The organism is Mycobacterium sp. IS-1264, from assembly GCF_001954195.1.
Classification (GTDB): domain Bacteria; phylum Actinomycetota; class Actinomycetes; order Mycobacteriales; family Mycobacteriaceae; genus Mycobacterium.
The window spans coordinates 111349-165988 of sequence record NZ_MBES01000067.1 but is presented as its reverse complement, the minus strand read 5'-3'; the positions used below and the strand labels follow the sequence as shown (position 1 = coordinate 165988).

Annotated in this window: 58 protein-coding genes, 3 pseudogenes and 2 riboswitches (2 of these 63 running past the window's edge); of the genes and pseudogenes, 34 read left to right on the top strand and 27 right to left on the bottom strand. The window is 68.0% G+C overall.

Features of this window, described 5'->3' with window-relative positions:
* A protein-coding gene (locus A5744_RS16390; RefSeq protein WP_076062723.1) for an O-succinylhomoserine sulfhydrylase crosses the window boundary here: on the top strand, window positions 1–192 show its end. 1029 nt of this gene lie to the left of the window's left edge; 192 of the gene's 1221 nt are visible here — the last part of the coding sequence; its start codon lies beyond the left edge, outside the window; the stop codon is at window positions 190–192.
* Here A5744_RS16390 and A5744_RS16385 read toward each other — a convergent pair.
* Window positions 189–1568: an NAD(P)/FAD-dependent oxidoreductase gene (locus A5744_RS16385; protein WP_076062721.1), complete on the bottom strand. Its 1380-nt coding sequence runs from the start codon at window positions 1566–1568 to the stop codon at window positions 189–191. The genes A5744_RS16390 and A5744_RS16385 overlap by 4 nt on opposite strands.
* Before the next feature lie 239 nt (window positions 1569–1807).
* Window positions 1808–3505 carry a serine/threonine-protein kinase PknH/PknJ gene (locus tag A5744_RS24430; RefSeq protein ID WP_076062804.1) on the bottom strand — a complete coding sequence of 566 codons (1698 nt, stop codon included), beginning with the start codon at window positions 3503–3505 and terminating at the stop codon, window positions 1808–1810.
* A 370-nt stretch (window positions 3506–3875) separates the two neighbouring features.
* Between A5744_RS24430 and A5744_RS16375 the strand changes: the two genes are divergently transcribed.
* Both A5744_RS16375 and A5744_RS16370 read left to right on the top strand, forming a co-directional pair.
* A complete protein-coding gene (locus A5744_RS16375; RefSeq protein WP_076062720.1) occupies window positions 3876–5258 on the top strand; it encodes an HNH endonuclease signature motif containing protein in 1383 nt (460 codons plus the stop codon).
* Window positions 5259–5446: 188 nt separating this feature from the next.
* Window positions 5447–5695, top strand: a pseudogene (locus A5744_RS16370) (DUF4436 family protein); the annotation flags it as partial.
* Here A5744_RS16370 and A5744_RS16365 read toward each other — a convergent pair.
* The gene (locus A5744_RS16365) at window positions 5692–6300 is read right to left on the bottom strand and encodes a hypothetical protein (RefSeq protein ID WP_076062718.1); all 609 of its coding nucleotides are present in this window, start codon (window positions 6298–6300) and stop codon (window positions 5692–5694) included. The pseudogene A5744_RS16370 and the gene A5744_RS16365 overlap by 4 nt on opposite strands.
* Window positions 6301–6328: 28 nt before the next feature.
* Window positions 6329–7513, bottom strand: coding sequence for an acyl-CoA dehydrogenase (locus A5744_RS16360; protein WP_076062716.1), 1185 nt, complete (start codon window positions 7511–7513; stop codon window positions 6329–6331).
* Between the two features lie 32 nt (window positions 7514–7545).
* Between A5744_RS16360 and A5744_RS16355 the strand changes: the two genes are divergently transcribed.
* From A5744_RS16355 to A5744_RS16330, 6 genes are read left to right on the top strand one after another with little or no spacing between them, the layout of a single operon-like run.
* On the top strand, window positions 7546–7911 hold the full coding sequence (locus A5744_RS16355; RefSeq protein ID WP_076062714.1) for a DUF3054 domain-containing protein: 366 nt from the start codon (window positions 7546–7548) through the stop codon (window positions 7909–7911).
* Window positions 7908–8825: an SAM-dependent methyltransferase gene (locus tag A5744_RS16350; protein ID WP_076062713.1), complete on the top strand. Its 918-nt coding sequence runs from the start codon at window positions 7908–7910 to the stop codon at window positions 8823–8825. Before A5744_RS16355 ends, A5744_RS16350 begins: the two co-directional genes overlap by 4 nt.
* A 47-nt stretch (window positions 8826–8872) precedes the next feature.
* A complete protein-coding gene (locus tag A5744_RS16345) occupies window positions 8873–9370 on the top strand; it encodes a GNAT family N-acetyltransferase (protein WP_076062711.1) in 498 nt (165 codons plus the stop codon).
* Window positions 9367–10464 carry an LLM class flavin-dependent oxidoreductase gene (locus A5744_RS16340; RefSeq protein WP_076062709.1) on the top strand — a complete coding sequence of 366 codons (1098 nt, stop codon included), beginning with the start codon at window positions 9367–9369 and terminating at the stop codon, window positions 10462–10464. Before A5744_RS16345 ends, A5744_RS16340 begins: the two co-directional genes overlap by 4 nt.
* On the top strand, window positions 10461–11582 hold the full coding sequence (locus A5744_RS16335; RefSeq protein ID WP_076062707.1) for an LLM class flavin-dependent oxidoreductase: 1122 nt from the start codon (window positions 10461–10463) through the stop codon (window positions 11580–11582). Before A5744_RS16340 ends, A5744_RS16335 begins: the two co-directional genes overlap by 4 nt.
* Window positions 11579–12937 carry an NtaA/DmoA family FMN-dependent monooxygenase gene (locus tag A5744_RS16330; RefSeq protein ID WP_076062706.1) on the top strand — a complete coding sequence of 453 codons (1359 nt, stop codon included), beginning with the start codon at window positions 11579–11581 and terminating at the stop codon, window positions 12935–12937. The genes A5744_RS16335 and A5744_RS16330 overlap by 4 nt, the downstream gene beginning before the upstream one ends.
* Here the strand turns inward: A5744_RS16330 and A5744_RS16325 are convergent.
* Complete coding sequence (locus A5744_RS16325) at window positions 12909–13334, bottom strand: nuclear transport factor 2 family protein (protein WP_076062704.1); 426 nt, start codon at window positions 13332–13334, stop codon at window positions 12909–12911. The two genes, A5744_RS16330 and A5744_RS16325, sit on opposite strands and share 29 nt — an antisense overlap.
* Before the next feature lie 10 nt (window positions 13335–13344).
* Window positions 13345–14091: an MBL fold metallo-hydrolase gene (locus tag A5744_RS16320; protein WP_076062702.1), complete on the bottom strand. Its 747-nt coding sequence runs from the start codon at window positions 14089–14091 to the stop codon at window positions 13345–13347.
* Between the two features lie 30 nt (window positions 14092–14121).
* Here A5744_RS16320 and fgd point away from each other — a divergent pair, with 30 nt between their 5' ends.
* The 4 genes from fgd (at window position 14122) to A5744_RS16300 (ending at window position 19359) form a co-directional block, all read left to right on the top strand.
* Window positions 14122–15132, top strand: a complete 1011-nt coding sequence (gene fgd / locus A5744_RS16315) for a glucose-6-phosphate dehydrogenase (coenzyme-F420) (protein WP_076062700.1) — start codon at window positions 14122–14124, stop codon at window positions 15130–15132.
* The gene (pta, locus tag A5744_RS16310) at window positions 15125–17224 is read left to right on the top strand and encodes a phosphate acetyltransferase (RefSeq protein WP_076062698.1); all 2100 of its coding nucleotides are present in this window, start codon (window positions 15125–15127) and stop codon (window positions 17222–17224) included. The genes fgd and pta overlap by 8 nt, the downstream gene beginning before the upstream one ends.
* On the top strand, window positions 17214–18371 hold the full coding sequence (locus A5744_RS16305) for an acetate kinase (RefSeq protein ID WP_076062696.1): 1158 nt from the start codon (window positions 17214–17216) through the stop codon (window positions 18369–18371). The genes pta and A5744_RS16305 overlap by 11 nt, the downstream gene beginning before the upstream one ends.
* A 124-nt stretch (window positions 18372–18495) precedes the next feature.
* On the top strand, window positions 18496–19359 hold the full coding sequence (locus tag A5744_RS16300) for a hypothetical protein (protein WP_076062695.1): 864 nt from the start codon (window positions 18496–18498) through the stop codon (window positions 19357–19359).
* A gap of 42 nt (window positions 19360–19401) precedes the next feature.
* On the opposite strand, the gene A5744_RS16295 is transcribed toward A5744_RS16300, so the two are convergent.
* The 3 genes from A5744_RS16295 to glnX are packed head-to-tail and all read right to left on the bottom strand — an operon-like array spanning window position 19402 to window position 24004.
* A complete protein-coding gene (locus A5744_RS16295) occupies window positions 19402–21708 on the bottom strand; it encodes a serine/threonine-protein kinase PknG (RefSeq protein WP_076062693.1) in 2307 nt (768 codons plus the stop codon).
* Entirely contained in the window at window positions 21708–22685 is a 978-nt protein-coding gene (locus tag A5744_RS16290) for a glutamate ABC transporter substrate-binding protein (protein ID WP_076062691.1), read from the bottom strand. The genes A5744_RS16295 and A5744_RS16290 overlap by 1 nt, the downstream gene beginning before the upstream one ends.
* Window positions 22685–24004, bottom strand: a complete 1320-nt coding sequence (gene glnX, locus A5744_RS16285; protein WP_076062690.1) for a protein kinase G-activating protein GlnX — start codon at window positions 24002–24004, stop codon at window positions 22685–22687. The genes A5744_RS16290 and glnX overlap by 1 nt, the downstream gene beginning before the upstream one ends.
* 139 nt (window positions 24005–24143) lie before the next feature.
* On the opposite strand from glnX, the gene A5744_RS16280 reads away from it, so the two are divergent.
* Entirely contained in the window at window positions 24144–24776 is a 633-nt protein-coding gene (locus tag A5744_RS16280; protein ID WP_076062688.1) for an NUDIX hydrolase, read from the top strand.
* Here the strand turns inward: A5744_RS16280 and thiE are convergent.
* Window positions 24748–25416, bottom strand: a complete 669-nt coding sequence (gene thiE / locus A5744_RS16275) for a thiamine phosphate synthase (protein WP_076062686.1) — start codon at window positions 25414–25416, stop codon at window positions 24748–24750. The two genes, A5744_RS16280 and thiE, sit on opposite strands and share 29 nt — an antisense overlap.
* A 31-nt stretch (window positions 25417–25447) precedes the next feature.
* Window positions 25448–25558: riboswitch (TPP riboswitch) on the top strand.
* On the opposite strand from thiE, the gene thiO reads away from it, so the two are divergent.
* The 4 genes from thiO (at window position 25549) to A5744_RS16255 (ending at window position 28277) form a co-directional block, all read left to right on the top strand.
* Window positions 25549–26562, top strand: a complete 1014-nt coding sequence (thiO, locus tag A5744_RS16270) for a glycine oxidase ThiO (RefSeq protein ID WP_076062685.1) — start codon at window positions 25549–25551, stop codon at window positions 26560–26562. It overlaps the preceding riboswitch by 10 nt.
* Entirely contained in the window at window positions 26559–26765 is a 207-nt protein-coding gene (gene thiS, locus A5744_RS16265) for a sulfur carrier protein ThiS (RefSeq protein ID WP_076062683.1), read from the top strand. The genes thiO and thiS overlap by 4 nt, the downstream gene beginning before the upstream one ends.
* Window positions 26758–27516: a thiazole synthase gene (locus A5744_RS16260; protein ID WP_076062681.1), complete on the top strand. Its 759-nt coding sequence runs from the start codon at window positions 26758–26760 to the stop codon at window positions 27514–27516. Before thiS ends, A5744_RS16260 begins: the two co-directional genes overlap by 8 nt.
* Window positions 27513–28277: an SGNH/GDSL hydrolase family protein gene (locus A5744_RS16255; RefSeq protein WP_076062680.1), complete on the top strand. Its 765-nt coding sequence runs from the start codon at window positions 27513–27515 to the stop codon at window positions 28275–28277. Before A5744_RS16260 ends, A5744_RS16255 begins: the two co-directional genes overlap by 4 nt.
* A gap of 3 nt (window positions 28278–28280) precedes the next feature.
* Here A5744_RS16255 and A5744_RS16250 read toward each other — a convergent pair whose 3' ends face one another.
* Both A5744_RS16250 and A5744_RS16245 read right to left on the bottom strand, forming a co-directional pair.
* Window positions 28281–28799 (bottom strand): hypothetical protein, encoded by a 519-nt coding sequence (locus A5744_RS16250; RefSeq protein ID WP_076062678.1) that lies wholly within the window; start codon window positions 28797–28799, stop codon window positions 28281–28283.
* Window positions 28800–28886: 87 nt separating this feature from the next.
* Window positions 28887–29387 carry a serine/threonine protein kinase gene (locus A5744_RS16245; protein ID WP_076062676.1) on the bottom strand — a complete coding sequence of 167 codons (501 nt, stop codon included), beginning with the start codon at window positions 29385–29387 and terminating at the stop codon, window positions 28887–28889.
* A gap of 399 nt (window positions 29388–29786) precedes the next feature.
* Between A5744_RS16245 and A5744_RS16240 the strand changes: the two genes are divergently transcribed.
* From A5744_RS16240 to A5744_RS16215, 6 genes and pseudogenes are all read left to right on the top strand, one after another.
* Window positions 29787–30125, top strand: a complete 339-nt coding sequence (locus tag A5744_RS16240) for a CD225/dispanin family protein (RefSeq protein ID WP_076062675.1) — start codon at window positions 29787–29789, stop codon at window positions 30123–30125.
* Between the two features lie 61 nt (window positions 30126–30186).
* Window positions 30187–30564 (top strand): DUF2752 domain-containing protein, encoded by a 378-nt coding sequence (locus tag A5744_RS16235; RefSeq protein ID WP_076062673.1) that lies wholly within the window; start codon window positions 30187–30189, stop codon window positions 30562–30564.
* 39 nt (window positions 30565–30603) lie between these two features.
* The gene (locus tag A5744_RS16230) at window positions 30604–32097 is read left to right on the top strand and encodes a M28 family metallopeptidase (RefSeq protein WP_076062671.1); all 1494 of its coding nucleotides are present in this window, start codon (window positions 30604–30606) and stop codon (window positions 32095–32097) included.
* A gap of 8 nt (window positions 32098–32105) precedes the next feature.
* On the top strand, window positions 32106–33572 hold the full coding sequence (locus A5744_RS16225) for a M28 family peptidase (RefSeq protein WP_076062801.1): 1467 nt from the start codon (window positions 32106–32108) through the stop codon (window positions 33570–33572).
* 126 nt (window positions 33573–33698) lie between these two features.
* Entirely contained in the window at window positions 33699–35195 is a 1497-nt protein-coding gene (locus tag A5744_RS16220; RefSeq protein ID WP_076062800.1) for a peptidase, read from the top strand.
* 19 nt (window positions 35196–35214) lie between these two features.
* Window positions 35215–35460 (top strand): annotated as a pseudogene (locus tag A5744_RS16215) (DUF4190 domain-containing protein); the annotation flags it as partial.
* An 86-nt stretch (window positions 35461–35546) separates the two neighbouring features.
* Here A5744_RS16215 and A5744_RS16210 read toward each other — a convergent pair.
* Both A5744_RS16210 and A5744_RS16205 read right to left on the bottom strand, forming a co-directional pair.
* Window positions 35547–36422, bottom strand: a complete 876-nt coding sequence (locus A5744_RS16210; RefSeq protein WP_076062668.1) for an LLM class F420-dependent oxidoreductase — start codon at window positions 36420–36422, stop codon at window positions 35547–35549.
* Window positions 36423–36446: 24 nt separating this feature from the next.
* Window positions 36447–36884: a MarR family transcriptional regulator gene (locus A5744_RS16205; RefSeq protein ID WP_076062666.1), complete on the bottom strand. Its 438-nt coding sequence runs from the start codon at window positions 36882–36884 to the stop codon at window positions 36447–36449.
* A gap of 214 nt (window positions 36885–37098) precedes the next feature.
* On the opposite strand from A5744_RS16205, the gene A5744_RS16200 reads away from it, so the two are divergent.
* A complete protein-coding gene (locus A5744_RS16200; protein ID WP_076062665.1) occupies window positions 37099–37884 on the top strand; it encodes an oxidoreductase in 786 nt (261 codons plus the stop codon).
* Here A5744_RS16200 and A5744_RS16195 read toward each other — a convergent pair whose 3' ends face one another.
* From A5744_RS16195 to thiC, 3 genes are all read right to left on the bottom strand, one after another.
* Window positions 37885–38502, bottom strand: coding sequence for an alpha/beta family hydrolase (locus A5744_RS16195; RefSeq protein WP_076062663.1), 618 nt, complete (start codon window positions 38500–38502; stop codon window positions 37885–37887).
* Complete coding sequence (gene thiD, locus A5744_RS16190; RefSeq protein ID WP_076062661.1) at window positions 38499–39326, bottom strand: bifunctional hydroxymethylpyrimidine kinase/phosphomethylpyrimidine kinase; 828 nt, start codon at window positions 39324–39326, stop codon at window positions 38499–38501. The genes A5744_RS16195 and thiD overlap by 4 nt, the downstream gene beginning before the upstream one ends.
* On the bottom strand, window positions 39323–40951 hold the full coding sequence (thiC, locus tag A5744_RS16185) for a phosphomethylpyrimidine synthase ThiC (protein WP_076062659.1): 1629 nt from the start codon (window positions 40949–40951) through the stop codon (window positions 39323–39325). Before thiC ends, thiD begins: the two co-directional genes overlap by 4 nt.
* Window positions 40943–41052: riboswitch (TPP riboswitch) on the bottom strand. It overlaps the preceding gene by 9 nt.
* A gap of 84 nt (window positions 41053–41136) precedes the next feature.
* Here thiC and A5744_RS16180 point away from each other — a divergent pair.
* Window positions 41137–41823 carry a PAS and ANTAR domain-containing protein gene (locus A5744_RS16180; RefSeq protein ID WP_076062658.1) on the top strand — a complete coding sequence of 229 codons (687 nt, stop codon included), beginning with the start codon at window positions 41137–41139 and terminating at the stop codon, window positions 41821–41823.
* A gap of 9 nt (window positions 41824–41832) precedes the next feature.
* Here the strand turns inward: A5744_RS16180 and A5744_RS16175 are convergent, their stop codons facing one another.
* Window positions 41833–42108 carry a hypothetical protein gene (locus A5744_RS16175; RefSeq protein WP_139329437.1) on the bottom strand — a complete coding sequence of 92 codons (276 nt, stop codon included), beginning with the start codon at window positions 42106–42108 and terminating at the stop codon, window positions 41833–41835.
* A 63-nt stretch (window positions 42109–42171) separates the two neighbouring features.
* Between A5744_RS16175 and A5744_RS25235 the strand changes: the two genes are divergently transcribed.
* Window positions 42172–42366: an Rv1535 domain-containing protein gene (locus A5744_RS25235; RefSeq protein ID WP_076062654.1), complete on the top strand. Its 195-nt coding sequence runs from the start codon at window positions 42172–42174 to the stop codon at window positions 42364–42366.
* A gap of 17 nt (window positions 42367–42383) precedes the next feature.
* Here the strand turns inward: A5744_RS25235 and A5744_RS16165 are convergent, their stop codons facing one another.
* From A5744_RS16165 to A5744_RS16150, 4 genes and pseudogenes are all read right to left on the bottom strand, one after another.
* Complete coding sequence (locus A5744_RS16165; RefSeq protein ID WP_076062652.1) at window positions 42384–42824, bottom strand: hypothetical protein; 441 nt, start codon at window positions 42822–42824, stop codon at window positions 42384–42386.
* Window positions 42825–42907: 83 nt separating this feature from the next.
* Complete coding sequence (locus A5744_RS16160; protein ID WP_205866317.1) at window positions 42908–43711, bottom strand: exodeoxyribonuclease III; 804 nt, start codon at window positions 43709–43711, stop codon at window positions 42908–42910.
* Between the two features lie 41 nt (window positions 43712–43752).
* Window positions 43753–44539 (bottom strand): annotated as a pseudogene (locus tag A5744_RS16155) (GNAT family N-acetyltransferase).
* Window positions 44539–45132 carry a peptide deformylase gene (locus A5744_RS16150; RefSeq protein WP_076062649.1) on the bottom strand — a complete coding sequence of 198 codons (594 nt, stop codon included), beginning with the start codon at window positions 45130–45132 and terminating at the stop codon, window positions 44539–44541. The pseudogene A5744_RS16155 and the gene A5744_RS16150 overlap by 1 nt, the downstream one beginning before the upstream one ends.
* Before the next feature lie 195 nt (window positions 45133–45327).
* On the opposite strand from A5744_RS16150, the gene A5744_RS16145 reads away from it, so the two are divergent.
* Genes A5744_RS16145 through A5744_RS16120 form a run of 6 tightly spaced genes read left to right on the top strand, consistent with a single transcriptional unit; the run spans window position 45328 to window position 49513 of the window.
* The gene (locus A5744_RS16145) at window positions 45328–45636 is read left to right on the top strand and encodes a DUF3263 domain-containing protein (protein ID WP_046185798.1); all 309 of its coding nucleotides are present in this window, start codon (window positions 45328–45330) and stop codon (window positions 45634–45636) included.
* 53 nt (window positions 45637–45689) lie between these two features.
* The gene (locus tag A5744_RS16140) at window positions 45690–46166 is read left to right on the top strand and encodes a LytR C-terminal domain-containing protein (protein WP_076062647.1); all 477 of its coding nucleotides are present in this window, start codon (window positions 45690–45692) and stop codon (window positions 46164–46166) included.
* Window positions 46167–46213: 47 nt separating this feature from the next.
* Complete coding sequence (locus tag A5744_RS16135; protein ID WP_076062646.1) at window positions 46214–46918, top strand: superoxide dismutase family protein; 705 nt, start codon at window positions 46214–46216, stop codon at window positions 46916–46918.
* A complete protein-coding gene (locus A5744_RS16130) occupies window positions 46908–48038 on the top strand; it encodes a glutamate--cysteine ligase (RefSeq protein ID WP_076062644.1) in 1131 nt (376 codons plus the stop codon). The genes A5744_RS16135 and A5744_RS16130 overlap by 11 nt, the downstream gene beginning before the upstream one ends.
* 3 nt (window positions 48039–48041) lie before the next feature.
* A complete protein-coding gene (locus tag A5744_RS16125) occupies window positions 48042–48692 on the top strand; it encodes an LON peptidase substrate-binding domain-containing protein (protein WP_076062642.1) in 651 nt (216 codons plus the stop codon).
* Entirely contained in the window at window positions 48689–49513 is an 825-nt protein-coding gene (locus A5744_RS16120; RefSeq protein WP_076062641.1) for an enoyl-CoA hydratase-related protein, read from the top strand. Before A5744_RS16125 ends, A5744_RS16120 begins: the two co-directional genes overlap by 4 nt.
* Window positions 49514–49517: 4 nt before the next feature.
* Here A5744_RS16120 and A5744_RS16115 read toward each other — a convergent pair whose 3' ends face one another.
* The 3 genes from A5744_RS16115 to A5744_RS16105 are packed head-to-tail and all read right to left on the bottom strand — an operon-like array spanning window position 49518 to window position 51711.
* Window positions 49518–50417 carry an SDR family NAD(P)-dependent oxidoreductase gene (locus tag A5744_RS16115; RefSeq protein ID WP_076062639.1) on the bottom strand — a complete coding sequence of 300 codons (900 nt, stop codon included), beginning with the start codon at window positions 50415–50417 and terminating at the stop codon, window positions 49518–49520.
* Window positions 50414–50863 (bottom strand): hypothetical protein, encoded by a 450-nt coding sequence (locus A5744_RS16110; RefSeq protein WP_240563063.1) that lies wholly within the window; start codon window positions 50861–50863, stop codon window positions 50414–50416. The genes A5744_RS16115 and A5744_RS16110 overlap by 4 nt, the downstream gene beginning before the upstream one ends.
* 41 nt (window positions 50864–50904) lie before the next feature.
* Window positions 50905–51711: a DUF2867 domain-containing protein gene (locus tag A5744_RS16105; protein WP_076062635.1), complete on the bottom strand. Its 807-nt coding sequence runs from the start codon at window positions 51709–51711 to the stop codon at window positions 50905–50907.
* Between the two features lie 21 nt (window positions 51712–51732).
* Here A5744_RS16105 and A5744_RS16100 point away from each other — a divergent pair, with 21 nt between their 5' ends.
* Window positions 51733–52329 carry a TetR/AcrR family transcriptional regulator gene (locus A5744_RS16100; protein ID WP_076062634.1) on the top strand — a complete coding sequence of 199 codons (597 nt, stop codon included), beginning with the start codon at window positions 51733–51735 and terminating at the stop codon, window positions 52327–52329.
* On the opposite strand, the gene A5744_RS16095 is transcribed toward A5744_RS16100, so the two are convergent.
* Both A5744_RS16095 and pssA read right to left on the bottom strand, forming a co-directional pair.
* A complete protein-coding gene (locus A5744_RS16095) occupies window positions 52303–54489 on the bottom strand; it encodes an AAA family ATPase (protein WP_076062633.1) in 2187 nt (728 codons plus the stop codon). The two genes, A5744_RS16100 and A5744_RS16095, sit on opposite strands and share 27 nt — an antisense overlap.
* Window positions 54486–54640, bottom strand: the final stretch of a protein-coding gene (gene pssA, locus A5744_RS16090; protein ID WP_076062632.1) for a CDP-diacylglycerol--serine O-phosphatidyltransferase. It continues 709 nt past the right edge of the window; 155 of the gene's 864 nt are visible here — the last part of the coding sequence; the start codon falls outside the window, past its right edge; it ends in the stop codon at window positions 54486–54488. The genes A5744_RS16095 and pssA overlap by 4 nt, the downstream gene beginning before the upstream one ends.

Genomic DNA, 54640 nt, shown 5'->3' with positions numbered 1-54640 from the left:
CAGCTGATCAACATCTCCAACAACCTGGGCGACGCCAAATCGCTTGTCACCCACCCGGCGACGACGACGCACCGGGCGATGGGCCCCGAGGGCCGCGCCGCGATCGGGCTGGGCGACAACGTGGTCCGCATCTCGGTCGGGCTGGAAGGCGCCGACGACCTGATCGCGGACATCGACCGGGCGCTGAGCTAGCCCGCTTGCCTTTCGGCGGCATCGGCGCGCTCGGCCGCGGCCAGCGCCCCTTCCTCCGCGTGTGCCTGCATCCAGTTCGTCACCACCCTGGCGTAGACCATCTGGCTGGTGATGGCCATCTGACCGCGGGTGCGCCCCAGGAAGGAGATGCCCCAGGCGAACATGGCCGCGATGCGGTTGCGGTGGCCGATCAGGTAATACAGGTGCAGCACCAACCAGGCCAGCCACGCGATGAAGCCGCCGAACTCCAGCTTGCCGACCTGCGCCACGGCGCTGAATCGCGACACCGTCGCCATGCTGCCCTTGTCGAAGTACTTGAACGGTTTGCGGTTTGGCGGGTCGTCCTGCCCCTTGAGTCCGTGTTTGATCACCGTGGTGGCGTAGTGCGCGCCCTGGATCGCGCCCTGCGCCATCCCGGGCACGCCCTGCATCGACATCAGATCGCCGATGACGAAGACGTTCGGGTGCCCCTTGACGGTGAGATCGGGTTCCACGATCACCCGCCCGGCGCGGTCGACTTCGGTTCCGTCGGACTGGTCGGCGATCATCTTGCCCAGCGGGCTGGCCTGCACTCCGGCCGCCCATACCTTGCAGGCGCATTCGATGCGCCGTTCGCCGCCGTCCTTGTCCCGGATGGTGATGCCCTTGTAGTCGACGGCGCTCACCATCGCGTTGAGCTGGATCTCGACATCCATCTTCTCCAGCCGGCGTTGCGCCTTGAGGCCCAGCTTCTTTCCCATCGGCGGGAGCACCGCCGGGGCGGCGTCGAGCAGGATCACCCGGCAATCGCTGGGTTTGATGGTGCGAAACGCCCCGGCCAGCGTGCGCTCGGCGAGTTCGACGATCTGTCCGGCCACCTCGACGCCCGTCGGCCCGGCGCCGACGACCACGAAGGTCAGGCGCCGCTCCCGCTCGGCCGGGTCGGTGGCGACCTCGGCCGCCTCGAACGCGCCCAGGATGCGGCCGCGCAGCTCTAGGGCATCGTCGATGGTCTTCATGCCGGGCGAGAAGGTGGCGAACTGGTCGTTGCCGAAGTAAGAGGTCTGCGCGCCCGCGGCCACGATGAGGCTGTCGTACGGGGTCACGGTCTCCATGTCGATCAACTTCGACGTGACGGTCTGCGCGTTGAGGTCGATGGCGTTGACCTCACCCAACAGCACGCGGACGTTCTGTTGCTTGCGGAGGATCAGCCGGGTCGTCGGGGCGATGTCGCCTTCGGACAGGATCCCCGTCGCCACCTGATATAGCAGCGGCTGGAACAGGTGCGTGGTCGTTTTGGAGATCAGCGTGATGTCCACGTCGGCCCGTTTGAGCGCCTTGGCCGCGGTCAGGCCGCCGAATCCGCTTCCGATGATGACCACGCGATGGCGTGACATAGCTACCCCTTTCGCCTTCGCAGCGCATACCCACCCTATGACGTGACGAACGTGACCTGCGATCAATATTGATGTCGAGGGTTGTTTGTTAGGCGGCGTTGAGGCATTGGCGGCTTCTGGCGCTGAAAACCGTTGGTGAAATGCGACGTTCGAACCTCCGTCGGGTGCCTGGTCCCAGCTCACTCCGTTTGCGCGCTGGCCACCGACATGGCGCGCAAACGTTGTGCGCCCGGTTGCTGCTAAGCGGCAACTTTGGCGGCGATTTGACGAGCGACGTTCACCGCGGAGTTGGACTGAGCGTCAGACAGGTTGTTGCTACACACGCCGACGTCGACGGCGACGTTGTTGGCCACGGTCAGCGCCCGCTGACAGGTCACCGTCGCCCCGGCGGCCCTGCCGGTCTTGGTGACGCTCAGGGTGCCGTTGCTGCTAGATACCGGCCCCACAGTCCATTCCGTATCGGGTACGCCTGGCTGGGTCACCGTGTATCGACGGTCTGAGCACGCCGGCCATCGTTGGGCGGAGGAGGCGAAGAACGCATCCGCGTCGTGCGCGGAAGGAAACAACACCAGAGCCTGAAGGACGAAATGACTGAAATTGCCCGGTTCGTGTAGGCCCTGTTCGCGCACGGTGCTCCACCCGCTGCCCTCGTAAACCGTGGCTTGCGCCGGGCCCTGCGCGGGTAGGCAGGCCTTGTCGGCCACTTGGGCGCTGGCGTCGTTCATCGCGGCGGAGGTTGCCGCGACCGTCATCTTGGTGGAGCCCACCGCGCTGTTGATTTGTTCGGGGCTGAGCCACAACCCCTGCAGCGCCTCAGCGGCGACCGGAGGCGCGGTGGTCGGGGTGGTCATGCTGGTCGTAGTGGTGGCGGGGGTCGTGGTCGTCGGGGGCGGCCCCGCGTTGTCGTGCACCAGCAAGGCCATCGCGCCGATGATGAGGAGCGCGACAACCACCCCGACAACCCCTGCGGCGGTGGCGACACGGTTTTTGCGCCGGGCGGGAGGCTTGACTGGGCGGGCGGCCTGGGTGGGTTCACCGGCGGCCGCGGCCTCGGTGCTGGCCAGGATGGTGTCGGCGTGGTCTTGGCCCACTGCGGTCAATGCGTGGTGGGCGGCGCGGGCGAGCTCACCAGCGCTGTCATAGCGATCCTGCGGGTTCTTGGCCATGCCACGCGCAATCACGTCATCAAACCCAGCCGGGACCTGCGGTCGTGCCTCGCTGGGGCGCGGGATCGGCGCGCTGAGGTGCGCGGTGATCAGCGCCGGCAGGTCCCCGCTGGCATATGGCGGGAAGCCAGTCAAACACTCATAGAGCACACACGTCAGCGCGTACACATCGGCGCGGTGATCCACTTCGGTGTTACCCAGCCGCTCGGGAGCCATGTAGGCAAACGTTCCGATCGTGGTGCCCGAGCTGGTCAACTTGGCGTCGGTGGCCGCATTCGCCAAACCGAAATCGACCAGGCAGGCGAAATCCTCACCAGTTAGCAGAATGTTGGCCGGTTTGATGTCACGGTGGATCACCTGCGCGCCGTGCGCGGCATCCAGCGCGGAGGCGATCTGGCGCACAATCGCCACGGCCCGCGCCGGCTCCAGCGGCCCATCAGCCGCCAGCACGGCCTGCAGGTCGGTGCCCTCGATCAAACGCATATCGATGAACAGCTGTCCGTCGATCTCCCCGCAGTGGTGGATGGGCACCACGTGCGGCTCATGCAGGCGCCCGGCGGTGCGTGCCTCGCGGTACAACCGCTGCCGAAACACCGAGTTACCCGAGTAAGCAGGCGCCATCAGCTTCAACGCCACAACCCGATCCATCACGGTGTCTTCGGCCTCATACACTTCCCCGAACCCGCCCCGGCCCAACAGCCGGCGCAGCAGATAATGCCCAAACCGCGACCCGGCCCGTCCCGGCCAACCCGCGGCGCTACCACCAACCATCGACTCTGGCACCACACCCCCCGCCGCCTACGCCACGCGGCAGCCAAAACACATCTCAGGCATCAGTATGCGACCCGCCCGGATCGACGGAGGCCAGTTCGTCAACACTCCCCAACCGCGTCAAACTCCAGATGCCGCAAACCCTCCATCGCCCGAACCCATATCGGCTGCCGGGCCATTCCGCGGCCCGACTACACTGCGGCGGCCCGAGGCCCGATAGCGATCCCGTGTCGCCTCGGCACAGGTCGCATCTCCACTGGCAAACTTCCTGAGGCGCTCGTCGTCATTCTGATGGCGATCGAAGGTAGGAAGCACCACGTGCGATTCGTCGGGCTGTGTGTTGTCGGAAGCACCTTCTATAATCGAACACATGTTCGATGAAATGGACGACGGCGCCGTGGTGGATGCCATCACCGCCGCGGCACGCGCGCAGAACGCCGAGTGCGCGCGTGAGTTGGCGGCGATCGGCGAGCTGTACGCGCGCCGGGCCCCGGCCGACGATGCCGACCAGTTCAACTGGGCCGTCGACGGACACGACAACGTGGTGGCCGAGGTGGCCGCGGCGATGCGTATCAGCCGTGGCCGGGCTGCGGGTCGGCTGCGCTACGCGATTGCGTTGCGGGAGCGCCTGCCCCGGGTTGCAGAGGTGTTCGCGCGCGGAGATGTCGATTTGCGGTTGATCACAACGGTCGTGTCTCGCACCGAATTGATCGAGGATGCCGAGGTGATCGCAGGGCTGGACGCCGCATTGGCTCAGCATGCCCGACGATGGATGCAATTTTCGGAGCGCAAGTTGGTCGAACGTGTCGATATGTGGGTGGCCCGCTTCGACCCGGCCGGTCTGCGGGTGCCCCGACAGCGCAGCGACGATCGCTATGTCGAGTTTCTGCCCGCGGCTCCCGGGCTCGCCGGGTTCTATGCGCAGCTGCACTCCACCGACGGGGCCGCGTTGGATCGCGCCCTCGACGAGCTGGCCGATACCGTCTGCCGGGACGACCCGCGGACCAAAAAGCAGCGGCGCGCCGACGCGCTCGGTGCGCTGGCCGCCGGGCTGGAGGGGCTGCGCTGTCACTGCGGCGCGGTGGATTGCGCTGCCGCGCAACGGGATCCGAACACCAATGTTGTCATTCATGTGCTAGCCGAAGAGGCGGCGGTCAATGGCGACTCGCAAACTCCGGCATACCTACCAGGGTTCGGCGCTGTGCCCGCGCCGCTGCTTCGCGATCTGGCTGCTTCCGCCAAGATCAAATCGCTTCCGATTGCGCAGCCGAAGTCCGAAGCCGGTTACCGACCCTCTGCGGCGTTGGCCGAATTCGTCCGTTTTCGCGATCTGACATGCCGATTCCCCGGTTGCGACGCGCCGGCTGAGGTCTGCGATATCGACCACACCGTGCCGTTTCCGCTCGGTCCCACCCACCCGTCGAACCTCAAACTTCTGTGCCGCCACCACCATCTGCTCAAGACCTTCTATAGCGAGTGGCGCGATCTTCAGTTGCCGGACGGAACCGTGGTGTGGACGTCTCCGTCCGGTCGCACGTACACCACGAAACCGTTTGGTGCCGTGCTCTTTCCGGCGCTAGCCGTCCCGACCGGGACGCTGACCCTGCCGGCCGGCATGCCGGCGCCGCAACACAACCGCGGAATCATGATGCCGCTGCGACGACGAACTCGCGCCGCCGACCGCGCCGCCCGCATCGGTTGGGAACGCGGCATCAACGAAGCCCGAATGGCGGCCGACCCACCGCCCTTTTAGCGCGGATACTGAAAGCGCTTGTGGCGTAGGGTACTGCGCCGAACAGACCCATCGCGCCCTTACACTGTTCGTTGCGGCCTATATCACCACGATGACGCTTTACGCGAGGTCCGGTTGTGGCTGTCCCATTGAACTTACTCAAGGTCAGCCCGCTGCCGGAGGAACCGCGGTGACGGTCAACTTCGAAAGTAGGTGTCTGGGTCGCGGCCCAGACGGCGCGTGACCGGCGACATTTCCAACCGCCGATGACAACCTGGTACGCCGCAATGCTTTTTGCGGTGATACCGCTGCGCAATGCCCTTCCGGACTCACCGCCGCTGGGGTCCTGGATCGATGTCTCGGTCGTGCGGTGGGTCATCGTCGCATTGGTCGGCTCGATGCTGCTGTACCTGTCCTGCTGGTGGCGACACCTTAAGCCCGACAAGCCGGCGACTTAGAACGGCCAGGGGCCCGCGTTCGTCTTGTACTTGCCGTTGAGCTGATTGCAGAAGTCGTTCGCCGTACCGGCGAGCAAGATGTAATAGGCTTCGCCGCCCCGACTTTCGAAGGAGTTCGGCGTGGTCCAGCCGTTGTCGCACATCGACGTCTGGTTGCCGGTCGTCGGCCTGCGCCAATTCGTTTTGGCGCAACTCGCAAGGGCGTCGACGTTGCCGGCGGTGCTCTTCGCGGCAACGAGCATCGCCCCTCCCCACAGGCCGTCGTTGCGTCGGTAGGCGCGCGCCCCGAATCCGGCGTTGTTGGTCTGGCAGGCAAGCGCCCGGCGCAACAGCCCGAAGGGTGCGGCGAGCTGCGCGTTGCTCACCGCCGCGGCCGCCGTGATGAACTGGGCCGCGTCCGAGCCGTCCACCTCTTGGACATTCGGATTCCCCAGGCTCGTCAACTGCTGTGCGATCCCGGTGTTGTTGCCGCCGCCGATGATCGCTCCGCCCCCGCCTGACGTCATCGCCGGCAGCGTGACATCGGCGGTCGCCGTGGGTGTTCCGGCCGCGGCGCTCAGCGACAGCACACCCGCCGCGATAGCCGCGCCAATGCGAAGCGCCATAGTTTCCGAGGCTACCGGCCGGCCGCCATCAGCGGAAGGCGTCGCTGCCGGTGAACGCCTGGCCGAGCACCAGTTGGTGCATCTCGGGGGTGCCCTCGTACGTCAGCACCGACTCCAGGTTGACCATGTGCCGTATCACGGGATACTCCAGCGATATCCCGTTGCCGCCCAATATCGTTCGCGCATCCCGGCAGATTTTGAGCGCCTCACGGGTGTTGTTGAGCTTGCCGAAGCTGACCTGCTCCGGACGCAGCCCGACGCTGTCCTTGAGGCGGCCGAGGTGCAGCGACAGCAGCTGGCCCTTGTGCAGTTCGACCGCCATGTCGACGAGTTTCGCCTGGGTCAACTGGAATCCGGCGATCGGACGGCCGAATTGGGTGCGCTGCGTGGCGTAATCCAGCGCGGATTGCCAGGCCGCCCGGGCCGCACCCATCGACCCCCAGATGATCCCGTAGCGCGCCTCGGACAGGCAGGAAAGCGGCCCCCGCAGCCCCTTTGCCTCGGGCAGCAGCGCGTCGGCGGGCAGCCGCACGTCGTCGAGCACCAGTTCGCTGGTGATCGATGCCCGCAGCGACAGCTTGTGGTGAATCGTGTTCGCGGCGAATCCGGGCGTCTTGGTGGGGACGATGAACCCGCGGATCCCGTCGTCGGTATTGGCCCACACGACCGCGACGTCGGCGACCGAGCCGTTGGTGATCCACAGCTTGCGACCGTTGACCACCCAGCCCGAACCATCGCGCCGCGCAGTGGTTTTCATCGCCGCGGGGTCGGACCCGACATCGGGTTCGGTCAACCCGAAGCAGCCGAGCAGCTCGCCCGCGGCCATGCCGGGCAGCCACTGCTGCTTCTGTTCCTCCGAGCCGAAGTTCCAGATCGCGAACATCGCCAGCGATCCCTGCACCGAGACCATCGACCGAATGCCGGAGTCGGCGGCCTCCAGCTCGGTACAGGCCAGGCCGTAGTGCACGGCCGACGCCCCACCGCAGCCGTAGCCGTGCAGGTGCATGCCGAGCAGCCCGAGCTGGCCGAACTGCTTGGCGAGCTCGCGGACCGGCAGGTCGCCGATCTCGAACCACTCCGCCACATAGGGCAGGACGTGTTCGGCGCAGAACTTCCTGGTGGTGTCGCGCACCGCGATCTCGTCGCTCGACAGGGATGCGTCGAGGCCGAGCGGGTCGTATCGGTCGAAGGCGGGGGGTGAATCGGCGCTCATATGGCCAGCCTGCCACCCGGTAGTCTCGCGGCATGCGGAGGATGGCGTACCTGCTCGTGGACGTCGTCGCTGTCCTGGTGTTCTGCGCCCTCGGACGCCGCAGCCACGCCGAAGGGCTCACCATCGGGGGTGTCGCGACGACGGCATGGCCGTTTCTCACCGGAACCGTCGTCGGGTGGCTGGTGTCCCGGGCTTGGCAGCGCCCGACGGCCGTGGTTCCCACCGGGGTGGTCGTGTGGCTGTGCACGGTGGCGGTGGGCATGCTGCTGCGCAAGGCCAGCTCGGCCGGGGTGGCGGCGAGTTTCGTACTGGTCGCGGCATCGGTCACCGCGGTCCTGCTGCTCGGTTGGCGAGCCGCCCTCGGGCTGACCGCGCGGCACGGCGTAAACCGACGATGACACGGACCGACGACGACACCTGGAATCCGGCCACCGGCGTCGGAATGACCGCGACGTTCGGCGCCGTCGCGAGGGCGGTGGGCACCAACAAGGGGCTCATCAACGACCCGTTCGCCGAGCACCTGGTTCGTGCCGCGGGCGTGGATTACTTCACCAGGTTGATCGAGGACCAGCGGTACGCCGATGACGCCGGCAGATCGCCCGTAGTTACCGGGCTCATCGATGTCCTTGCGGCACACACGCGATTCGTGGACGAATACCTCGCCGAGGCCGGGAAGGCCGGCATACGACAAGTGGTGAACCTGGGGTGCGGGATGGACACCCGGCCGTATCGGCTGTGGTGGCCATCGGGGACCACGGTGTATGAAATCGATCAGCCGGAAATCGTGGATTTCACGACAGACGTGCTACGCGGGCTGGGCGCCGAACTGACCGCGAACCGCCGCGCGATCGGCATCGATCTTCGTGAGGATTGGCTGGACGGGCTGCGGCGTGTGGGTTTTGACGCCTCCCAACGGACGGTATGGGTTGCCGAGGGGCTGTTGGTTGGGTACCTGGCGCCCGACGCACAGAATCGGTTACTCGAAACACTCACGGCGGCCAGCGCTACCGGTAGCCGGCTCGCCGCCGATCACATGCCCACGTGGACCCCCACGCAGTTGGAGGAGGGGCGGGCGTTTATGGATATCTGGCGCCAGGAGGGGCTGGACGTCGATCTGGCCGGGCTGACCTATTCAGGCGAATACCGCTATGTTCCCCAGCATCTGGCGGCCCGCGGCTGGGAAACGGTCGAGCGGAAGGTCGCGGATTTATTCGCCCCGATCGGAATGGCCGGCCGGTGGCGCGGCAGCCCGGAAGACGAGGCGATCACCCCGCGGTACGTCACCGCCACCCGGTCCCGGCCGCGCGGTTGAGCCCTGGCCGGAATGCATCCACGTAGCAGGCGTTAGACAGTTAGGTGATGCCCAGTTCTCAGCTTCGGTTCGTAGCCGCCGCCCAGGATGACCCCCTGGCGCAGCCGCTGCTGGCCGAGCTGGCCGTCGAATACGCGCAGCGATACGGCGGTACGCCGAGTGCGCACCTGGCCTGGTTGCCGGTGCCGGCCGAGGAGCTGGCCGCGCCGGACGGCGGGCTGCTGATCGGCGTGCTGGAAGGCGTGCCGGTGACGGGTGGCGCGTTCCGGCGTTTCGACGACGAGACGGCCGAACTCAAGCGGATCTGGACCGACCGCGCGCATCGGCGCTGCGGGTACGCGAAGGCGTTGCTGGCGGCGCTGGAGGCGGAGACGGCGACGCGCGGCTACCGGCGGCTGTACCTGATCACCGGCAATCGCCAGCCCGAGGCCGAGGCGCTGTACGACGCGACCGGGTACACCCGGGTGCCGGCCGAGCCGATGCCGTCCTGGGGACCGTTTCATCCCATCGCGTTCGAGAAGATCCTCGCGGGGGGACCCGCATGACCGCTCCGCTGCATCTGGCCGTCGCACTGGACGGGTACGGCTGGCACCCGCAGGCCTGGCGTTCCACGCTGGCGTCCGACCCAGAAACCCCATCGGTGCTCAGCGGCGACTACTGGTCTCACCTGGCGGCCACCGCCGAGCGCGGGTTGCTCGACTTCCTCACCATCGATGACACGTTGATGCCGCAAATCGGCCGGGGCGAGCGCATTCATCCCGATCGCCTGACCGGCCGCGGCGACGCCGTGTTGATCGCGGCCCGCATCGCGCCGGCGACGCGCCACATCGGGCTGATCCCGGTGGCCACGGTGACCCACACCGAGCCGTTTCACATCTCCAAAGCCATTGCCACCCTTGACTTTGTCTCGCGCGGCCGGGCGGGTTGGCAACCGCGGGTGAGCGTCACCACACACGAGGCCGTGCTGTTCGGCCGGCGCGACGCGTCCCAAATTCCGCTCTTCGACGAGGCCACCGAGTACGTCGACGTGGTGCGGCGATTGTGGGACAGCTGGGAGGACGACGCGATCATCCGGGACGTGGCCACCGGGCGCTACGTCGACACGGACAAGCTGCACTACATCGACTTCGCCGGCAAGTACTTCTCCGTCAAGGGGCCCTCGATCACGCCGCGCCCGCCGCAGGGTCAGCCGGTGGTGGCCGCGTTGGCGCACGCCGGCCCCGTGTACGAATTCGCCGCCGCCACCGCAGATCTCGTCTTCGTCACGCCCACCGACGAGGCATCGGTCCGCGGCATTCTCGGCGAGGTGCGCACGGCGGGCGGCACCGAGCTGAAGGTGTTCGCCGACGTGGTCGTGTCGTTCGACGGCAACGGGGACTTCCGGTCCGATGCGCTCGTCTTCGCCGGCAGCGCAAAGGAATTGGTGGACCTGCTAGTGGAATGGCAACGGCTGGGCATCGACGGTGCGCGGCTGCGGCCGGCCGTCAACGCCACCGACCTTCCGGCGATCGTCGACGAGGTGGTGCCGCTGCTGCAGCGGGCCGGACGGTTCCGCGACGGCTATCGGGACGGCGAAACGCTGCGCGCGCGCCTCGGCCTGCCGGTCGCCGTCAACCGGTACACGGCGGTCAACCGATGAACGGGGTACCGATCTCGATCCTGGACCTCGCTCCGGTCAGCGAAGGCGGTGACGTCGCGACGGCGTTGCGCAACACCATCGAGCTGGCCCAGCGCGCGGAGGAGTGGGGTTTCCGCCGCTTCTGGATCGCCGAGCATCATTTCGTCGCGGTCGCCAGTGCCGCACCGGCCGTGTTGATCGGACAAATCGCGGCCGCTACCAACACGATTCGCGTCGGATCGGGTGCGGTGCAGCTCAGCCACACCACGGCCGCGGCGGTGGTCGAGAGCTTCGGCATGCTGGACGCGTTCTATCCGGGCCGCATCGATCTCGGCTTGGGCCGCTCGGCCCAGCGACGAATTTCGAAGCCGAAAGGTCCGCGACCCCCAAGGCCGGAACCGACGCGCGAGTGGCGCGAGGTCGACGGGGTGGTGATCCCGCCGCCGTTCGACCTGCGGGGGTTGCTGGGCAGCGGCCGGGTCAAGGCGAGCATGTCGGTCCTGCAGCAGCCCGAGGCGGTCGCGCCCGACTTCGAAGAGCAACTGGGCGACATCATCGCCATGCTCACGGGCACCTACGAAGTCGACGGCTTCGACCTGCATGCGGTGCCCGGCGAGGGCGCGGCGCTCACGCCGTGGATCTTCGGCAGCAGCAGGGGGCGCAGCGCCAAGGTGGCCGGCGCGCTGGGCCTTCCGTTCGTCGCCAGCTATCACATCACCCCCGCCACCGCGCTGGACGCCATCGACGCCTACCGGGACGCCTTCGTGCCGTCGGCGGCATTGGCGCGGCCCTATGTCGTGGTGTCGGCCGACATCGTGGTGGCCGACGACAGCGCCACCGCCACACACCTGGCGTCCAGCTATGGCCAGTGGGTCTACTCGATCCGGGCCGGGGGCGGCGCCATCCCGTATCCCGACCCCGACCACTGCGCGCCGCTGACCGACGAACAGCTGGCCGTGGTAAAAGACCGGATAGCAACCCAATTCGTGGGCAATCCGGATGAAGTCGCCGAGCGCCTGCACACCCTGCAGCGGGCTACCGACGCCGACGAACTCGTCATCACCTCGGTGACCCACCGCCACACCGACCGCCTGCGCTCGCACGAGCTCATCGCCAAACGATGGGGACTGGCCGAATGAGCGTTCGGGAGGGCAAGCAGCGCAAGCCCATTCACTTAGCCGCCCACTTCCCCGGGGTCAACAACACCACCGTGTGGACCGATCCCAACGCGGGCAGCCAGATCGATTTCGACTCGTTCGTGCACCTGGCCCGCACCGCCGAGCGCGGACTGTTCGACTTCTTCTTCCTGGCCGAGGGGCTGCGGCTGCGCGAGCACCGCGGCCGCATCTACGACCTGGATGTGGTGGGCCGGCCGGACACCTTCACCGTGCTCGCGGCCCTGGCGGGCGTCACCGACCGGATCGGGCTGACCGGCACGATCAACACCACCTTCAACGAACCATTCGAAGTGGCAAGGCAATTCGCGACCCTCGATCACCTGTCCGGCGGCCGCGCCGGATGGAACATCGTCACGTCGTCGGACGCCTTCACCGGCGCCAACTTCCGGCGCGGCGGATTTCTCGAGCACGCCGACCGCTACTTGCGCGCCGAGGAGTTTCTTACCGTCGCCCGCCAGTTCTGGGACAGCTGGGACGCCGATGCCGTGCTGGCCGACGTGCAAGCCGGGGTCTACGTCCAACCGGACCGGATCCACAGCGTCGAACATTCGGGCCCACAGTTCGAGGTGCGCGGCTTCGCGGCGGTGCCCGCCGGACCGCAAGGCCATCCGATCCTGCTGCAGGCCGGCGACTCCGACGACGGGCGCGCGTTCGGCGCCCGGCACGCCGATGCCCTGTTCACCCTGCATTCGTCGCTGGAAAACGGGCAGCGCTACTACGCCGACGTCAAGGGCCGGGCCACGTCCTACGGCCGAGACCCCAACCGGCTCAAGGTTTTTCCGGCGGCGACCTTCGTCATCGGCGACACCGACGCCGAGGCGGAGGAGAAGGCCCGCCACATCCGCTATCAGCAGGTCAGCGGCGCGACGGCGATCGCGATGCTCGAGCAGGTGTGGGGCCGCGAGCTCTCCGACCACGACCCGGACGGGCCGCTACCCGATTTCGATCCGGTCGTCGACAGCGACATCACCCAGGGGCGGGTGCGCCACGGTGACCCGGTCGCGGTGGCCCGCCGCTACCGCGAGCGCGCTGCAGCCGACAACCTGTCGATCCGCGAGCTCGTCATCGCCGTCACCAGCCGGCAGCAGTTCGTCGGCACCCCCGCCCGAATCGCCGACGAGATCGACCTTTACATCCAGGCCGACGCCTGCGACGGGTTCATCCTGGTGCCCCACCTGACACCCCATGGTTTGGACGAGTTCGTCGATCGCGTGGTCCCGCTCCTGCAGGAGCGCGGCGCGTTTCGCACCGAGTACAGCGGCGAAACGCTACGCGATCACCTTGGGCTCACTTGTGATACGCGTCGTCCTGGATGACCTTGACGCCGCGCCAGCCCCAGTAGACGCAGTGGCGCTGGATCAGGCCGTCGGCGATCTCCATGACCTCGACGAAATCCATCTGCTCGCCGTCGGGTGTAGCGCGCGGGTACTCGAAGATCATCGTCCGGTTGCCGTCGGTGAGATAGCCGGTCCGGTAGTAGGTGCGCAACGGCGGCTTTCGCGCCGCGACCCGTTCGAGCAGCGGCCGCAACTCGTCGTGCCCGCGGCACACCCCGGTCTCGGTGCCCATCGTCAACGGCACCGCCGGGCTCTCCAAGACCGCGTCGGGGGCGTAGAGCGCGAGTAGCGCCTCCACGTCGTCGTTGCTGAGCGCTTCGTCCCAGTCGTGGTAGATCCGTTCGGCGGATTGCTGAAAACTTTCGTTGCTTGACATGTCCCTCCTTTCATTGCGCCAGCGCGAGTGCCCGATCGGTCGCCTCCCGGACGGGGCCGCGCCACACATCGCCGTGACCGGGCAGCAGCACCTCGATGTCCAGCAGCGCGAGCGCGCTCAGGCTGCGCAGGCAATTCTGTTGGCTGTGGCTGAACACCGCCGGTAGCAGCTGCGGCCCGCTGTGCCGCAGCAACGGATGGCCGGTGATCAACGCGTCGCCGCTGGCCAGCACCCCGTCGACGACGTACGAGCAATGCCCGCTGGTGTGCCCGGGCGTGGCAATGGCCATCGGGTGACCGGGCAGGCCGGCGGCCGTCTCGGCGGTCAGCGGCTGCGTGGTCGGGATGCCGTCGCGGATCAGGCCGCCACTGCGGACCACGTGGAGGCCCCAGACCGCCCACCGCGGCCGCCAAATGCGCAGGGCGACATCGAGAATCGACACCTGTTCCAGGTACTCCCGCTTGGCGTGGCCCACTTCGTCGGCGTGGCAGTACACGGGTGTGCCGTGCTCGCTCGCGAACCAGATCGCCGAGCCCAGGTGGTCGATGTGCGCGTGCGTCAGCAGGATGGCGCGAACGTCGCCCGCGCCGTAGCCCAGCTGCCGCAGCGAGGCCAGTACCGCCTCCCGGTCGCCGGGGTAGCCGGCGTCGATCAGCATGACGCCGGTCCCGTCGACAACCACCGTCCAGTTAACGGCCGGACCCTGGGCGAGGTACACGGTGTCGGTGACCTGAACAAGGTTCGGTGCCGGTCCCATGTCCCCCGAGTGTAGGAGTAGAAATAACCCGTGGCCGAACTCAAACTTGGATACAAAGCCTCCGCTGAACAATTCGCTCCGCGCGAGCTCGTCGAACTGGCTGTCGCCGCCGAAGCGCACGGCATGGACAGCGCCACCGTCAGTGATCACTTCCAGCCGTGGCGGCACAAGGGCGGACACGCCCCGTTTTCACTGGCCTGGATGACCGCCGTCGGCGAACGCACCGAACGGCTCGTCCTGGGCACGTCGGTGCTCACGCCGACCTTCCGGTACAACCCCGCCGTCATCGCCCAGGCCTTCGCCACGATGGGCTGCCTGTACCCGAACCGCATCTTCCTCGGTGTCGGCACCGGCGAGGCTCTCAACGAGATCGCCACCGGATACGAGGGCGAGTGGCCGGAGTTCAAGGAGCGCTATGCGCGGCTGCGCGAGTCGGTGCGGTTGATGCGCGAACTGTGGCTCGGCGACCGCGTCGACTTCGAGGGCGAGTACTACAAGACCAAGGGCGCGTCGATCTACGACGTGCCCGAGGGCGGTATCCCGATCTACATCGCCGCGGGCGGACCGCAGGTCGCCAAGTACGCCGGGCGCGCCGGCGACGGGTTCATCTGCACCTCCGGCAAGGGCGAAGAGCTCTACAAGGACAAGCTGATCCCCGCGATGCGCGAGGGCGCCGAAGCGGCGGGCAAAAACCCCGACGACGTCGACCGGATGATCGAGATCAAGATCTCCTACGACACCGACCCCGAACTGGCCCGGGAGAACACCCGATTCTGGGCGCCGCTGTCGCTGACCGCCGAGCAGAAGCACAGCATCGACGACCCGATCGAGATGGAGAAGGCCGCCGACGCGCTGCCGATCGAGCAGATCACCAAGCGCTGGATCGTGGCGTCGGATCCCGACGAGGCGGTCGAAAAGGTCGGCCAGTACGTGCAATGGGGCCTCAACCACTTGGTGTTCCACGCGCCCGGCCACGACCAGCGCCGGTTCCTGGAGCTCTTCGAAAAGGACCTGGCGCCCAGGTTGCGGCGACTTGGCTGAAGCCGCTGGAGCCGGTTCGGGGATCTACATCGCGGCGCCCGAGCCCGAGACCGGCAAGTCGACGATCGCGCTGGGGCTGCTCAACCGACTGACCGCGACCGTCGCCAAAGTCGGTGTGTTCCGGCCGATTGCCCGCCACGACGGCGATCGGGACTACATCCTGGAATTGCTGCTGACGCGCACCACCGCGGGGCTGCCCTACGAGCGGTGCGTCGGCGTCACCTACCAGCAGCTGCACGCCGATACCGACGCCGCGATCGCCACCATCGTCGACGCCTACCACGCGATGGCGCAGGAGTGCGACGCGGTGGTGATCGTCGGCAGCGACTTTACCGACCTGGGAGGGGCAGCGAGCCCCGCCGAGCTCTCGGCCAACGCCCGGATCGCGGTCAACCTCGGCGCCCCGGTGCTGCTGACGGTGAGCGGAAAGGGCCGCAGCCCAACCGAAGTCGCCAGCGTCGTCACCCTGTGCCTCGCCGAGCTGCTGGCCCAGCGCGCCCACACCGCCGCGGTCGTGGCCAACCGCTGTGAGCCCACGGAACTGGACGCCGTCGCGGAAGCGCTGCGCTCGTTCGTCCCGCCCAGTTATGTGCTGCCGGACGATCCGCTGCTGTCGGCGCCGACGGTGGCCGAATTGCAGCAAGCGGTGGGCGGGACGCTGGTCAGCGGAGACGCCGAGCTGGTGGGACGCGAGGCGATGAACGTGCTGGTGGCCGGGATGACGGCGGACCACGTGCTGGAACGGCTCCGCGACGCCACGGCGGTAATCACCCCCGGCGACCGTTCCGACGTCGTGCTGGCCGTCGCGAGCGCCCATGCGGCCGAAGGCTTTCCGTCACTGTGCTGCCTGATCCTCAACGGCGGATTCGACCTGCATCCGTCGATCTCGGCGCTGGTGTCGGGTCTGCGGCTGCGGCTACCCATCATCGCCACCGAGCTGGGCACCTACGACGCGGCCAGCGCGGTCGCCTCGGCGCGCGGCCGGGTCACCGCCACGTCGCAGCGCAAGATCGACACGGCCGTGGAGCTGATGGAGCGCCATGTGGATATCGCGGATCTGCTGGCGCAGCTTGCCATTCCGATCCCGACGGTCACCACGCCGCAGATGTTCACCCACCGGCTGTCGCAGCAGGCGCGCTCGGATCGCAAGCGCATCGTGCTGCCCGAGGGCGACGACGACCGGATCCTCAAGGCGGCCGGACGGGTGCTCAAGCGGTGCATCGCCGACCTGACCATCCTGGGCGACGAGGCCCGGATCCGTTTGCGCTCGGCGGAACTCGGGGTCGACCTGAGCGCGGCAAAGATCGTCGACCCGGACGACGAGGACCTGCGAAACCGGTTCGCCGAACAGTACGCCGAGTTGCGCAAGGAGAAGGGCACCACCGTCGAGCAGGCACACGAGATGATGCACGACGTCTCGTATTTCGGGACCATGCTGGTGCACAACGGCATGGTGGACGGCATGGTGTCCGGTGCCGTCCACACCACGGCGCACACCGTTCGCCCGGCGTTCGAGATCATCAGGACCGCTCCGGACGTCTCCACGGTGTCGAGCGTCTTTCTGATGTGCCTGTCCGATCGGGTGCTGGCGTACGGTGACTGCGCGATCGTCCCGGATCCCACGCCCGAACAGCTCGCGGACATCGCGATCAGCTCGGCGCGCACCGCCGCCCAGTTCGGCATCGAGCCGAAAGTGGCCATGCTGTCCTATTCCACCGGCGATTCGGGCTCCGGCGTCGACGTCGACAAGGTCAGGGCGGCAACGGAGTTGGTGCGCGCGCGGGACCCGCAGCTGCCGGTCGAGGGGCCCATCCAGTACGACGCCGCGATCGAACCCTCGGTCGCGGCCACCAAGCTGCGTGACTCGCCGGTGGCCGGTCACGCCACGGTGCTGATCTTTCCCGACCTCAACACCGGCAACAACACCTATAAGGCGGTGCAGCGCAGCGCCGGGGCGATCGCGATCGGGCCGGTACTGCAGGGTCTGCGCAAGCCCGTGAACGACTTATCCCGCGGTGCGCTGGTCGAAGACATCGTCAATACCATTGCCATCACCGCGATTCAGGCGCAGGGCGTGCACGATGGCCGGTAGCACTGTCCTGGTGATCAACTCCGGCTCGTCATCGCTGAAATACCAGCTGGTCGACCCCGATTCGGGCACGGCCCGCGCGACCGGCAACGTCGAGAGCATCGGCGAGCCGTCGTCTCGGGTCGCCGACCATGAGGAGGCGTTGCGCCTGGCGTTCGAGCACCTGGCCGAGGGCGGCATAGACCTGAAGTCGTGCGGCCTGCTGGCGGTCGGGCACCGGGTCGTTCACGGAGGCAACAAGTTTCATGCTCCGACGTTGGTCGACGACGCGGTTATCGCCGACCTCGACGCGCTGTCGGAACTTGCCCCGTTGCACAATCCGCCCGCGGTGCGGGCAATCAAGGTGGCGCGGAAGCTGCTGCCCGGGGTTCCGCACGTCGCGGTGTTCGATACGGCGTTCTTCCATGATTTGCCGCCCGCGGCGTCGACCTACGCCATCGACCGTGGCCTGGCCGAGCGGTGGCAGATCCGCCGCTACGGATTTCATGGCACGTCGCACCGGTATGTCAGCGAGCAGGCCGCCGCGTTTCTCGGCCGGCCGCGCGACGGCCTGAAGCAGATCGTGCTGCATCTGGGAAACGGCGCCTCGGCCTCGGCGATCGCCGACAGCCGGCCCATCGACACCTCGATGGGCCTGACCCCGCTGGAGGGCCTGGTGATGGGGACCCGCAGCGGTGACATCGACCCGGGCGTGATCGGCTACCTGTGGCGCACCGCGAAGATGAGTGTGGACGAGATCGAGTCGATGCTCAACCACCGCTCAGGCGTCTGGGGCCTGGCCGGCGAGCGTGACTTCCGCCGGTTGCGGGCGATGATCGAATCAGGAGACAGCGCAGCGCAATTGGCCTACAGCGTATTCATTCACCGGCTACGCAAGTACATCGGCGCCTACCTGGCGGTGCTCGGCCATACCGACGTGATCAGCTTCACCGCCGGAATCGGCGAGAACGATCCGGCGGTGCGCCGCGACGCCGTGGCCGGCATGGAGGAGCTGGGCATCGTGCTCGACCAGGCGCGCAACCTCGGGGCCGGCAAGGGTGCGCGACAGATTTCCGCCGACGACTCGCCGATCACCGTGCTGGTGGTCCCGACCGACGAAGAGCTCGCCATCGCCCGCGACTGCGTCAGCCTGTTGGGCAGCTCAACCTAAAAGGTTTAGTCGCGAGTGTGCGTTGAGGGCTCTGAGTGTGCGATCACGCCGCCCACGATGCACACTCGATGAGCACTGTGCATAGACGAAGTCGCGATTGGCCGTGTTGTGCAAGTGTCGCGGCATGCGGCACCTGGGAGAACCGTTCATCGGTAGCGAGGCACTGAAGCTGGGCGAGGTGACCCGCCACCAACTGCGCAGCTACTACCGCGCGCTGTTTCCTAATGTCTATCTTTCGCGGGATGGAGAGGCGTCGCTCGAACGGCGTATCGCGGGCGCCTGGCTCTGGTCGGGCCGTCGGGCGACGATTGCGGGCGCCGCCGCCGCCAGATTGCATGGCGCCGAATGGATTCCCGACGATGTTCCGGTGGAGCTGATCCATGCCAATCCCCGCGCACCTCGCGGCGTGCTGACGCGGCGCGACGCGCTGCTCGACGGCGAGACGCAGATTATCGACGGCCGCGCCGTCACCACGCCCGAGCGAACCGCGTTCGACATCGGCCGGCGCGGGGCTGTTCATTCGGCCGTTGCGCGGCTGGACACGCTGGCATATGCGACGGGCTTCAAAGTCGACGACGTATTGCGAATCGCCGCAGGCCATCCGGGCTCGCCTGGAATCCGGCGGCTGCAGGCCGCGCTGGAGCTGGTTGACGCGGGCTCGCAGTCGCCGCGGGAGAGCTACCTGCGCCTGCTGCTCATCGATGCGGGTCTGCCGAGGCCGCAGACCCAGATCCCGGTGCTGGGTGTCGACGGCATTCCGGTCGCCTACCTCGCCATGGGCTGGGAGGAGCGGATGGTCGCCGTCGTACTCGACGGCGACCATCACCGCAGCGAACGCCGGCAGTACGTCAAAGACATTCGGCGGCAGGAGATGCTGGAGCGACTGGGTTGGACCATCGTCCGGGTCGTCGCTGAGGACAACCCCGCCGCTACCATCCGACGAGTCAAATCCGCGCTGGCCGCATCGAGTGTGCACCAAGGGCTTTGAGTGTGCGCGCAGGCCGCCCAGGATGCACACTCGAGAACAAGATCAGAACGTGCTTGTCGGCCGCACCTTGTTGGCCATGTCCACCAACGTGTAGCGGTGCCGCTGGGTGGGCGCGACGCGAGCCAGGGCGCGCAGCGACGCCTCGACGCCCAGCCGCAGCCCGTGTTCGGTGAACGGGAAACCGAGGATGTGGTTGGTGCTGGCGTCGTTGTCCTCGAGCCAGTCCATCGCCCCACCCAGAACCAGGGCGCGGATCTGCAGCACCCGCGGTTCGGTGGGCGGCAGCGCCTCCACGCGTCGCGCGGCGTCGCGGATCTGCTCCTCGGTGATTTCGTTCGTCGAGCGGCCCGACATCAGCGTGACCGCACTCGTCAGGCGCGCTGTGGTGAAATGCCGTGAGGTGGCCGGGACTTCGTCGAGGGTGCGCACCGCCGCGGCCCGATCACCCTCGGCGGAAAGCGCCCGGGCCAAACCGAAGGCCGCGGAGATCACGCCGTCGTTCGTCTTCCACACCGTCTCGTAGTACATGTGCTCGTCGGTGCTGCCGGCCAGCTCGGCGGTGGCGGCCAGCGCCAGTTTGGGCGCCAGCTCGCCGGGGAAGGTGTCCAGCACCTCGGTGAAATGCTTGATGGCGGAGTCGTAGTCGCCGGTGAGCAGTTCCGCGACGGCCCGGTACCAGACCAGCCGCCAGCGCCAGCCGACCCGCTCGGCCAGGTCGTCGATCTTGCGAGTGGCCTTGGCCACGTCGCCGAGGTCCAGCAGCGCGCGGACTTCCATCAGCGGCAGCTCCACCGACTCGGATACGTCGGCACCTTCGGCGTCCAGCGAGCCGTGGCGGGCGGCGCGCAGCGAGTCCAGCGTCTGCACCGGCTGGGACAGCACCGTCGCCTGCAGCACCGGCGCGGCGACATCCGTCGGATCGACCAGCGGCACCGGCAGGGCCGTCACGATCTCCCGGGCGGTCAGCCTCTCCGAATGCACCTGGCCGTCCAGGTACACGTCGGTGTGCGCGACCAGCAGGTCCACCCCGAACGTCGAGCGGCTCGGGGAAAAGATCGTCGACAGCCCCGGCCGCGGCACCCCGGTGTCCTGCGCGACCACTTCCCGTAGCACGCCCATCAATTGGGCGGACATCTCGTCGGCGGTGGAAAACCGGCGCCGGGGGTCCGGGTCGGTGGCGCGGCGCAGCAGCCGGCCGAACGAGTCGTATTTGGCCAGCACCGGGTCGTCCTCGGGCAGCCCGTCCACGTAGCGGCCGTTGCGGGTGCGCAGGTTCAGCGTCAACGCCGCCAATGTCCGCCCCACCGTGTAGATGTCGGTGGCGACCGTGGGTCCCGTCCGCACGATTTCCGGCGCCTGGAAACCGGGTGTGCCATAGAGATAACCGAAGGAATTGATCCGCGACACCGCGCCCAAGTCGATCAACTTGAGCTGCTCCTCGGTCAGCATGATGTTCTCCGGCTTCAGGTCGTTGTAGACCAGGCCGATGGAATGCAGATAGCTCAGCGCGGGCAGGATTTCCAGCAGGTAGGCGACGGCCTCCGCGACCGGCAGCTTGTCCGCCTTGCCGTCCTTGAGGCCCCGCTTGAGCGACTGCCCGCCGATGTACTCCATGACGATGTAGCCGACCGGGTCGCCGTGGCGGTCGGTGTGTTCCACGAAGTTGAAGATCTGCACGATCTGCGGGTGCACCACCTCGGCGAGGAATTGCCGTTCGGCCATCGCGATCGCCTGCGCCTCGGCGTCCCCGGAGTGCACCAGGCCTTTGAGCACCACCGGGCGGTCGTTGACGTTGTGGTCGACCGCCAGATACACCCAGCCCAGCCCGCCGTGTGCGATGCAGCCCTTGACCTCGTACTGGCCGGCGACGATGTCGCCGGGATTCAGCTGGGGCAGGAACGTATACGGACTGCCGCAGGATGGGCACCAGCCCTCCGACGCCCCCTTGCCCTCTTCCCCGGACCGGCCGACGGGCTTTCCGCAGTTCCAGCAGAACCGCTTCGATTCCGGCACCACCGGGTTGGTCATCAGGGCTTCGCGCGGATCGATGTCCCGCACCCGCGGGATCTCGACCAGCCCGCCGCCGAGCTGCCTGGTCGGCGGCAACACGCGGGTGGCGACGGTCCGCTCCTGCGGTTCGGTATCGACACCGTGGATGAGTGGGAAGTCGTCGTCATCGTCGTCGAAATCGGGACGGAACAGGGCCTGGGTGGCCTGCAGCCGTCCCGTCGGCATCCCACCGGTCTGGGTGTCCGGCGGCTGCGTCGCGGGACTGACGTCCTCGTCCGGTTGGTCGGCGGGTTCGCGCGCCTCGGGGTTTTTGTCCGCTTTCTTCATCGGCTCGGCCATCAGTCCACATACCTCGGCGCGGGCGGGGCGGGCGCCGGGCCCAGCACCGTCAACCACTTGCGGTACAACGTGTTCCACGTGCCGTCCCGGCGGATCCGCTCCAGCGTGCCGTTGACGAAGCGGACCAGTCCCGTGTTGTTCAGGTTGATCCCGATGCCGTAGGGCTGGGTGGCCAGGTTCGGTCCGACGATGTGCAAGTAGGGGTCCTCTTCGACCAATCCGGCCAGGATCGAGTCGTCGGTGCTGACCGCGTCGATCTCCCGCTGCTGCATCGCCACGAGGCAGTCGGCCCAGTTCACCACCGACACCACGACCGGCGGCGGCACGATCTCCCGAATCCGTTGCAGCGACGTCGTGCCCCGCGCCACGCAGACCCGCTTGCCGGACAGGTCGGCCGCCCTGGCGATCGGCGAGTCACGCGGGGCCAGGATGCGCTGGTTGGCGTCGAGGTAGACCGTCGAGAAGTTCACCAGCTTGCGCCGCTCGCAGGTGATGGTCATGGTCTTGACGACGACGTCGACCTCGGATTGCTGCAGCGCGGTGACGCGCTCGTCGGACGACAGGATCCGGTACTCGACGTGCGACGGGGCGCCGAAGATGTCGCGTGCGATCTCGCCCGCGATGTCGACGTCGAAGCCGCTGATCTCGCCGGTGATCGGGTCGCGGAAGCTGAACAGGTTGCTGCCGATGTCGAGCCCGACGATCAGCCTGCCGCGGGCGCGGATGTCGGCCACCGCGGCGTCGGCCTCGGGCTTGGTGGCGAAGGGCCGCAGGCTTGCGGTCGCGTCGCAGTCCTGGGTGGAGTCACGCTGCGGCAGCGGCGGCTCCGGGGGCAGCTGGTCCATGCCGACCGGCGAGGGTGGCGGCAGCGTCGGCACCGTGGCCACCGTCAGCGACTCGGTGTGGCTGCAACCCGCCAGGACGACCGCGGCGGCGACTGCGCCGCACACCCGTCGAACCCGGGCCGGGCGAACCATTATCGATACTCCTTCAGCCGCGGCCACAGGCCCAGCGCCACCGCGATGGCGGCGCCCAGGCTGAGCACCACGCCGCCGACCTGGGCGCCCGACAGACCGCCGCGCGCGGCGAGGACGTCGTTGCGCAGGTGGATGCGGCTTTGGTCCATGGCCTTGCCCAGCTGATCTTCGAGCTTGTCGAAGGCGGGGGTGGAGTCGTCCTCGCCGCTACCCAGCGCGACCTGGGTGGCGGCCCGGTAATTGCCCACCGAGATGTACGAGTTGATCCGGTCGTTGGCCTGCCGCCAACGGACCAGCAGCTGATCGGCGCCCTGCAGGTCGGGCTTGTCGACGGCATCGCTGCGCGTCATGTACTGCTCGAGCTGGGTGTGCATCGAGTCGATCCGCTCGTAAAACGACTGCTTGCGCCGGTCCTCGTCGCCGCGCCGGATCAGCGACAGCGTCTCGTCGGCTCGCGCTTGTTGAGCGGTGATCGCGACATTGGTCACCGTCTTAAGTGACTCCGCCGCAGTGTCTTTTGCGCTCCGACTCGCGGTCGTCGAGATTGTCAGCGCAGTTCCGACCCACACCACCATGACGAGGATACCGAGCGCGCCGACCACCAGCCCCGGGTTGATCCGGCGCCGGGTGCGCCGGGCCAGCCAGCGATGGGAGAACGCGCCGAAGACCACCGTCGTGGCGACGACCAGGATCACCGGAGCCGGGAAGTGGGTCGACGCTGTCGTCTCCGTATCCACCCGGTCGGCCGTGGCCTGGTAGAGCTGCGCCGCGTCGGGCAGGATCGTCGATTGCATCAGCCCGGAGGCCTCGGACAGGTAGGCCGCGCCGACTGGGTTGCCCGCCCGGTTGTTGGTTCGCGCGATCTCGATCAGGCCGGTGTATACGGCCAGTTCGGCGTTGATCTTGCCCAGCAATTGCACCAGCGGTTCGTCGGTTAGCCCACTTGATGCCCGGGTCACGGCCGACGCGGCGTCGGTGATGGCCTGCTCGTAGCGCTGCCGGACCGGGCGCGGCTCGGCCTGGGCGATGAACGCGGTGGCGGCCGCGGCGTCGGCCACCGACAACGTGGTGTACAGCCGCCCGGCGGCGAACGAGAGCGGCTCGGTGTGGTTGAGCACCGTGGTCAGCACCTGCTGCCGGTGATTGATGGTCGTCGAGGTGGCAAAGGCGCTGGAGACGCCGAGCGCCGCCAGCACGATCCCGATGGTCAAGATGCGGCCCGGCGTCGTCGAGATGAACCACCAGCGTGGATGAGCCGGTTCGGCCGGCGACCGCGACCCCAGCGGCTCGGTCGACGGGTGCGCCAGCTCAACCGTCACGTCTGTTCAGACCTCAGCTTTCGGCCTCGAAAAAGTCGCTGTACGAACCTTTAAGCGAATTCTAAGAGAATGTTCCGGCGTGTGGGGGGAGGCGGAGGCAATTGGGCCCGGGCGTCGCAGACCTGCATATCCTGAACTCGTGCAGGGCGACGGTGACGGATGGGTGATATCCGACGGCGGCGTCCACTATTGGGGTCGCTTCGGCGCGGCCGGTCTGTTGCTGCGGGCTCCGCGACCCGACGGCACCCCGGCGGTGCTGCTTCAGCATCGCGCCGTGTGGAGCCATCAGGGCGGCACGTGGGGGTTACCGGGCGGTGCCCGCGACAGCCACGAGTCCCCGGAGGAGACGGCGGTCCGCGAAGCGCGCGAGGAGGCGGGGCTGCTCGCCGAGCTGCTTGCCGTGCGGGCGACCGTGGTCACCGCCGAGGTCTCCGGCTATGGCGGTGCCCGGTGGAGCTACACCACGGTCGTGGCCGACGCCGCCGAGCTGCTGCACACCGTGCCCAACCGGGAAAGCGCCGAGCTGCGCTGGGTCGGTGAGGACGAGGTCGCCGACCTGCCGCTGCATCCGGGCTTCGCCGCCAGCTGGCAGCGGCTGCGCACCGCCCCGGCCCTGGTGCCGCTGGGCCATGCCGACGAACGACGGCAGCGCCTGCCGCGAACGTTGGAGATCGAGGCCGGGGTATTCGTCTGGTGCATGCCGGGCGACGCGAATCAGGAGCCTTCGCCGCTGAGCCCGCGGATCAGCTCGCTGCTGCAAGCGCTGACTTGAGCCGCTGCGCCGCGGCGCCCGGATCCTCGGCCGCGGTGATCGCCCGCACCACCACGACCCGGCGGGCTCCGGCCTCGAGCACCTGGGGCAGCCGCTGGGCGTCGATGCCGCCGATCGCGAACCACGGCTTGTCGGAACCCAGTTCGGCGGCGGCGCGCACCAGTCGCAGACCGGGCGCCGCGCGACCCGGCTTGGTTGGGGTGGGCCAGCAGGGGCCGACGCAGAAGTAGTCGGCCTCGCCCGCGGCGGCAGTGGCCTCGTCCCGGTTGTGGCTGGACAGGCCGATCAGCACCTCCGGCCCGACGATGTCGCGGGCCACGGCAAGCGGCAGGTCGCCCTGTCCCAGATGCAGCGCGTCCGCGCCGGCCGCGCGGGCGATATCGGCCCGGTCGTTGACGGCGAACAACGCGCCGTGCCGGCGCGCGGCGTCCGCGAGGATCTCACACGCCGCCAGCTCGTCGCGTGCCTCGAGCGGTCCGAACCGCCGCTCACCGGCCGAGCCCTTGTCCCGGAGCTGGATGATGTCGACCCCGCCGGCCAACACGGCGTCGGCGAATTGGGCCAGGTCGCCGCGCTCGCGCCGGGCGTCGGTGCACAGGTACAGCCGGGCCGCGGCCAGCCGCGCGAGACGTTCGTGCACACCGCGACGCTAGCGCGCTAGCGTAGGGCAGGAAGAAGAGCACGGGAGTCCCGGCGAGCGGGGACTGAGAGTGGGCGCGCCCGCCCTTACCGTCGAACCTGATCCGGGTCATGCCGGCGAAGGGAGCAGAGGATGCCGATGGCCGGCTCATTGGCCGTGGTAGGCGGCGGCGTCATCGGATTGTCGGTCGCGCGTGCGGCGGCGCGGGCCGGGTGGTCGGTGCGGGTGCACCGCACCGGGCAGGCCGGCGCGTCGTGGGTCGCCGCGGGCATGCTGGCCCCGCACAGCGAAGGCTGGCCCGGGGAAGAGCGACTGTTGCGGCTGGGCCTGGAGTCGCTGCGGCTGTGGCGCGAGGGTGGGTTTACCGACGGGCTGCCACCGGAGGTGATCACCGCGCGCGAGTCGTTGGTGGTGGCCGTCGACCGGGCCGATGTCGCGGACCTGCGCACCGTCGCCGACTGGCTGTCCGCGCAGGGGCACCCGGTGATCTGGGAGTCGGCCGCCCGCGACGTCGAACCGCTGCTGGCACAAGGCATTCGGCACGGCTTCCGGGCGCCGACCGAGCTGGCGGTGGACAACCGGGCGCTGCTCGACGCGCTGTCGCTGGACTGCGAGCGTCTCGGCGTGCAGTGGGCGCCGCCGGCGCGCGCGCTGGCCGGTGTCGAGGGCGACGCGGTGGTGATCGCCAACGGCATCGACGCGCCCGCGCTGTGGCCCGGCCTGCCGGTGCGGCCGGTGAAGGGCGAGGTGCTGCGGCTGCGCTGGCGAAAAGGCTGTATGCCGTTGCTGGGCAGGGTGATTCGCGCACGCGTGCACGGCCGCCAGGTCTACCTGGTTCCCCGCGCGGACGGCGTCGTCGTCGGCGCCACCCAGTATGAGCATGGCCGCGACACCGCACCCGCGGTGTCCGGGGTGCGCGACCTACTCGACGACGCGTGCGCGGTGGTGCCGGCGCTGGGCGAGTACGAACTTGCCGAGTGCGCGGCCGGATTGCGCCCGATGACACCGGACAATCTGCCCCTCGTGCAACGCCTGGACGCGCGCACCCTGGTCGCCGCAGGCCACGGGCGATCGGGGTTCCTGCTGGCCCCGTGGACCGCCGAACAGATTGTCTGTCAACTCGTTCCGGTTGGGGCCCACCGATGATCGTCATGGTCAACGACAAACGGGTCGAGGTCGACGGGCGGACCACGGTCGCGGCATTGCTGGAGTCGCTGGGTTTCCCGGACCGGGGCATCGCGGTGGCCATGGACTTGTCCGTGCTGCCGCGTTCGCGCTGGACGACAACGCTTTCCGAGCTTTCCGAGCCGGTCCGACTCGAGGTGGTGACGGCGGTGCAGGGTGGCTGATTCCAAGTTGACGATCGCCGACCGCAGCTTTGACTCGCGGCTGATCATGGGTACCGGGGGAGCGACGAACCTGGCGGTCCTGGAAGAGGCGCTGATCGCGTCGGGCACCGAGCTGACCACCGTCGCCATGCGCCGGGTCGACGCCGAGGGCGGCACCGGGCTGCTGGAACTGCTGAACCGGCTCGGCATCACCCCGCTGCCCAACACCGCGGGGTGCCGCAGCGCGGCCGAGGCGGTGCTCACCGCGCAACTGGCCCGCGAGGCGCTGAGCACCAATTGGATCAAGCTCGAGGTGATCGCCGACGAGCGGACCCTGCTGCCCGACGGGGTCGAATTGGTCCGGGCGGCAGAGCAATTGGTCGACGACGGGTTTGTCGTGCTGCCCTACACCAACGACGACCCGGCCCTGGCCCGCCGTTTGGAGGACACGGGTTGCGCGGCGGTGATGCCGCTGGGCTCGCCGATCGGCACCGGCCTGGGCATCACCAACCCGCACAACATCGAGATGATCGTCGCCCGGGCCGGCGTTCCGGTGGTGCTCGACGCCGGCATCGGTACCGCCAGCGATGCCGCGCTGGCGATGGAATTGGGTTGCGACGCCGTGCTGTTGGCCACCGCGGTAACCCGGGCCGCCGACCCGCCCGCGATGGCCGCGGCGATGGCCGGCGCCGTCACGGCCGGTTACCTGGCGCGGCGCGCCGGGCGGATCCCAAAACGGTTCTGGGCGCAGGCATCCAGCCCGGAACGATGACACGTTATGTGGCGCTCGGCAGCTCGATGGCCGCCGGTCCCGGCATCATGCCCCGCGCCGCGGGAGCGCCCCGGTGGTCCGGCCGATCGGCCCGCAATTACCCGCATCTGCTCGCCGAGCGGCTGAAACTGGACCTCGTTGACGTCACGTTCTCCGGCGCGACCACCGCCCACGTGCTGGCCGACCACCAACACGGTCAGCCGCCGCAGATCGCCGAGCTGGACGGTTCGGAGAGCCTGGTAACGGTGACCATCGGCGGCAACGACGTCGGCTACGTCCCGCTGCTGATGGCCGCCGCACTGCCACACTGGGCGCGACGCCTGCCGCTGGTGGGTGGGCGCATATCCGAACTGCTGGACCGTGACACGCGCGATCGGGCCCTGGCCGAGGTGTTCGATTCGTTGTGCACGGTCGGGCGCACGCTGCGCGAGAGCGCACCCCGTGCCCGGATCTACTTCGTCGACTACCTGACGATCCTGCCCGCGGACGCACCGGCCCCGCCGCTCGCGCCGGCGGAATCCGACCTCGGCCGTCACGTCGCCGGGACGCTCGAACGACTCACTGCCGAGGCCGCCGAGGCGACCGGCTGCGAAATCGTCAGCGCCGCCGCCGCCAGCCGGCAACACCACGCGTGGTCGGCCGAGCCGTGGACAACCCGGCCGGCGCGCTACGGTGTGCCGGTGCCGGGCCGACCGGCCCCGCTGCACCCCAACGGCGCGGGGATGCGCGCGGTCGCGGAGCTGGTATCGGCTCGGTTGTGACGCTTAGCCGTTGGCCTGCCACCACTTGTACAGGGCCGCGGTGTCACCGTTGGACGCGCGGATGAACGCCAGGACGTTCTTGGAGTCGACGGTCCAAAGCACCTCGGCCTGGCCCGAATCCGTTCCACACGCCACCTGTCCGGCCGAGTCGGAGTTGCCCTGGTGCCATGTGGTCGGCGACTTGGCGTCCCCGCAGTTGGCGAGGGTGTCGCTGCTGATCAGTTTGGTGAACGAGCTGGCCGTGTCGGCGCTGCTGCCAAACAGGAAATACTTTCCGCCCATCGGACCGCTGGAGTCGGCGTTCTGTCCACACTGCAGCACCGCCACCACCGGCGCGGAAAACGAGCCCTGCACGTCGGAGACCTGCTGTGGCGAGCAGTTGCTGCTGGTGTAGCCCTTCGACAGCGCGCTGGTGAGCGTGTCGATGGGGGCCGCCGTCGCGGTGGCACTACCGGCGATGGCGCAGCCGCCGATGAGCGCTACGGCGGTCGCCGCCCGCAGCGTGTGGGTGAGGGGGGACAATTCTGAACTCCTTTGTTTGAGGGGAAAACCGGGTAACGCAAGGATGTTTCGGGAAGCTATGCCCGAAATGCGGTGCGGCGCAACCGTTCAGCCGTTGGCTCGCCACCACTGGTAGAGCGCGGCCGTGTCACCGCTGGATCCGCGGATGAGGCTCATCACCGTCTTGGCATCCGTGGTCCAGATGACCTCGGCCTGGCCTTGATAGGTGCCGCACGCCACTTGCCCGGCCGAATCGGTCGAGCTGCCCTGGTGCCACACGGTCGGCGATTTGGCGTCCCCGCAATTGGTCAGCGTGTCGGAGCCGATGCTGTTGGTGAACGAACTGGCCAGATCGCTGGCGTTGTTGAAGAGCAGGTACTTGGCGAAGACCGGCCCGCTGGGGTCGCTGTTCTGGCCGCACTGGAGCACCGCCGACACGCCACTCGGGGGCTGCTGCGAGGAGCAGTTGCTGGTGTTGTAGCCCTTGGATAGTAGTCCGGCAAGCGTGTCGGTGGGATCTGCTGCGGCGGTGGCGGTACCAAGGCAGACAGAGCTACTCACGAGTGCTGCCGCCGTCGCGGCTCGTAACGTGATGGTGAGGTGAGACATTCGATGACTCCTTACGGTCGCCGGACCGACGGTGCGGCTGCGCTGACGTCCCGGAGTGTATGTGCGTTGTCGGCCGAAAACAGCGCTTCAGCTAAAAGGATCGTAAGGCTATCTCGTGGCTATGCAACACATTCCGTTGGAAATTGTCTGTTTGGGCATCATTCGCGGCGCACCTCGGTGCGGTGCCGGAAACCGGCGCGCGCTCAAAGCGGCTAGTAGACAAGCTATTTCAGTCGACTGCAGTCGCGGTCGACATGACGGGTTTACCGGCCGATTTTTCCCATCGCGTTTGCGGAAAATCGCTGACATACGAATTTCGCGGACAAGCTGCTCGACGGGCGTCGCTCAGGTATGGTTAGCACGCTTTACGCCAGCTAACTTCTCTTGACTGGAGACCCGATGACTGCACAGCCGCCTCCCCCTCCCGGTTACCCACCGCAACAGCCGCCCGCGGGGCAAGCGCCGAACAACTACTTGGTGTGGTCCATTTTGGTGACGTTGTTCTGCTGCCTTCCGCTGGGGATCGTGGCGATCGTCAAGTCCAGCCAAGTCAACGGATTATGGGCGCAGGGCCAGTATGCCGAGGCGCAGGCGGCCGCCGACAGTGCCAAGAAGTTCGTGATCTGGTCGGCCGTTATTGGTGTTGTCGTGGGCATCATCTACGCGATCATCGCAATTGCGGGCGGGTTGGCCACCAACTCGAACGCCGCGATGCTTGCCACGACGATGTTCTTCTAAGGCCGCGATTGGTTCCACGGTGAGCCCTGGTTCGACACGGCTGAGTCTCGGTGCGCCACTGATGGTGGCGGCGGGCACGACGCTGGTGTGCGCGGCCATCTGGGTGGGCGATCCGACCACACCGCACGGTCCGCTGCCGGTATGCCCGACCAAGGCGCTGTTGGGGATCGACTGTCCCGGCTGCGGCAGCCTGCGGATGCTGTACTCGTTGATGCACGGCAATCTGCTAGCGGCCGCGAGGTTTAACGCTGTGGGCCTGGTGGCGATCGCACTGCTGGTGTGGGCCTTCGCGGCGTGGACTTACGGCCGCGTTTCGGGCCGCCGGATTCGAGGCTGGCAGCACCATCGATGGTCCGCGGCAGTGACGCTGGTGGTAGTGCTGGCCTGGTTTGTGGTGCGCAACATCCCGTTTGCGCCCTTCAGCGCGCTGTATGTCTGAGCTGGAACTCCGGACCCCCCGCGTCTAACGTTGGGCGCGATGGTGCACAAATCCAGGGCTGTCGTGGCGGTGCTCGGCTTGGTCGCTGTCACCGCGTCCGGCTGCTTCCACCGGACGGCCAATTCGCAGCAACCGATCGGCGATCCCGCCGCGGCGAAGTTCGCCAGTGCCCTGCAGCACAAGGTCACGACCGACGCGATGATGGCGCACCTGTCGAAGCTCCAGGACATCGCCAACGCCAACAACGGCACTCGTGCAGTGGGCACCCCCGGCTATGAGGCCAGCGTCGACTATGTGGTGAATACGCTGCGTAACAGCGGTTTTGACGTGCAGACGCCGGAGTTCTCGGCCCGGGTGTTCCATGCCGACAAACCGGAGGTGACGGTCGGCGGCAAGCCCGTGGAGGCGCGCGCGCTCGACTACAGCGCCGCCACACCGCCGGACGGCGTGAGCGGGCCACTGGTGGCCGCCCCGACCGGAGACAGCTCGGGCTGTAAGCCCTCCGACTTCGACGGGCTGGCAGTGCACGGCGCCGTGGTGCTGGTGGACCGCGGAACCTGCCCCTTCGCCCAGAAGGAGGACGCCGCGGCGCAGCGCGGCGCCGTGGCGATGATCGTCGCCGACAACGTGGACGAGCAGCAGATGGGCGGAACCCTGGGCGCAGACACCGACGTCAAGATCCCGGTGGTCGGGGTGGCCAAGTCCGTGGGGGTGCAGCTGCGGGTCCAGCCCGGGCGGACGACGATCAAGCTGAATGCCGGCAGCCAGAGTTTCAAGGCCCGCAACGTCATCGCGCAGACCAAGACCGGATCCCCCACCGACGTGGTGATGGCGGGCGCACACCTGGACAGCGTGCCGGCGGGGCCGGGCATCAACGACAACGGGTCGGGAGTGGCCGCCGTCCTGGAAACCGCGGTGCAGCTGGGTAATTCACCGCAGGTGCACAACGCGGTGCGGTTCGGCTTCTGGGGCGCGGAGGAAGTCGGCCTGATCGGATCGCGCAACTACGTCGAGTCGCTCAACCTCGATGCGCTCAAAGACATTGCGCTGTACCTGAACTTCGACATGCTCGCGTCGCCGAATCCCGGCTACTTCACCTATGACGGAGACCAATCGCTGCCGCCGGATGCGCGCGGGCAACCGATGGTACCCGAGGGTTCGGCCGGCATCGAGCGCACGTTTGTCGACTACCTGAAGTCGGCCGGCAAAACCGCGCAGGACACCTCGTTCGACGGGCGCTCCGACTACGACGGATTCACCCTTGCGGGCATCCCCGCGGGCGGCTTGTTCTCGGGTGCGGAGAACAAGAAGTCCGACGAGCAGGCCAAGCTGTGGGGCGGGACGGCGAACGAGCCGTTCGATCCGAACTACCACCAGAAGGGCGACACCCTCGACCACATCGACCGCACCTCGCTGGGCATCAACGGCGGCGGCGTTGCCTACGTGCTGGCGCTGTATGCGCAGGACCTCGGCGGACGAAACGGCGTCCCGGTCATGGCGGACCGTACGCGCCACGTGCTCTCCAAGCCATGACGCGTGCCATGCCCCGGCGGCTGGGCGCGCTGCTGGTGATCGGGCTGCTGGCCGGCTGTTCGTCGCCGCGGCCGGCTCCGCCCGCTTCGGCGCCCGACCTCGGTCGTGGCCTGGCCGCAAAGGTGAGCGTCGACGGGATGTTCGGCCACCTGCGCGCACTGCAGGACATCGCCAACGCCAACAAGGGGAACCGGGCGGACGGCACACCGGGCTACGACGCCAGCGTGGAGTATGTGGTGAAGACGTTGCGCGGCAAGGGTTTCGAGGTATCGACGCCGCAGTTCGACCGGCTGTATGCCATTGCCCAGGGCAAGCCGGCGCTGACGATCGCGGGCCGTGGCTATCCGGTCGACCAGGCCTCGCTGTTGGTCCGGACACCGCCCGGCGGTCTGACCGGGCAACCGGTCCGGCCGGGCGCGCCGTCGGGCTGCGCGGTCGGCGACTACCCGGCAGCCCTACCCAAGGGTGCGATCGCCGTCGTCGACGACACCCGCTGCTCGGTGGTCGACAAGCAGAACAGCGCGGTGGCCAAGGGCGCCGTCGCGCTGGTCGTGCTCAGCACGCCGGGCGGCCAGGGCGCGCCGCCCACGTTGTTCAATCCGGGTTACTTCAAGCAGCTGACGGTTCCGGTCGCCGTCGCCGGTGCCGAGGCCGCCGGCGCGCTCGCACGTAGCACCACACCGGTACATCTGGTCCTGGATGCCGAAAACGTCAAGATCACGTCGCGAAATGTGCTGGCGCAGACCAAGACCGGCTCGACTAAAGACGTGATCATGGTCGGAGCGCACCTGGACGGCCCGCATGACAGCCCGGGCATCAACGACAACGGCTCGGGGGTTGCCGCGGTGCTGGAAACCGCGCTGCAGCTCGGGCCGCTGGCGCCGGTGAACAACGCGGTGCGGTTCGTGTTCTGGGGCGCCGACGAGGACGGGCTCAACGGGGTGACGGACTACGTGTTCGGCCTGGATGACGAGCAACGCAACGACATCGCCATGTACCTGAACGTCAACCTGATCGGCTCGCTCAACGCCGGCTTTTTCACCGACGACGGCGATCAGTCCGGTCCGCCCGGACAGGGTGTCTCGTTCGGTGACGTGCCCGACGGCTCGGCCGGCATCGAGCGCACGCTGGACGGCTACCTGAACCTGGCCGGGAAGCGGCCCGCCGACATGCCGCTTGGCACCCGGACCGACTACCACCCCTTCATGGTGGCGGGCGTGCCGATCGGCGGGATGAGCGCCGGCGCGTCACAGCTGAAAACCCCTGTGCAAGCGCGGCTATGGGGCGGCAAGGCCGGTGTCGGCTTCGATCCCAACTTCCAGACCCCCCGCGACACCGTCGACAACATCAGCCGGGAAGCATTGGCGGTCATGGGTTCTGGGGTGGCGTACGCGGTCGGCAGCTATGCCATGTCAATCGGGGGAGTCAACGGCGTCCCGTCCCACGACAAGCGGCACCGCACGCGGCTGCCGTAGCGCCCGTCCACCAGAGGCGATTGCTGATTCGGGGGTTTGCTGAGGCCCCCATTTGTGGCACGCTCGTTGATCGACGGATTTACAATAAGGACCCTTTTGATTCGGCCGGTCGAGATGGGGTTGGTGATGGATAACCACGCGCGGTATCGACGTCGACCGGCCGGAGGTCGCCGACGCAGGGCGGCGGCAGCGCTGCGGGCGGCAATCGCCTGCGCAGCGGCGATACTCGTGGTGGCCGGCTGCAGCACGTTCGTCGAAGGACGAGCCCTGTCGATGCTCAACGACCCGTTCCGGGTCGGGGGTCTGCCCGCCACCAACGGTCCCAGCGGGATCCGCCCGAACGCGCCGGCTACGACCGGAACGGTGATCAACACCGACAACGGCACCATCGACAAGTTGTCGTTGCTATCGATCAATGACATCGAGGAGTACTGGAAGTCGGTATACGGCGAATCGCTACAGGGATCGTTCGTCCCGGTCGGCAAGCTCATCTCCTACGACTCCACCAATCCCAGCAGTCCGATCGTGTGCCACAACGACACCTACAAGCTCGTCAACGCCTTTTTCACATCGAGATGCAACCTGATCGCCTGGGACCGCGGCGTGTTCATGCCTGTCGCGCAACGCTATTTCGGCGACATGTCCGTCAACGGCGTGCTGGCCCACGAGTTCGGGCATGCCCTGCAGCAGATGGCGAAACTGGTGACCCGCAAGGACCCCACCATCGTTCGCGAGCAGCAGGCCGATTGTTTCGCCGGCGTCTATCTGTTCTGGGTGGCCGACGGCAAGTCGCCGCGCTTCACGCTGAGCACCGCCGACGGACTCGACCACGTGCTGGCGGGAATCATCACCACCCGTGACCCGGTGATGGACGCGGACACTGAGAACGACGACGAACACGGCTCGGCCCTGGATCGGATCAGCGCCTTCCAGATGGGCTTCATCAGCGGGGCGTCGGCTTGCGCAGGGATCAACAAGCAGGAAATCGAGCAGCGCCGCGGCGACCTTCCCAAGACCCTGCGCGTCGATAACAGCGGGGACCCGGAGACCGGCGAGGTCACGCTCAACGAAGACACCCTGTCGACGCTGATGGAGCTGCTGGGAAAGATCTTCTCGCCGAAGAATCCGCCGACGTTGTCCTACAAGCCGGCCGATTGCCCGGATGCGAAAGCCAGCCCGCCGGCGTCGTATTGTCCGGCCACCAACACCATCGTGGTCGATCTGCCCGGGCTGGCGAAGATGGGGAAGGTCTCCGCAGAGAGCGAACACACGCTGCCGCAGGGAGACGACACCGCCCTGTCGGTCGTGATGTCGCGATACGCGCTGGCGGTACAGCACGAACGCGGGCTGGCGATGCAAAGCCCGTGGACCGCGTTGCGCACCGCGTGCCTGACCGGTGTTGTGCACCGCAAGATGGCCGAACCCATCGACTTGCCTTCCAAGAAGGAGCTTTTGCTGACCGCCGGCGACCTCGACGAAGCCGTCGCGGGGTTGCTCACCAACCACCTGGTGGCCAGCGACGCGGACGGTACCAGCGTTCCGGCCGGCTTCACGCGGATAGCGGCGTTCCGCGGCGGCGTGACCGGCAACATGGACGCGTGCTACTCGCGGTACCCCGGATAAGGAGGCGTCCGTGTCGGAACCCCCGCCCAGCTATCCGCCACCGCCGGGTGGTTATGGTTATCCGCCACCACAGCCCGTCGGCACCAGTGGGCTGGCCATCGCCTCGTTGGTGTGCTCCTTGTTCGGTTGGCTGTGCATCATCGGCGGCATTCTGGGCATCATCCTCGGCGTTTTGGCGCTGGGCCAGATCAGGCAGAGCGGCCAGGGGGGCCGCGGTTTGGCGATTGCCGGAATCGTCATCGGCGGCATCGTGACCGCGCTGGTGATATTCGCGGGGATCCTCGGGGCCGTATTCGGCGGCACGTCACACACGCATTCCAGCTTGCCGGCGACGGCGATAGTCGTTGCAGCTCAACCTATCCCGGCCAGCTTCGGCATCACCTGATCGGCATACCGGCGGATGAAGCCGACGGGATCCGGGTTTCCCGGCAGGGGACCGACGTTGATCATCTCGATGCCCTGCGCGGCATAGCGCTCCACAGTCTTCAGGTACGCGTCGGTGTCATCGAACGGGTCCATGGTCGCGAGGCCGCCGGCCGTCTTGCGGATTTCGCCGGGATCACGGCCCACCTCGTCGCAGTGGCGGTTCAGCACGTCAACCTTGTGCTTCAGCTCGTCGACATCGGTCGCCATGCTGTTCCAGATATCGGCGTACTCCGCGACCAGCCGCAGCGTCTTCTTCTCGCCGTCGCCGCCGATCAGAATCGGTGGCCGCCGAATCGGTTGGGGCGCACAGATTGTCTCGGCCAGCTGATAGTGCTTGCCGGTGTAGGGTCCGTCGTCGTCGCTCCACATCTGCCGACAGATCTGCAGCGTCTCTTCGAGCATCTCGAAGCGCTGGCTCAGCGGCGGATACGGAATGCCGAGCGCGGCATGTTCGCGGTCATACCACGCCGCGCCCAGGCCAAGCATCGATCGGCCTTGGGACAGCACGTCGAGCGTGGTGACCGTTTTGGCCAGCACCCCGGGATAGCGATACGTCACCCCGGTGACCAGCAGGGCCAGGTCGATAGTCGTTGTTTGTCCGGCCAGGAAACCCAGGGATGTATAGCCCTCCAAGAAAGGATCCTGCGCGGGCCCAAGGGCTTCCATCTGGAAGAAGTGGTCGGCCAGCGTGAACAGCGTTGCCCCGCCTTCCTCGGCGGCTCTGGCCGCGTCGGCAAGCGTCGGGCCCAGCTTCGCCGGGTCGCCTGGCAGAAAATCGATGAAGTGCACTCCCAATTGCATTGCCAAATCTGTCCTTTCGTGTAGCTATTGTTCGGTTAGGCGCTCCAGCAGCGACAACGCATCAAGGATGATGCGCCGCTCGCGTTCGGAGTACCGCTCCTGCATCGCGCGTGCCAGCCACTCCTCCCGCACTTGACGGTCGCTCTCGGCGCGCTCACGGCCCGCCTCGGTCAGCGAGACCACTTGGCGCCGACCGTCTTCCGGGTCGGGAGTGCGCTCGATGAGCCCACGTTGTGCGAGGGCGGCCAGTATGGTTGCCATCGACTGGGGGCGTACCCGTTCTGCGCCTGCCAACGCGCTGGCCGACGACGCCCCCTCTTTCCATAGCCGGGTGAGCACCGCCGTCTGTGACGGAGTCAGATCCTCACCAACCGCGACGTTCCTCAACCGCCGCCGCAGCCGGCTGAAGACCACCCGAATATCTCGCGCGGCCGCGACGGCGGACTCGCCGATGCCATCCATGCCACCAATCTAGACTAGACAGCTAAGACTGTCCAGTTTGGACTGTATAAATAGCTCGGCGGAGGAGGTTCGTATCTCGGGTTGCGGCGAGCCCGTTGCGGTCCATTGGGCAAGCTCTAACCGGTGGCGCGCCAGGATCGCGCTTGACGAAGTCCGCGCCCAGTGCGGCGTAGCCTCTAGCGTCGTGCGCGCCGCAGACGCGGGAAGGACTGATATGGATTTGCGTCTATCGGGGAAGACCGCAGTAGTCACCGGCGCCAGCAAAGGCATCGGTTTCGCGATCACCAAAGCCCTCGTGGATGCGGGGGTTCATGTGGTGGCCGGGTCACGGACGCCCGGCAAGGGACTGCCGGCGCTCGAAGAGACGGGGCAGGCGTCGTTCGTGCCCGTCGACCTCTCCCAGGCCGGCGCAGCCGAAGAGCTGGTCGCCGTGGCGGCCGAGCGCGGCGGGATCGACATTCTGGTCAACAACGTCGGCGGTTCGAAGGTCCGTGCGGGCGGGCTGGCCGGCATCACCGACGATCAATGGCAAGCGACGTGGGATCTCAACGTAATGGCCGCCGTGCGATCCGTCCGCGCCGCGCTACCCCAGATCGAAAGGCGCGGCCGCGGCTCTATCGTCATCATCGGCTCGATCAACGCCTACCTTGCCAATCCCGAAAGCTATGACTATTGCGCCGCCAAAGCCGCCCTCGCCAGTTTTTCGAAAGCGTTGTCAAAAGAGTTGGCGCCGAAGGACATCCGAGTCAATTTGGTTAGCCCCGGGGCGGTGCTGACGGAGATTTGGACCGACGAGGGTAGGTTGGCCGCTCAGTACGCCGCCGCCGACGGCCGCACGCCCGGGGAAGTCCGGGCGGCGATCATCGAGAATACTCCGACGGGCCTTTTCACCACCCCCGAGCAAGTCGCCGACCTCGTCTTGTTCCTTGCCAGCGACCGCGCCGGGAACATCACCGGATCCGACTATCGCATCGACGGCGGCTACGTCACCACGCTGTGATCAGCGCAGCAGGCGCAGCGCCGCGTCCACCGCGAGCGCGGGCACATCGAGCTTCGTCGAACGCAAATCGTGTCGGGCGCCGGCGATTTCGACGACCTCGATCGGTGCGGTGACCAAAGCCGCCGCCGCACGAACCTCGTCGGGGGTGCCGAAGGGGTCCGAGGTGCCGTGGGTGAACACCGTCGGCACCGTGATGTCGGGCAGGTGCTCGGTGCGGGGCCGCTCCGGCTTGCCGGGCGGGTGCACGGGGTAGGAGAACAGCGTCAGCACGTCCACCGGTGCTTCGTTGGCGGCCACGACCATCGACGTCTGCCGGCCACCGTAGGAATGTCCGCCGGCGATCAGCGGCCCGTCGGCGAGGCCGCGGCACACGGTGATCGCCTCCACGATTCCGGCGCGGTCACCCGCCGCCGAGCCGGACGGCGGGCCCTTGGGCCGGCGGCGGCGGTAGGGCAGGTTGTACCGCACCGCGAGCCAGCCACGACGCGCCCATTCGTCGCAAACCTGTTGCAGCAGTGTGGATTCCCGGCTACCTCCGGCGCCGTGGGTCAGCACGACCACCCCGGCGGCCGGGCCTGCGGGTCGGTGCGCGACGCCCGCGATCTGGTCGAGGTTCATGACAACCGGAAGAGCGGCGAGACCGGCCCGTGTCCGTGGCCCAGCGGATAGGAGGCGCGCAGGCATTCGGTCACCCACCCCTTCGCGAACGACACCGCGTCCGGCACCGTGAACCCGTGCGCCAGCGCACACGCCGTCGCCGCGGCCAAGGTGTCCCCGGCGCCGTGGTCGTGAATGGTGTCCACCCGCGGCGAGTCGAACTCGTGAAAGTCGGTGCCGTCGAACAAAAGATCCGTGCTGCTCGCCGAACCCTGCAGGTGCCCGCCCTTGACCAACGCCCACTTGGGTCCCAAGTCGTGCAGTGCGCGTGCGGCCTCTCGCTGCGACCGCGAGTCGACGACGTCGATGCCGACCAGCAACCGCACCTCGTGCAGGTTCGGCGTCACCAAGCGAGCCAGCGGAAACAGTTCGGTACGAACCGAATCCAGTGCGCTCGTGTCCAACAGTGGGTCGCCGTGCATCGACGCACACACCGGGTCGACCACCAGCGGGGCGTCGCCGCCGTGGTCCCGCCAGGCCGCGGCGACCGCTTCGATGATTTCGCCCGACGCCAGCATGCCGGTCTTGGCCGCCTGCAAACCGATGTCGTGACAGACCACCTCGATCTGGGCCGTGATGACGTCGCCGGGGACCTTGTGAAAACCTCTGACGCCCACCGAATTCTGCACCGTCACCGCGCTCACCGCGCACAGCGCATGAACCCCGAGCAGCGTGCAGGTGCGCACATCGGCCTGCATACCGGCGCCGCCGCCGGAGTCCGACCCGGCGATGGCCAGCACCCGCAGCGGCGTCTCGCCCGGCCCGGGCAGCGGCAGGTACGTCACGTTATAGGTAGATACACCCGATTGCCGTGCTCGGCGAACTCGACCGACTTCTCGGCCATTGCGGCCTCGATGGCTTCCTCGCTGTCGAGCCCGTGTGCGGCCGCGTAGTCGCGGACATCCTGCGTGATGCGCATCGAGCAGAACTTCGGTCCGCACATCGAGCAGAAGTGCGCCGTCTTCGCCGGTTCGGCGGGCAGCGTCTCGTCGTGGAACTCCCGCGCGGTGTCGGGGTCCAACGACAACGCGAACTGATCGTTCCAGCGGAACTCGAAGCGGGCCGTCGACAGGGCGTCGTCGCGCTCCTGCGCGCGCGGGTGGCCCTTGGCCAAGTCCGCCGAGTGCGCGGCGATCTTGTACGCGATCACCCCGTCCTTGACGTCCTTGCGGTCGGGCAATCCCAGGTGCTCCTTGGGGGTCACGTAGCACAGCATCGCGGTACCGGCCTGCGCGATGATGGCCGCGCCGATCGCCGACGTGATGTGGTCGTAGGCCGGCGCGATGTCGGTGGCCAGCGGACCCAGCGTGTAGAACGGCGCCTCCTCGCACAGCTCTTCCTCGAGCCGCACGTTCTCGACGATCTTGTGCATCGGGATGTGTCCGGGACCCTCGATCATCACCTGTGCGCCATGGGCTTTCGCGATCTTGGTCAGCTCGCCCAGGGTGCGCAGCTCGGCGAACTGCGCGGCGTCGTTGGCGTCGGCGATCGAGCCGGGACGCAGCCCGTCACCCAGCGAGAAGGTGACGTCGTAGCGCGCGAAGATGTCGGCCAGTTCCTCGAAATGCGTGTACAGGAACGACTCTCGGTGATGCGCCAGGCACCAGGCCGCCATGATCGACCCGCCGCGGGACACGATGCCGGTGACGCGCTTGGCGGTCAGGGGCACATACCGCAGCAGCACGCCGGCGTGCACGGTCATGTAGTCCACGCCCTGCTCGCACTGCTCGATCACGGTGTCGCGGTAGATCTCCCAGGTCAGCTCCGTCGGATCGCCCTTGACCTTCTCCAGTGCCTGATAGATCGGCACCGTGCCCACCGGCACCGGCGAATTGCGCAGGATCCATTCGCGGGTTTCGTGAATGTTCTTGCCGGTGGACAGGTCCATGATGGTGTCCGCGCCCCAGCGGGTGGCCCACACCATCTTGTCGACCTCCTCGGCGATCGACGACGTCACCGCCGAGTTGCCGATGTTCGCGTTGACCTTGACCGCGAATGCCTTGCCGATGATCATCGGCTCGCTCTCGGGGTGATTGTGGTTGGCCGGGATCACCGCGCGGCCGCGGGCGACCTCGTCGCGCACCAGCTCGACCGACACGTCCTCGCGCGCGGCGATGTACGCCATCTCGGCGGTGATCTCCCCGGCGCGGGCGCGCTGCAGCTGGGTCCCGCGGTCGCGGACCACGCCGGGCCGCGCCGGCAGCCCGGCCGCCAAGTCGATCATCGCGTCCGGATCCGTATACGGACCGGAGGTGTCGTAGAGGTCGAAGTGGTCGCCGGTGGACAGGTGCACCCGCCGGAACGGAACCTTGAGACCCGCGCCGGTGCCGGGCGCCGCAATTTCGCGATAGGCCTTGCTGCTGCCCGCGATGGGTCCCGTGGTCACGGACGGTTCGACAGTTGCGGTCATTTGTCATCTCCCTACGCCGGCATTACCCGGTCAGGTTCGTACGGTCGACGGCCCCAGCCGTCCTCTCAGCGCACTCGGCGTGCGCTCCCGCGCCCTAGTTGTTTGATCGTCCGCACGCGACGTTACCCCCAACGCCGTGCCTGCCGACTCTCGCCGTCGAATCCACCCGGTGGAATGATGGAGACGTGCCACAGCCCACGCCTACGACCGGCGATGCCGAGGGCGCCGCCTCGGGACACTTGAGCGTTGGCAGCTTCCGCTTCTGGTTCGCGGGCGAGCGCTGGGAATGGTCCGACGAGGTCGCGCGGATGCACGGCTACGAGCCCGGGTCTGTCGTGCCGACGACGGAGTTGCTGCTGTCGCACAAGCATCCCGATGACCGCGAACACGTCCGTGATCTGCTCGATTATGCGGTGCAGTCGGGAGAATCATTCTCCAGCCGTCATCGCTTCATCGACACCGCCGGCGGTGAGCATGACGCGATCGTCGTGGCCGACCGCATCCTGGACGAATCGGGTGCGGTCGTGGGCACCGCGGGCTACTACATCGACCTCACCGATACGTTCGACGAGGCGCGCTCGGAAACCCGGCAGGAGGTGCTCGACGAGGCGCTGCCGGACTTGTTCGAGAACCGCGCGGCCATCGAGCAGGCCAAGGGCGTCCTGATAGCCGTCTACCGGGTCAGCGCGGATCAGGCCTTTCGGGTGCTGCAATGGCGGTCGCAGGAGACCAACGTCAAGCTACGCGTGCTGGCCAAACAACTCGTCAGCGAAGTCGTCAGCCTGCCGCCGCCGTCGCCGACCGTGCAAAGCCAGTTCGACCACGTGCTGCTGACCGTGCACGAACGCGTTCCGGTCGAATCCAGCCGCTGACGGGCCCGGCTAGGCCTCTTCCATCGCCTCGCCGAGCTCCTCGAGGACCTTGTTGTGGTGGTTGCTCGCCAAGAGGTGTCCGGCGGCGATGACCATGGCCACCGGCCAGTCGATGAGTTCGAACGCGGCCAGCGCCGCCAGACCCCCGTAATAGGCCATCTGCTCGGGCCGCGGAATCTCCAGCTGACCAAAAACCGGAAGATTTACGGCGAACGTCTCGCCTTCGCGGATTTTCTGCACCGCCTCGCTCTGCGAGGTCCCCCTGCGAGCCTTCTTTTCGGCCATCATTTGCCTTTCCGTAACTAAGCATTTGCCGTTGAGCCGGGTCGGGTGGTCAACGTCGGAGATATGTCGACGACCGACGTCCTGGCCGATCCGATGACTTCGACGGTAGCTTCTGTGCTGACCGTGCCCGTGCGGCAGCTATATGCCCTGCTCTGGCGTGTGGGCGTCGTGGAGATTGTGGAGACCGATCGGATGTCGTGCCGCGCACCTGAGCCCGCGCCGGCGGGCGGAGGGGGGCACAGCCGGGCAGTCGGCTGAGCCCGGTACTCACACATTCAGTTGGTGCTGCGCAATTGAGTGGTGCCCGCCCGGCGGCCCGTCGTCTTCTTGGCCGGCCGCTTGGCGGCGGCTTTCTGAGCCTTTTGCGGCGGCCGCTCCGTCGGAACCGGCTTGAGGTTTGCTTTCGCGGCCGTTGGCTGCGTATCCGGTTTGCGGTTCAGCCGCTGCAGCAACAGCGCGCCGCCACCGACCGCCAGCAGCACCGGCCACTCGACCAGGCCGGCGACACCGAGCGCACCGATGGCGAGCGCGGCCGCAGGCGTCGAATGACTGCCGGAATTGATTCCGCGCCTAATGCCTTCCGCGGCGCCGGTTACGCCGCCGACGATTCCGTTCACCGCGGCGCCGCCCACCGCTCCAGCGGTCGCCGTGGTGGCCGCTGCCGCACGATTCACCGTTTTGCCCATGCTGCGGACCGTTCCGCCAACGACACCCATAGCGACTCCCTGGCTTTAGATATCGCAAGCGTACGCCGGCTCTGGACTATTTCAACGGGAGCGAACGGCCATACGCATTCGGCTCAGCGTCTGATATCGATCAGCACGGGCGCGTGATCGCTCGGCGCCTTGCCTTTGCGTTCCTCACGGACGATCTGCGCATCGATCACGCGGGCGGCCAGCGCCGGCGATGCGAGGATGAAGTCGATGCGCATGCCCCGGTTCTTCGGAAACCGCAACTGGGTGTAGTCCCAGTAGGTGTAGACCCCGGGGCCGGGCGTGAAAGGCCTTACCACGTCGGTGAATTGAGCGTCGACGATCGCGTTGAACGCACGCCGCTCCGGCTCGGAGACGTGCGTGGCGCCGGCATAGAATTCGGTGCTCCAGACGTCGTCGTCCGTCGGGGCGATGTTCCAGTCCCCGACCAGCGCGATCTGCGCTGTCGGATCGTCGTGCAGCCACCCGGCGGCCGTATCACGCAGGGCGGCAAGCCAATCCAGCTTGTAGGTGTAGTGCGGATCGCCCAGGGCCCGCCCGTTTGGCACGTACAGGCTCCACACCCGAACACCACCGCAGGTGGCACTCAGGGCGCGGGCTTCCGCCGCGGCGGCCACCTCGGGCTTGCTACTCCAGCTGGGCTGCCCGTCGAAGCCGATCTGCATATCGTCCAGACCGACGCGGGACGCGATGGCGACGCCGTTCCATTGGTTGAAGCCGACGTGTGCGACCTCGTAGCCGAGTTCGAAGAACGGCAGGGCCGGGAACTGGCCATCGGCGCATTTGGTCTCCTGCATGGCCAGCACGTCGACGTCGGCGCGAGCAAGCCAGTCGACGACGCGGTCCAGGCGGGTGCGGATCGAATTCACGTTCCAGGTGGCGAGCCGCAGCCGCGGCGGGTCGCCGCCATCGATCACGCCGTCGGGCATGGCTAGACCGTATCGATTCTTCGGGCGGCCACGTAGCGGCGGCGGTGGTGCAGCCGAAAGCCGAGGGATTCCGCAAGCGCGATCTTGTCAGTGTCGTCGTCGCCGACTTCCACGTACGCGCGGGTTGCGCCCATGCGTGCACCCCAGGCCAGCAGCGCGGCCGCGTCATCCGCGTCGCGCACGGCCGAAAGCCCCACCCACCGGGTGCCGTCGGGCGCGTCGGTCACCGCGGCGCGCCAGCGCTCCCGCTGCTCTGGCGTCACGGTCGGGTCCGGCTGTGACGCTGGCGTGAGGCTCGACAGGTCGCGCACCGAGACGCGCTCGGTGTGTTCGGCCGCGAGGCCGGGCGGCGGCCGCAGCAACCGGTCGGGGAAGGCCAGCCACGCTGTCAGGGCACGCCGGTCGTACCAGTCGACGATCGCGGGGATGGTCGCGGTGCTGGCGGAAATATCCAGGGGCACAGCGGAAATTGACGCAAAGGACGGTATCGTCTCCGGCGCGCAGGAGCCAGCCGTCCAGCCACGTGTGTTCGTCCCCGGGGCAGGCCGCGGCGGCCGCGTGTTCGAGTGCCCGGATGGCCGACGCGCGCACCGGCGCGTCGGTCAGCACCCGCAGCGCCACCACGTCGGCGGGCGAGCACTCGACGACGGCGCCGGTTTTCGTGCGCACCCGCACCACCGGATCGACCGCCAGCAGGTGCCCCACCGCATCGGTCAGCGGCGGGACCGAACCGGCGGGGCGTCGGTACCGGACCGTCACCCGCGTTCCCGGCTCGGGCCACGAGATCATCAGTGGCCGAACGGGTCCGGCCCCTCGCCGGGTAACCACGACAAACCCGGGACGCCCCAGCCGTGCGACTTCACCGCGCGCTTCGCGGCGCGCGCGTGCCGGCCGATGAGCCGGTCCAGATAGAGAAACCCATCCAGGTGTCCGGTCTCGTGCTGCAGCATGCGCGCGAACAGGCCGGTGCCCTCGATGGCGACGGGGCTGCCGTCGGCGTCGAGTCCCGTGACCCGCGCCCACTTCGCACGGCCGGTGGGGAACGACTCGCCGGGAACCGACAAGCACCCTTCGTCGTCGTCCCCCGGATCGGGCATGGTCTCGGGGATTTCGGAGGTCTCCAGGACGGGATTGACGACCACACCGCGGCGGCGGTCCGTCAGTCCGCGGTCCTCGGCGCAGTCGTAGACGAACAGCCGCAGTCCGTAGCCGATCTGGTTGGCGGCCAGCCCGACCCCGTGGGCGGCGTCCATGGTGTCGTACATGTCGGAGATCAATGCGGCCAGCTCCGCCGGTAGCGAACCATCGGCGGCCACCGCCACCGGTGTCGTCGGGGCGTGCAAGACCGGATCTCCCACGATGCGAATGGGTACGACTGCCATGGTCGGCTAGCTTAGGCGGGGTGGACAACGGCTTGGGGGACAGCCGGGCAATCTTGGCGAATCCGCCGACTCGCGGGTCTGGATTACGGCTTGAGGGTTCGCGGCGTGGTTCAATATTCGCCGAAACATGCCCCTATGTAAGTCAAGTCATTCGCACAGTTTGAGAATCGCCGAGAAGGGTCCAGGGGAAGCGATATGGACAGCGCCATGGCGCGGGCAAATCGATCGGGGGACGACTCTGAAATCGCCGATGGGCTGACGCGCCGCGAACACGACATCCTCGCATTCGAACGTCAGTGGTGGAAATTTGCGGGAGTCAAGGAAGAAGCGATCAAAGAGCTGTTCTCGATGTCGGCGACGCGCTACTACCAGGTGCTCAACGCGCTGGTGGACCGGCCCGAGGCGCTGGCCGCCGACCCGATGCTCGTGAAGCGGTTGCGACGGCTGCGCGCCAGCCGCCAGAAGGCCCGTGCGGCGCGGCGCCTGGGCTTCGAGGTCACCTGACACCTGACGCGCCTTTGCAGGTTCCGGCCCGGTTCTAGCTACAGTGGGCTGCGATGAAAGAGCGCGTCCCCGACTCGACGGGGCTTCCCCTGCGGGCCATGGTGATGGTGCTGCTGTTCCTGGGCGTCATTTTCCTGCTGTTGGGCTGGCAGGCCCTGGGTAGCTCGGGAACCTCCGAGGACGACTCGGCGTCGCAGGTGTCCAGCGTGACCAGCACCACCTCGACGACGGCCTCGACGTCCGGTAAGCCCCCTGCGAACCAGGCCGAGGTGCGCGTGTACAACGTCTCGTCCAAAGAGGGCGTCGCCGCGCACACCAAGGACCAGCTCACCGGTGCCGGCTTCAAGGTCACCGAGGTGGGGAACCTGTCGATCCCCGACGTCGGGGCCACCACGGTGTACTACACCGACGCCGACGACGAGCACGCCACCGCCGATGCCGTGGGCAAGAATCTGAGCGCACCCGTCCAACCGCGCATCCCCGCACTCACCAACCAGCCTCCCGGCGTCATCGTGTTGGTGACGGGCTGACGTTCGCATCGCTGCAAATTCGGAGGTCGGCGGGCTAGGCTTCCGCTATGCCTAAGCACCGCAATGTCGCTGCCGCCGCCACGTTCGCGATCGCGTTGGTAGGTGCGTGCTCGTCGCCCCAACACGCGTCGTCGATCCCGGGTACCCCGCCGGCGATCTGGACCGGATCGCCCGCGCCGTCGGGAGGCTCGGGCGAGGAGGGGGCGCCCGCGGGCGCCGGCGCGGCGTCCGCATCGCAGCGCATGATCACCCATCTGAAGGCTCCGGACGGCGCGCAGGTCGCCACCGCGACGCTCGAGTTCGCCAATGGGTATGCCACCATCACGATCGCGACGACCGGCCCGGGTCAGCTTACGCCCGGCTTCCATGGCGTGCACATCCACAAGGTCGGCAAGTGCGAGCCCAATTCGGTCGCACCCACCGGCGGCGCGCCCGGCGACTTCCTGTCCGCCGGCGGGCACTTCCAGGTGCCGGGGCACGCGGCCGAGCCCGCCAGCGGTGACCTGACGTCGCTGCAGGTTCGCAAGGACGGTTCGGGGACGCTGATGACGACCACCGACGCGTTCACGATGGAAGACCTGTTGAACGGCGAGAAGACCGCGATCATCATTCACGCCGGCGCCGACAACTTCGGCAACATCCCGCGCGATCGCTACAACCAGACCAACGGCACGCCGGGGCCCGACGCGACGACGATGAGCACCGGCGACGCCGGCAAGCGGGTGGCCTGCGGTGTCATCGGTGCCGGCTAACAAGACCCGCGCTCGCATCGATTTCAAGCGCTCACCGCGGCCGACCATCGGCGTGGAGTGGGAGTTCGCGCTCGTCGACGCGCAGACCCGCGACCTGAGCAACGAGGCCACCGCCGTCATCGCCGAGATCGGCGAAAACCCGCGCGTGCACAAGGAATTGCTGCGCAACACCGTCGAGGTCGTCAGCGGTATCTGCGACTGCACCGGACAGGCGATCGAGGACCTGCGCGAAACACTGGGGCCGGCCCGCCGGATCGTCCGCGACCGCGGCATGGAGCTGTTCTGCGCGGGCACCCACCCGTTCGCGCGATGGTCCACCCAGAAGCTCACCGATGCGCCGCGCTATGCCGAGCTGATCAAGCGCACCCAGTGGTGGGGCCGGCAGATGCTGATCTGGGGTGTGCATGTGCATGTCGGAATCTCCTCGGCGCACAAGGTGATGCCGATCATGTCGTCGCTGCTGAAGTACTACCCGCACCTGCTCGCGTTGTCCGCCTCGTCACCGTGGTGGGGTGGCGAGGACACCGGATACGCCAGCAATCGCGCGATGATGTTTCAGCAGTTACCGACGGCCGGGCTGCCGTTTCAGTTCCAGACCTGGGCGGAGTTCGAGGGCTTCGTCTACGACCAGAAGAAGACCGGCATCATCGACCATATCGACGAAGTCCGTTGGGACATCAGGCCTTCGCCGCATCTGGGCACCATCGAGGTGCGCGTCTGCGACGGCGTGTCCAACCTGCGCGAGCTGGCCGCGCTGGTGGCGCTGACGCACTGCCTGATTGTGGACCTGGACCGCCGGCTGGACGCCGACGAGTCGTTGCCGACAATGCCGCCCTGGCATGTGCAGGAGAACAAGTGGCGAGCCGCCCGCTACGGCCTGGACGCGATCATCATCCAGGACGCCGACAGCAACGAGCGCCTGGTCACCGAGGATCTCCTCGACGTGCTGAACCGGCTCGAGCCCGTCGCGAAGTCGCTGCACTGCGCCGACGAATTGGCGGCGGTGGCCGACATCCCGCGAGTCGGCGCTTCGTATCAGCGGCAGCGCCGGGTCGCCGAAGACCATGACGGCGATCTGCGCGCCGTTGTTGACGCGCTCGTAAGCGAGCTGGACAGCTGAGCCATGGCGGATCTCGAAACCGTTGAGATGGCGATGTTTCCGCTCGAATCGGCGGTGCTGCCCAACCAGGATCTGCCGCTGCGGATTTTCGAACCCCGGTATGTCGCGCTGGTGCGCCACTGCGTCGAGGCCGATGATCCCTTCGGGGTCGTGCTCATCTCGCGCGGGCGCGAGGTCGGCGGCGGCGAGACGCGCTGTGATGTCGGCGTGTTGACCCGGATCACCGAATGCGTCGATCACGGCCTCGACCGATACGCGCTGCGCTGCCGTACCGGCGAGCGAATTCGGGTGCGCGAGTGGCTGACCGACGACCCCTACCCACGGGCGACCGTCACGCTGTGGCCCGACGAGCCGGGGGAGCCCGTGACCCACGCGCAACTGCACGACATCGAAGACCGGGTGATCGCGCTGTTCGAGCGGATCGCCGAAGCGCGCGGCGCGCAGCTGCCCGGCCGCGACGTGCTGCTGGGCTACGACGAAGCCGACGCCGACGACCCCGGCTCGCTGATGTTTGGGTTGGCGGCCCGCATTCCGATCGGGACCGCAGACCGGTACGCCGTGCTGTCCGCGCCGTCGGCGGCCGAGCGGCTCGCCGCGCTGCGCGAGGCCGTGGACACCGTCGCCGAGATGGTGGAGTTCCAATTATCCGAATGAATACCGACGTGACAGTTGAGATCAACGACGGCGTGGCGCTGCTCACGCTGAATCGTCCCGACCATCTCAACGCCTACACCGCAGAGATGGGTGCGCTGTTGAGTCGGGCGTATCGGGACTGCGACGCTGACGACCACGTCCGCGCCATCGTCGTCACCGGAGCCGGCGGCGCCTTCTGCGCCGGCGCGGACTTCTCGGGCAACATCTCGCCGTTCGACGCCCCGGGTGAGACATTCTCGGCATCGCCGATCGACCCGGCCGCCTTCGAATTGCGCAAGCCCGTGATCGCCGCGCTCAACGGCCACGCCATCGGCATCGGGCTCACCATCGCGCTGCAGGCCGACATCCGCATCGTCGCGGTCGACGCCAAATACGGTGTGGTGCAAGTGCGCCGGGGCGTGATACCGGACTGCATGTCGCACTGGACGTTGGCGCATCTGACCACGCTGGGCGCGGCCGCGGAGATATTGCTGACCGGCCGGACCTTCACCGGCGCGGAGGCCGTCGCGCTCGGCGTCGCCAATGCGGCGTTGCCCGCCGAACGGGTGCTCGCCCACGCGATGGAAATGGCGCGCGACATCGCGGTCAATGTCGCACCGATGTCCGCGGCGCTCGCCAAGCGGCTGCTGTGGGACAGCGCGATCAACAACTACACCCCGCGGGAGGTCGCGTCGCTGGAAACGCAGCTGCACCATCGGGTGATGGGAACCGCCGATGCCCGTGAAGGAGTCGCCGCGTTCCTGGATCGACGGCCACCCCGGTTCAGCGCGCGGCTTTCCGACGAGTGGACGGCTTTGCCGGCCCCGGGGCCGGAGCCGTGAGGGCTCACCGCGCCGCACACAACTTCTCGGAGAGCATCCACAACTGCGCCGCGCGCTGGGTGTCGCGGGCATAGGGCGCGACCGCGTCGCTGACACCGCAATCTTCGAGATACGATCCACCCCGGTCCGCCAGCTCGGGGCTCACCGCCGCCCAAACCTGGGTGGCCGCACCGTGTTCGGGCGTGATGACCTCCAGGCGCCCCGACGCGTGTTCGCGTAGCTGGGAGAAATCCAACCGGGACATATGGCGCGCCAGCGACGTGGCTACGGTGCCGGGATGGACGGCATACGCCCGGATTCCCATCTCGCGCAGGCGCCGGTCGGCCTCCACGGCGTGCAGGATGTTCGCCGTCTTGGACGCGCCGTACGCGGCGAACTTGTCGTAGTCACGGCCCTCCCAATTGGGATCGTTCAGGTCGACATCGCCCAGGAGGTGACCGCGCGACGACAGGATGACGATGCGGGCTTTCCCGGCGGCCGCCAGCCGCGGGACGAGGAGCTGGGTTAGTTCGAAATGCCCGAAATGATTTGTCCCGATCTGCATTTCGAAGCCGTCCCGCGTGCGCTCGAACGGGGTGAACATGACGCCGGCGTTGTTCATCAACACGTGGATCACCGGCGCGAGGTCGCCGATCGCCATGGCCGCCGCGCGCACGCTGGAAAGCGCGGTGAGGTCCAGGTGAACCGTCGACGTCCGCGCGCCGGGCACTTCCGCCCGTATCCATTCGGACGTCTGGGCCAGCGCGCCATGGTCGCGCGCCGCCAGGACCACGTGCGCGCCCGCGGCGGCCAGTGCCCGTGCCGACTCACGGCCCAGCCCGGACGACGCGCCCGTGATCACACATGCCTTGCCGGACAGGTCGATTCCCTCGACGACCTGAAGGGCCGTCGGGCGCTCGGTCATTGCGATCCGGCTTCCCGCTCGGCCAAAGACTTCAGCGTGAGCAGCTGCTTGCGCATCATCACCAGATCGCCGAGGGCCAGCGCGCGAGCGGGCAGCCGGGGCCCCGCGAACCATACGCGCGCGTGCAGCCGCGAGCCGGCCCCTTCCGGCCGGACCGCGTAGGTGACCGCGACGCCCTTGGACCGCAAGGTGATCTGCTCACCGTCGGTGAACGACTGCAAGGCGAACAAGGTCATGAATCGCTGTCCCACTTCGAGATGAACCAGTTCGGGGTCGCGCGCTCGAGGACTGCGCCGGCCGAGGTTGTCCAGGATGTCATAGCTATAGGGTGCTACGCGCAACTGGCACAGCCAGCAGAACACGATCGACGGCGGCGCGGCGATGCTGATCGCGCGGTCGGCCTGGACGCCGGCGCGCGGGCGCAATGCGTCGCAGGGCAGCGGCACGGTTCGTTCCGTTGGCCGCACACCCCAGGTCAGGCCCAGGTTCAAGGGGCGGCCACCAGACGGGCGGCGCGCTGCATCAGCCGCGGTGCGATGACCCGGTGCAGAGGGCCCACCACGGCCCAGACCGTTCGGGCGGCGACTTTGCGGTGATAGTGCACGTGAGTGGTGAGCGTGGCACGTCGACCGTCCTCGCGTCGCAGCGCGAGTTCGCCGCGCATCAGCGACCCGTTTGTCGTCAGCACGAGGACATCGGGGTCCGAATGCATGATCTGCCAACCGATTACGTGATTCGGTGAGGAGGGCGGACCTAGCCTAAATCTCAACACGTGGCGGTGGATCCACAGCACAACGCCTCCGCCGGGTTGGTCCCTCAGCGCGTCACGAAACATCTGTTCGGCGGTGCGCGAGTCGCCGTGCAGGATGGGGACCTCGAAGACGTCCGCGTAGTCGGCCGCGGTCTCGCCGGTTTCTGCCCGAGCCGCCAGTACGGCCGCGGCGATGCGTCGCAGCGTCCATCGCACCGCGACGCGATGCCCGCCGGTCCCGATCACCAGCGCGCGATAGGCCTTGCCGTGAATACCCGGAAAGTCCGCCCACGTCGCCGCCCGCAGCCGGGTCTGCCGCCCCGACTCGTCCAGCTCGAACACCCAGCGGTACACGGCGAACGGGTGGCGCCCCTTCAGCGCGAACCGCTCGGGTGGCCGCGCCTCGTCCAGCACGAAACCGGTCGGCACGGTGGACGGGTCGCGCGGGTCGCGGCACATCACGCGCAGCAGCGCCGACCACGTGTCGTCGCGATTCGCGTCAATGGTTATGGCATGCTCATCGATATAGGGTAATCGTTCCATATAGAAGGATCGTACTAGATCATGGCCCCACCGCGAAAGCATGAGACCGATGTGATCCTCGACGCAGCGCGGGCGCTGGTGCTCGACGGCGGACCGCGCGCGGCGAGCGTGGCGGCGATCGCGAAATCCAGCGGTGCGCCGGCCGGCACGCTGTATCACCGGTTTGGCAACCGCGACGGCATCCTGACGGCGGCGTGGCTGCGCGCGCTGGAACGTTTCCAGGCGCGAGCGATGGCGGCCGACGGGGAGACACCGATTGACACCGCCGTCACGATGGCCGTGGCGGCGATCAGCTTCGCGCGCGAACTTCCCGAGGACGCTCGGCTGTTGTTGACGATGCGGCCGGGTGATCTGCTCGACGGCGAGCCCGACGTGGCGTTCTCCGAGACACTGGCCGCGATGAACGCGCCGCTGATCCAGCGGGTTCGCGGCCTGGCGCGGGAGCTGTTCGGCAGCGGCAGCGCGCGGTGCATCGACGCGGTCGCCCGGGCGGTTGCCGACCTGCCGTACGCCGTGGTGCGGCGCCACGCGCACGACGATCCGATGCCGCGCTGGCTCGAGGCCGACGTGGCGGCGGCGGCGCGGGCGATGCTAGAGAGCTTTGGCGAACGCGCGTAGCGCGTCCACCTGGACCGGATCCAGCGAGGGGCGCACGGTTTTGCGGGCCGCCGCGAGGTCGGCCGCCGTCACGTCCGCGGCGTCGATGGACCGGCGCATCGCGCTCAGCGCGGCTTCTCGCAGCAGCGCCACGCAGTCGGCCGCGCTGTAGCCGTCGAGTTCCGCTGCTACGTCGTCGAGGTTGACGTCGGCGCTCAGCGGGATGGATTTGCCTGCGGTGCGCAGGATTTCGCGGCGGGCGGCGGCGTCGGGCGGTTCGACGAAGACAAGCCGTTCCAGCCGGCCCGGGCGCAGCAGCGCGGGGTCGATCAGATCGGGCCGGTTGGTGGCGCCCAGCACCACGACGTCACGGAGGGGGTCGATGCCGTCGAGTTCGGTCAGCAGCGCGGCCACCACCTTGTCGGTCACGCCGGAGTCGAAGCTCTGGCCGCGCCGCGGCGCCAGCGCGTCGATCTCGTCGAGGAACACCAGCGATGGCGCGGAATCGCGGGCCCGCCGGAACAGCTCGCGCACGGCCTTTTCCGAGGCGCCGACCCACTTGTCCATCAGCTCGGAGCCTTTGACCGCGTGCACGCTCAGCTGTCCGGTGCTGGCCAGCGCGCGGACCACGAAGGTCTTGCCGCAGCCCGGCGGGCCGTACAGCAGCACCCCGCGCGGCGGGTCGACGCCCAGCCGGGCGAAGGTGTCGGGATGCTGCAACGGCCACAGCACCGCTTCGGTCAGCGCTTGTTTGGCCTCGGCCATGTCACCCACGTCGTCGAGCGTGACGTTCCCGACGGTCAGTTCCTCGCTGGCCGAACGGGACAGCGGCCGGATGACGCTGAGCGCACCGACGAGGTCGGCCTGCTCCAGCTTGGGCGGCTGGCCGTCGGTGCTGGCGCGCGAGGCCGCCCGCAGGGCCGCTTCGCGCACCAGCGCGGCCAGGTCGGCGGCAACGAAACCCGGTGTGCGGCCGGCGATTTCGTCGAGATCGAGGTCGCCGGTGGGTACCGGCTTGAGCAGCGTCTCCAGCAGTGCCCTGCGGGTGGCCGCGTCGGGCAGCGTCAGGCCGAGTTCGCGGTCACACAGTTCGGGGGCGCGCAGCCGAGCGTCGAGCTGGTCGGGCCGCGACGAGGTCGCGATCAACGCGACTCCGTCCGTGGCCACCGCGATGCGCAGCTCGGCGAGGATGAGGGCGGCTACCGGCTCGGCGGCTTCCGGCAACAGGGCGTCGACGTCGCTGATCATCAGCACGCCGCCGCCGTCGCGGACCGTGGTCGCCGCCGCGGCCACGGCCTTCAACCGATCCTCGGCGGCCAGGGCGCCGACCTCCGGCCCGTCGAGCTCCACCAGCCTGCGGCCGGCGCTCACAGCGCGGACCAGCGTCGCCTTGCCGACACCGGCCGGACCCGACACCAACACACCCAAATTGGTCCCGGCGCCAAGGGTTTTCAGCAGATGCGGTTCGTCGAGTGCCAGCTTTAGCCATTCGGTGAGCTTGGCGGCCTGCACCTGCGCGCCCTTGAGGTCCTCGGCATGGATCGGCGGGTTCGCGAGGCTGGCCGATCCCCGGGCCGGCGCCGCGGCGGGGCTCAGGGGAACGCCGGTGCCCCAGGTGACAAGTGAGTTCGGCTGCACGCTGACCGGTCCGTCGGGGTCGACGGCGGTAACGGTCAGCAGCTCCGATGTCCAGCTGATCCCGACCGCCGACGCCAGCGCTCGGCTGGCCGCCGACGTCGACGTGCCAGGGCCCAGGTCGCGCGGCAGCAGCGACACCGCGTCGCCGACCGTCATCACCTTGCCCAGCAGAGCCTGCCGCAGGTTCGTCGGCGTGATCGACTGGGTGGTCAGCTTCGAGCCGGACAGCATCACCGACCGCGCGCCGTAGACGGTGACCGCGCTGACGATCACCGGGGTACCCTCGCGCAGCCCGGCGTTGGACAGCGTCACGTCGTCGAGCAGCACGATGCTCACCGGGATGTCCTGGTCGGCGAGGCCGGCCACCGCCGCCGTGGTCCGCGACCCGGTCAGCGACACCGCGTCCCATTCCCGGATGCCAAGGGCGGCAATGGCATTCGGGTGCAATCGGATGACGCCGCGGCGTGAGTCGACGGCCGAGGTGTTCAGCCGCGCGGTGAGTGTGAGCTGACGGCCCGCTTTATCACCGGCGTCGGGGTTCACGGCAGCCGCCTGCCCGGCTTGCGCAGCCCCAGCCGCGTCATCGATCGGCGGTTCGGGTGCGCCTGGCGGATCGCGCGCCGCGTCGCGCGCCGCTGCTTGGGTTCGTCGTCCCATGCCTCGGGGTGTGCGGCCAGCCAGCGCTGGCTGTGCA

Excerpts from the sequence above, each read along its gene's own strand:
- A5744_RS16125 (WP_076062642.1), top strand. The coding sequence starts at position 48,042 with ATGGCGGATCTCGAAACCGTTGAGATGGCGATGTTTCCGCTCGAATCG.
- A5744_RS16195 (WP_076062663.1), bottom strand. The coding sequence starts at position 38,502 with ATGAACCTCGACCAGATCGCGGGCGTCGCGCACCGACCCGCAGGCCCG.
- A5744_RS16205 (WP_076062666.1), bottom strand. The coding sequence starts at position 36,884 with ATGGATGGCATCGGCGAGTCCGCCGTCGCGGCCGCGCGAGATATTCGG.
- A5744_RS16385 (WP_076062721.1), bottom strand. The coding sequence starts at position 1,568 with ATGTCACGCCATCGCGTGGTCATCATCGGAAGCGGATTCGGCGGCCTG.
- A5744_RS16320 (WP_076062702.1), bottom strand. The coding sequence starts at position 14,091 with ATGGGACCGGCACCGAACCTTGTTCAGGTCACCGACACCGTGTACCTC.
- A5744_RS16305 (WP_076062696.1), top strand. The coding sequence starts at position 17,214 with ATGGCCGGTAGCACTGTCCTGGTGATCAACTCCGGCTCGTCATCGCTG.
- A5744_RS16135 (WP_076062646.1), top strand. The coding sequence starts at position 46,214 with ATGCCTAAGCACCGCAATGTCGCTGCCGCCGCCACGTTCGCGATCGCG.
- A5744_RS16345 (WP_076062711.1), top strand. The coding sequence starts at position 8,873 with ATGCCCAGTTCTCAGCTTCGGTTCGTAGCCGCCGCCCAGGATGACCCC.
- A5744_RS16360 (WP_076062716.1), bottom strand. The coding sequence starts at position 7,513 with ATGAGCGCCGATTCACCCCCCGCCTTCGACCGATACGACCCGCTCGGC.
- A5744_RS16100 (WP_076062634.1), top strand. The coding sequence starts at position 51,733 with ATGGCCCCACCGCGAAAGCATGAGACCGATGTGATCCTCGACGCAGCG.
- A5744_RS16245 (WP_076062676.1), bottom strand. The coding sequence starts at position 29,387 with ATGTCTCACCTCACCATCACGTTACGAGCCGCGACGGCGGCAGCACTC.
- A5744_RS16290 (WP_076062691.1), bottom strand. The coding sequence starts at position 22,685 with ATGGTTCGCCCGGCCCGGGTTCGACGGGTGTGCGGCGCAGTCGCCGCC.
- A5744_RS16105 (WP_076062635.1), bottom strand. The coding sequence starts at position 51,711 with ATGGAACGATTACCCTATATCGATGAGCATGCCATAACCATTGACGCG.
- A5744_RS16340 (WP_076062709.1), top strand. The coding sequence starts at position 9,367 with ATGACCGCTCCGCTGCATCTGGCCGTCGCACTGGACGGGTACGGCTGG.
- A5744_RS16325 (WP_076062704.1), bottom strand. The coding sequence starts at position 13,334 with ATGTCAAGCAACGAAAGTTTTCAGCAATCCGCCGAACGGATCTACCAC.
- A5744_RS16120 (WP_076062641.1), top strand. The coding sequence starts at position 48,689 with ATGAATACCGACGTGACAGTTGAGATCAACGACGGCGTGGCGCTGCTC.
- A5744_RS16330 (WP_076062706.1), top strand. The coding sequence starts at position 11,579 with ATGAGCGTTCGGGAGGGCAAGCAGCGCAAGCCCATTCACTTAGCCGCC.
- A5744_RS16365 (WP_076062718.1), bottom strand. The coding sequence starts at position 6,300 with ATGGCGCTTCGCATTGGCGCGGCTATCGCGGCGGGTGTGCTGTCGCTG.
- A5744_RS16355 (WP_076062714.1), top strand. The coding sequence starts at position 7,546 with ATGCGGAGGATGGCGTACCTGCTCGTGGACGTCGTCGCTGTCCTGGTG.
- A5744_RS16210 (WP_076062668.1), bottom strand. The coding sequence starts at position 36,422 with ATGCAATTGGGAGTGCACTTCATCGATTTTCTGCCAGGCGACCCGGCG.
- A5744_RS16235 (WP_076062673.1), top strand. The coding sequence starts at position 30,187 with ATGGTGGCGGCGGGCACGACGCTGGTGTGCGCGGCCATCTGGGTGGGC.
- thiO (WP_076062685.1), top strand. The coding sequence starts at position 25,549 with ATGCCGATGGCCGGCTCATTGGCCGTGGTAGGCGGCGGCGTCATCGGA.
- A5744_RS16255 (WP_076062680.1), top strand. The coding sequence starts at position 27,513 with ATGACACGTTATGTGGCGCTCGGCAGCTCGATGGCCGCCGGTCCCGGC.
- A5744_RS16220 (WP_076062800.1), top strand. The coding sequence starts at position 33,699 with ATGGATAACCACGCGCGGTATCGACGTCGACCGGCCGGAGGTCGCCGA.
- A5744_RS16230 (WP_076062671.1), top strand. The coding sequence starts at position 30,604 with ATGGTGCACAAATCCAGGGCTGTCGTGGCGGTGCTCGGCTTGGTCGCT.
- A5744_RS16300 (WP_076062695.1), top strand. The coding sequence starts at position 18,496 with ATGCGGCACCTGGGAGAACCGTTCATCGGTAGCGAGGCACTGAAGCTG.
- A5744_RS16335 (WP_076062707.1), top strand. The coding sequence starts at position 10,461 with ATGAACGGGGTACCGATCTCGATCCTGGACCTCGCTCCGGTCAGCGAA.
- A5744_RS16225 (WP_076062801.1), top strand. The coding sequence starts at position 32,106 with ATGCCCCGGCGGCTGGGCGCGCTGCTGGTGATCGGGCTGCTGGCCGGC.
- thiC (WP_076062659.1), bottom strand. The coding sequence starts at position 40,951 with ATGACCGCAACTGTCGAACCGTCCGTGACCACGGGACCCATCGCGGGC.
- A5744_RS16175 (WP_139329437.1), bottom strand. The coding sequence starts at position 42,108 with ATGGCCGAAAAGAAGGCTCGCAGGGGGACCTCGCAGAGCGAGGCGGTG.
- A5744_RS25235 (WP_076062654.1), top strand. The coding sequence starts at position 42,172 with ATGTCGACGACCGACGTCCTGGCCGATCCGATGACTTCGACGGTAGCT.
- A5744_RS16200 (WP_076062665.1), top strand. The coding sequence starts at position 37,099 with ATGGATTTGCGTCTATCGGGGAAGACCGCAGTAGTCACCGGCGCCAGC.
- A5744_RS16240 (WP_076062675.1), top strand. The coding sequence starts at position 29,787 with ATGACTGCACAGCCGCCTCCCCCTCCCGGTTACCCACCGCAACAGCCG.
- A5744_RS16140 (WP_076062647.1), top strand. The coding sequence starts at position 45,690 with ATGAAAGAGCGCGTCCCCGACTCGACGGGGCTTCCCCTGCGGGCCATG.
- A5744_RS16295 (WP_076062693.1), bottom strand. The coding sequence starts at position 21,708 with ATGGCCGAGCCGATGAAGAAAGCGGACAAAAACCCCGAGGCGCGCGAA.
- A5744_RS16350 (WP_076062713.1), top strand. The coding sequence starts at position 7,908 with ATGACACGGACCGACGACGACACCTGGAATCCGGCCACCGGCGTCGGA.
- A5744_RS16115 (WP_076062639.1), bottom strand. The coding sequence starts at position 50,417 with ATGACCGAGCGCCCGACGGCCCTTCAGGTCGTCGAGGGAATCGACCTG.
- A5744_RS16165 (WP_076062652.1), bottom strand. The coding sequence starts at position 42,824 with ATGGGTGTCGTTGGCGGAACGGTCCGCAGCATGGGCAAAACGGTGAAT.
- A5744_RS24430 (WP_076062804.1), bottom strand. The coding sequence starts at position 3,505 with ATGGTTGGTGGTAGCGCCGCGGGTTGGCCGGGACGGGCCGGGTCGCGG.
- A5744_RS16145 (WP_046185798.1), top strand. The coding sequence starts at position 45,328 with ATGGACAGCGCCATGGCGCGGGCAAATCGATCGGGGGACGACTCTGAA.
- A5744_RS16375 (WP_076062720.1), top strand. The coding sequence starts at position 3,876 with ATGTTCGATGAAATGGACGACGGCGCCGTGGTGGATGCCATCACCGCC.
- thiS (WP_076062683.1), top strand. The coding sequence starts at position 26,559 with ATGATCGTCATGGTCAACGACAAACGGGTCGAGGTCGACGGGCGGACC.
- A5744_RS16150 (WP_076062649.1), bottom strand. The coding sequence starts at position 45,132 with ATGGCAGTCGTACCCATTCGCATCGTGGGAGATCCGGTCTTGCACGCC.